A 57671-nucleotide genomic window follows, 5' to 3' on the forward strand; every position below is an offset into this window, starting at 1 on the left:
TGATCCGCTCCAGCTGTTTTGGACACTGAGTTAAGTGAGTACAATCACTAACGAGGTGAACAATGACAACTAAGAAAACTAGAATTAAACATTCCCCTGAATTTAAAGCAGAAGCCCTAAAACTAGCAGAGAGAGTGGGAGTAGCTGCGGCTGCAAGGCAGCTTTCTTTACATGAATCTCAAATCTACGGGTGGCGGAAGAACTCGAAGAAAGACACCAATACTAGTCAGCGAGAACAAGAGCTAGCCGCAGAGGTTGCCAAGCTCAAAAGGCAGTTGGCTGAGCAAGCAGAAGAGCTAGAAATTGTAAAAAAGGCCGCCACCTACTTCGCGAAAAATCTAAAGTAAATTGCTACGAATTTATGCTCGAACACCTGATGTACTTCAATATTGTACGTATGGCTAAGGTGTTCGGGGTATCCCGAAGTGGGTTTTATTACTGGGTTAAACATCGCCATAAGGCTAGCCAACGCGAGGCAGTTCGCCAAGAGCTTGATACAAAGGTCAAAGAAGCTTTTGATAACAGCAAAGGCCGAGATGGCTCAAGGCGAATCCAAAAAGAACTGTCTGAGAGCGGTGATAACCACAATGTGAAAACCATTGCGGCCAGTATGAAGCGTCAAGATTTAACGCCGAAAGCGGCACGTAAATTTAAGTGCACGACAGACAGCAAGCATCAAATGCCAGTTGCTCCAAACTTGCTGGCTCAGAACTTTAACGCAGCGGCTCCAAATGAAAAATGGGCGGGAGACATCACCTATGTTGCGACAAGCGAAGGCTGGTTGTACTTGGCAGTAATTATTGACCTTTACTCAAGACAAGTAATCGGATGGTCTATGGATACCAGAATGACGGCTACGCTGGTCTGTGATGCTCTATCAATGGCTTTGTTCCGTCGCGAATTTCCTGAGCAGGTTATCGTTCATAGTGATCGAGGTAGTCAGTACTGCTCAAAAGATTATCGAGACCTCATAACTGTTTATAATCTAAAGCAAAGTATGAGTAGGAAAGGAAACTGCTGGGACAATGCGTGTGTTGAGAGCTTCTTCCATTCGATGAAAGTTGAAGCGATCCAATATGAGCCGATTATGACGAGAGACCAGATGCGTCAAACGATCTTCGAGTACATAGAGGTTGATTATAATCGGACAAGAAGGCACAGTGCTCTTGGGTATCTAAGCCCTGTTAACTTTGAACAGCAAAATGTCGCTTAATGAAGTGTCCAGTCTGGCTGGAGCAGATCANAGACCAGATGCGTCAAACGATCTTCGAGTACATAGAGGTTGATTATAATCGGACAAGAAGGCACAGTGCTCTTGGGTATCTAAGCCCTGTTAACTTTGAACAGCAAAATGTCGCTTAATGAAGTGTCCAGTCTGGCTGGAGCAGATCACCAAGCCACCATTAGTTCGATCAAAAAGCGCTGTATCTAAGTACTCTTCTAATATTTTTATCTGTTTACTCACAGCACCTTGGGTAACAAATAACTCTTTCGCTGCTTGAGAAAAACTTAGCTTTCTTGCTGCCACTTCAAACACTCTTAATGCATTTAGTGGTGGTAGTCTATTTTTCAAAACCTCTTCCTATGAGTTTTTTTCATACTCTACGAGAATAAATCGTTTGTTACGAGCAGTAAAGATACCTAACTTATTGTCTAATCTTTACAATCAGAGTAACTGTTAACATGAATCATATATTTCAACGTCATTGCCACTCCAATCTTCCTATCGCTGTAAAAGGTCAAGGAGTATATATAACCGATAGTACTGGCAAACAATATTTAGACGGCAGCGGCGGTGCTGCGGTATCTTGTTTAGGTCATAATCATCCTCACGTAAGATCTGCATTACATCATCAAATTGACCAACTCGCCTATGCTCACACAGGCTTTTTTAATACAGACGCAACTGAAGCTTTAGCCGAAAAACTGATTCAATATGCTCCGGGATCGCTTGATAAAGTCTACTTTTTGTCCGGAGGATCTGAGGCAATCGAAGCAGCTTTAAAAGTTGCAAGACAGTATTGCGTCGAAAAAGGCGAGACTAGCCGTTCTCAATTCATAGCAAGAAAGCAAAGCTACCATGGCAATACTCTGGGTGCTTTAGCCGCCGGAGGAAACGCTCTAAGAAGAGCCCCATTTGCACCTTTACTTATGGATGTCCATCATATTTCTCCTTGCTTTTCCTATAGAAACAAGGAAAACAATGAAACGTCATTTGAATATGGGCAACGAGTTGCGAATGAACTGGAGGATAAAATCCTCGAAGTTGGGGCGGAAAATATCATTGGATTTATTGCGGAACCTGTAGTAGGAGCGACAATAGGTGCAGTTGCAGCAGAGGAAGGTTACTTCAAAAGAGTAAGAGCTATCTGTAACAAATACAATATCCTGTTAATACTAGACGAAGTCATGTGTGGTATTGGACGTACAGGGACTCTCTTTGCTCATGAACAAGAAAATATTGAAGCTGATATCGTGACTGTTGCAAAAGGACTAGGTGCAGGCTATCAACCAATTGCTGCAATGCTAACCAGTAAAGAGATTCACGATACGATTTCTAATGGCTCAGGATTTTTCCAGCATGGGCACACTTATATGGGACACGCTGTTGCAGCTGCAGGTTCATTAGCTGTTTTGGAAACCATTGAAAATGAGAAACTGCTAGGACAAGTTATAGAAAAGGGACATACCCTGCAGAATGCTCTCATGGAAAGACTTTCTTCCCATCCTTTTGTTGGAGATATCCGCGGACGCGGACTATTTCGTGGTATTGAACTTGTCCGTGATAGAGAAACTAAACAGCCATTTAGTAAACAGACTCTGCTCCACAGTAAACTTAAATCACAAGCTATGGATCTAGGGCTAATGTGTTATCCAATGCAAGGAACAGCAGATGGAGAAAACGGACATCATATTTTGCTCGCTCCTGCATTTATAATGAATAACAACCAAATTGATGAGTTGGCAGATAAGCTCAGTAACACTATCGATTTAGTGACTAAATCAATTATTGGTACGGAGAAATAAACTTCATGCAAGAAATGAAGAAAGACAAAAAGCCATCTACGCTGATAATTCTAGCTCCGAATGGAGCTAGAAAAATGAAGAAGGATCATCCGTCGTTACCAATATCAGCCAATGAAATCGTCGAAGAAGTAGATAAGTGTGTTAATGCGGGTGCAGCAATGGTTCATTTACATGCAAGAACCCATTTAGGTGAACATTCTCTATGTCTTGAAGATAATCTAACCGTCTACAACGCAGTAAAAGATCGGATTGGCGACAGAGCGATTATTCAGCTCACGACTGAAGCGGTTGGGAAATATGCCCCAAGTGACCAAATGAAGCTTATCGAAGAAATTAATCCCGAAGCAGCTTCTTTCGCACTCATGGAATTAATTCCAGATATTTCATGCGAAAATAGTGCTGGTAACTTTTTTCATTCTATTGCAAAAAAAGGAACTCTAGCTCAATATATTCTCTATTCCCCAGAACAAATGAAATATTACTTAGAACTTATCGCTCGAAATATCTTGCCAAGCTTTAACCATCACATATTAATAGTGCTTGGACGTTACCATCCAGATCAACAGTCACTACCTTCCGATTTAGACCAATTTCTCCAATTGATAACTAAATTGGACAGTACTCGTTGGGCGATTTGCGCATTTGGAAAAAATGAACTCGACTGCTTATCTTATGCCGCTAAGTTAGGAGGAGATACTAGAGTCGGGTTTGAAAATAATTTGTTTAATACCCAGGGTCAACTAGCAGCTGATAATTGTGAACAAGTGACACAATTAAAAAATACATTATTAAAAAATGGGCATTCATTAATCACAGCTAAAGAAGTAAGAACTTGGGTAACCCACACTCCTAAGTAACATCTAATTATCTTACTGGAAGTTTAAATACAATAAAGTTCAAGAGAACAACATTAAGTGAGGATATCAAGTTTCAAAGACGACTTGATTAGTGAAACTTTTCAAGTGGAACACTTACCTAGCCGTTTTCATAACGAAAATATTTCTTTACAGCTTGATGGTATTACAGATGGGCTAAGCATTGGCCTTCTTCCTGTCAGCATTTATCATAAATTTAATGAAATGCATCATGGTAAGTTGGTCCCTTGTTTACCAGATTGACATAGTGATCCTCGACCTATTATTTGTTATGCCCCCGCGCGACAAGCATCAAGTAAAAGTTCAAACTTTAGTTAATCGCATGCAAGAAACTCAACCGAAATATTGGCATCAACGACTTTCTTAAATAGCTTTTTATCCTTTAGAAGGCGTAACAAATGCACTTTCAATTGCAATCAGAGTTGCAGTAGAAGGGGAAGGTAGAGCAGGCATGATATTGCCTCTTCACGATTTTGTCGTAAACTTACATAAGTTTAGACGATGAAGAGGCAATATCAAATTATGGTTGCACCAAATATCAATATATGGTTGTAAATATCAATTTATGGTTGTTTCAACATTTTCCGAAGTGTTGCAGGCTTACTCTTTCCCGAACACGTTGTTCTCTTGCTCTTGCACTCGAATAAACGTCGTGCGCTTAGTGAGCTCTTTAAGCTGCGCTGCGCCTACGTAGGTGCAGGTTGAACGTACGCCGCCAAGGATGTCTTGGATAGAGTGTTCAACTGGGCCTTTGTAGGGCAATAGTACGGTTTTACCTTCCGCGGCGCGGTATTTTGCAACGCCGCCGGAGTGCTTGTCCATCGCGCTTTGTGAAGACATGCCGTAGAACTTCATGAAGGTTTCACCGTCTTTTTGGATCAGTTCACCACCAGCTTCTTCATGCGCAGCTAGCATTCCACCTAACATGACGAAATCCGCGCCACCACCGAAAGCTTTTGATACATCACCAGGACATGTACAGCCGCCATCACCAATAATACGACCGCCAAGGCCGTGAGCGGCATCAGCACACTCAATGATGGCAGAAAGCTGCGGGTAACCTACCCCTGTTTTTACACGTGTGGTACAAACCGAGCCAGGACCAATCCCTACTTTAACAATGTCAGCACCTGCTAGCATCAACTCTTCGACCATATCACCAGTCACAACATTACCTGCAGAAATCACTTTATCCGGGAATTGAGCACGTACTTTTTCAACGTAATCTACCAAGTGTTCTGAGTATCCGTTCGCGATATCGATACAGATAAAGATCAGTTCATCGCTTAACGCTAAGATCTGTTTTGTCTTTTCAAAGTCCGCTTGTGAGGTTCCGGTTGATACCATCACCTTGTTCAACGTGTTTTGATCGGCTCCTTTCACAAACTCAGCCCAGTCTGCGACTGTGTAGTGCTTGTGAATCGCTGTCATAACATCATGCTTTGCCAGAGCCTTCGCCATGGCGAAACTTCCGACAGAATCCATATTAGCAGCAATAATAGGTACACCTGACCATTGACGACCGCTGTGCTTGAATGTAAACTCGCGGGTTAAATTTACTTGAGAACGGCTTTTGAGAGTAGAACGTTTCGGGCGAAACAGGACATCTTTAAAACCTAACTTAAGTTCTTGTTCGATACGCATTATGCATTTCCTAGTCTGATTCACTATTGTGTCTCGCGTGGTGCGTAGTTCCGATGTTGGCAGACACCAGAACCTTTCGGACACAAAAAAACCGGAGCGTTGGCAGACGCTCCGGTTTTCAGCATTATAGGCTGTGTTTTTTTTCCGGCAAGTCTGATATTTTTAATTTTTTTGTGATACCCTTTCGAAGAAACCATACCAAGAAACTTTCATAAACACTTTTCATCGCTTCTTATAGAATTAATATCTAAATATCATAAAGTTAATAACTACACCTCTTCTCGTTATCATAAAAACCCCCGTTTAGATTTATCATCATCTTTGGTCTAAAAACAAAAAATGTGAACCAAATCACCATAAAAACTTAGAAAACGAACCTTATTTCGCTCACTCTTCATCGAAAAATAAACATAATTTTTCCAATGTGTACTTACCTGCGCTCTATACCCTTTATGAGTTTGGGGTTTATTTTTTCATCATTTCCCGATATACCGATACTATTCGGTATTGATGATTGGCGCTTTGCTCTAGCAGCCTTGATATACCAAAATTACAACACGTAACGGCTATGAACCGTTCTAAGCCATCGACAGAGGAGAATAAAATGATCGATGTCGCCTTTTTTAGTGCTAAGTCTTACGATCAGTCATCTTTCAACAAGGTGTTGGGAGACTTGCCTTTTCGTCTGACATTTCACGATTTTCGTTTAACCGCAACCACCGCACAAATGGCACGCGGCTGCAAAGTGGTCTGTGCATTTGTTAATGATGATTTAAATTCAGATGTATTAACACAACTGTATGCGGGAGGCACTCGCCTCATTGCAATGCGTTGTGCCGGCTATGACAAAGTCGATTTGCACACCGCTGAGCAACTAGGCATGCAAGTGGTTCGTGTGCCTGCTTATTCGCCTGAGGCGGTCGCTGAACATGCCGTTGGCTTGATGATGAGCCTAAACCGCCGTTACCACAAAGCGTATCAGCGTACACGCGAGGCTAACTTTAATCTTGAGGGGTTGGTCGGGTTTAACTTCTTCGGTAAAACGGCGGGCGTGATCGGCACCGGAAAAATTGGTATTGCAACCATACGCATCCTGAGAGGTTTAGGGATGAATGTAGTTTGTTACGATCCATTCCAAAATCCGATCGCTATTGAGCTCGGTGCACATTACGTTTCGCTGGAAGAGATGTTTCCGCAGTGCGACATCATTTCGTTGCACTGCCCAATGACAGATGAAAACCGTCACCTCCTCAATGAGAAGGCTTTCGCACAAATGAAAGATGGCGTAATGCTCATCAATACAAGCCGCGGGGAATTATTGGATTCTGCTGCAGCAATTGAGGCATTAAAACAAGGCAAGATTGGCTCATTGGGATTAGATGTTTATGACAACGAGAAAGATCTTTTCTTCCAAGATAAATCCAATGATGTCATTAAAGACGACATCTTCCGCCGCCTATCTTCATGCCACAACGTATTGTTTACCGGACATCAAGCGTTTTTAACCGTCGATGCGCTACGCAATATCGCGCAGACAACATTAGCCAGTATTGAAGCATTTGAGAAAAAGACACTATCGGGCAATGAGTTAGTGACATTCGACTAAACCATTTCGATAACATCAAAAGTAAATCACTGACTATGGATAACCATGTAAAGGTCGCCATAGTCAGTCGAACTCCTAATAGTGGTGATTCTTTAGTGGTGATTGTTGGCTAATAGTTGACTAGTGAACGTAGGTGAGGCAGCAAATCGCTCGCGAGTAATCCACGTTCGCCTTTTAGCTCAGCGTCTTTGTCTGCCGCTTGGCTATGAACCAAAACACCTGCTCGAGCAGCCTCACATAGCGGAACTCCCTGAGCAAGCAGAGCAGTAATAATGCCAGTTAACACATCACCCATTCCTCCAGTCGCCATACCAGGGTTGCCAGCCAAACACACATAGGTTTGTGAACCATCATAGATCAAGGTACCTGCACCTTTAAGTACAATTACCCCGCCGTACTTTTCGTGAAGAGAGTGAATGGCTTTAAAGCGGTCGGTTTCAACCAGCTCCACACTCGCCCCAAGCAAACGTGCAGCTTCGGCAGGATGTGGCGTGATAATACGCTTGTCATCATGGTTAGGATTTTCAGCTAAGAAAAAGAGCGCGTCAGCATCTAGAACTTTCGGCTTATCGATAGATTGCACTTGCTCAAAAATAGCTCGTCCATCTTTGCCTCGCCCTAAACCTGGACCCAGACCAATCACATTACACCATTCTGTGCGCTGCTTAAGGTTTTCCACTTCCCAACTGCCTGTCATTACTTCTGGTGCCACAGTGAGCATCGCAGTCATATTATCCGAATGGACCAGAGCGGCAGTTAAACCACTACCGATTCGAGTACAGGCTTGTGCACAAAGCATCATCGCTCCGCCCATTCCCCTATTTCCGCCAATTAATGCCGCTTTACCATGGTGACCTTTATGAGCACATGGTTGACGAGGTTTTAAACATTGACGAATAAATCGTGGTTCAATGGCTTTCAGTGTGGGCGTGTTTTGTTCATCAAAGTTTTCTGAGACCCCAAGGCCTGCAAAGTGTAATTTGCCAACATAGTTACGCGCTTGTCCTGTGACCAAACCTTGCTTTAACCCGATAAAACTAATGGTGTGCTGAGCTTTAATGGCCTTACCAAGCACCGAGCCTGTATTAGAGCTGAGGCCAGAAGGGATATCAATGGCAACCACAGGTTTACCACTGTTATTGATAGTATCGATTAAATCACTGATTGGCTCACGAACAGGACCACTGAGGCCTGTACCTAATAAGCCATCAATAATAAGATCGACGTCACGTGGAACATGGTCATCGATTGGGTATACATCGCCCCCTTGATCGAGCCAATGGTAATACGCAGTAAGTGCATCTCCTTTAAGTTTTTCTGGATTTCCGACCTGCCATACGGTGACTTGATGACCCATTGCTTTGGCAAGACGAGCAGCAATATAACCATCACCACCGTTATTACCACCGCCACAACAAACCAACCAGTGCTGAGAAGAAGGATACTGAGCCAATGCAATGGTAAATACCCCTTGCCCAGCTCGTTCCATCAAACTGAACATCTCGAGCCCTCTGGCTTTGGCCGCCTGTACTTCACCTTGTTTAACTTGCTGTGCTGTGTAAAACGTTGTAGGAAGAGGCATTACAATCACCATATTGTCGAGAGAATAGGCTATCAGTGTACAAAAAAAGCCAAAGAATTCCTTGGCTTATTTAGCATTTTCTCGAGCTTCTATGGAAGCTAACGCTTCCGACGTTGCATCTTGAACCGATAAGAACATCGAACTCACCACACCGGTGGGAGTACGCATCGGGTTCAAGGTGATGTTTTGATACATAAAATCCGCTTGTTGTGTAACGGGTCTTACGTTACGACACTTAAATAAGTACGGCCGTTGTTGCCAAGTAATGAAACTCCGGCAACCTAAGTCATACACCGGTTTGGTCTTTAGGCAAAACCAATCTTGAGGGATCTCTGGAAAAAGTTCGAAGATCGTCTTACCCAGCGCATCGTGAGATTGTACGCCGCTATGGTGAGTCATAAACCCATTCCAAACTTGTACCTTATATTCTTTATCAAGTACTACCAGCCCCATGTCGACATTTTGTACCATATCGACCATCCAGTGAAACTGTTCAAATTCTGCAGGAAGTGACAGCATTAAAAGTCCTCCATTAAATAAGACAGCTTATTATCGAGTAGGGGTAGCGACTCATCGACAAACATAAACAATAAGTCACAACGAATCGACGTTTGATCTATCGTATAGCTGACTTCGAACGTCATGGTTTTATGAAAAGACCCTGTGGTTGAACGAATAACTGATTCGATCGGTATATGCTGGCCAAGAAGAACCGGAGAGCCCTGAAAAAAGCGCACTTCCGCTTGTTCACCTAACCCATTGAGAAAGGACCCGACTAGGATATTCGAGACATCCATTAACAGTTCCAGTTCTTCGAGTTCTTCACTTTCCGCAGGCACTTTCATTAACTGCTTGAGATCCGAGACACTCGAATCACTCAGTAACACTAACGCTTCTCCGGCAATCCCCTCACCGCTAAAACCTTGGCAAACGCCTGATACTTGGTCATTATCTGCCAAATCTCTCAGCGCCATATGCAGTTCGCTAAGTTCCAGAATATTCACATTTGGTAAGGGTAAATGAACAAACACATCGAAATGACGCGCGAGTGCATCAGCAGCACGGCCAATTGACACGTTGGCCACTTCCATATAAATATCGCGCCTTTTTAAAATAGGCAGCTCAAGTGTCTTTTGCGGCACAATTTGCGTTTGCTGAGGTGGCGCAATCACCTCTTTCAATACGAGATTGAGTGTACTTTTATCTAACGGTTTTTGAATAAACGCTTTTGCGCCAAGCGCTAATACGCGTTCTTTCGCTTTTGGCTGAATGTCCCCAGAGACCACTACCACCGGGGTAGGGATACCACGCTTTTGCATTTCCTCAAGAGTTCCATAGCCATCGAGTTCAGGCATGGTTAAATCGAGAAACATTAACTTGAACTCTGTTTCTTTCATCTGTTCAAGCGCATCTAAGCCATGGACGGCGAAGCTTATATCTGCATTTAACGAAGCGGGTAACGAGCGCGCCATCTGTTTGCGCACTAACGCCGAGTCATCACAGATAAGTACGGGGAGTGTCATGCCACCATCCTTTTGTTCGTTATTTAAAATCCATCAATAAGTGTATACCTAAAACCGGTTTCAGGCAGTCATCTAGAAGTAACATTTTATAAATCAGGGACTTGTTGGACCACTTACGGCCACAGAGTTAACACCACAATCCGCAAAATTACCGCCAAAATCACCAAAGTAATACCAAGCCGATACCACTTAAATTCACCGATCGACAAGGGAATGCGCTTAAAAAACATCGTTATCACACCTTGCCAATCATGACTGCGCCTACCATAAGCAATCATGCTTGTTATTAAACATAGAATACCTAAAACAAGAATGCTCTTTTCTACCCAAAATAGCGTCTCTGCCATTTGTAAGCTCCGTTTATTGGTCATTTCATTAAGCGTAAAAGTGAACCGTAAATCTGTCGCTAGCTCAAAGGTCGTAAAATTCAAAAATCGGACCTACGCCGAATAATCCCAAATTCAAAACCGAGCATTTGTGATCCGAGTAACCCACGACAAAATGGCAATAATATAAATTAAACCATCGTTTCATTTTTATACTTTGCAACAATACATTTTGCTAACGAATATAAGGATTACCCATGAGAAAACTCTCTACTTTGGCGTTAGCCATCGGTTGCTTTAACTTTCTAAGCCCTTTGGCTCTCGCTAACACTCAACCTAGCACCACGACCCCTATCACAACCACCACAAAGGCAACCTACGATACTCAAGAGATAGATTCTCCTGATCGCAGTTTCCCTCTGTTTTATAAGAAACTCAAAGCCCATCACATGCCCTATACGATGGCGTTTCATACAGGCCTCAACCCCGTTGCTTGGCATAACAAAGCACTGGCCAAAGCTGAAGAGATCATTATTCCCTATCAAGCTAATTCTCCCTTTGATCCTGTCGTCATTGATCGCATTGATCGAGGCAGTTACATTGCACAAAAAGTCGTGTTCAATATTGATGATGAAAGTCGCGTAATGGCGCTAATGTTGGTTCCAAAAGGCAAGGGCCCATTCCCTGCGGCGCTATTTCTTCACGACCATGGCGCGCGCTTTGATATCGGGAAAGAAAAATTTGTCGAAACATGGAATGACCCTAAACGTCTTGCCTCCTCTAAACAGTGGGCGCATAAATATTTTACGGATCGCTTTCCTGGCGATGAACTGGCAAAACATGGCTATGTTGTCTTGTCGATTGATGCCTTGGGTTGGGGCGATCGCTCCGTTGCCGGATTTAAAACCGATTCACAGCAAGCCCTCGCATCTAACCTATACAACTTAGGCAGTTCGTTTGCAGGCATCATCGCATTAGATGACCTGCGCGCAGCAAAATTTCTCGCCAATCAGCCTTATGTCGATAAAACGCGTGTAGCATCAGTGGGATTCTCCATGGGGGCATTTCGTTCTTGGCAGCTCGCCGCTCTGTCGCCCGATATTACCGCGGGAATCGTAGATTGTTGGATGGGCACCATGAAAGGCTTAATGGTTCCTGGAAATAATCAGTTAAAAGGCCAATCGGCATTTACCATGTTATATCCATTTATGGCGCGCTATTTTGATTACCCTGACGTAGCAGGGATTGCTGCCCCCAAACCCATGCTGTTTTATAACGGGGGCAAAGACACGCTTTTCCCTGTTTCATCAGTTAAAGAAGCGTATGGCAAACTCCATCAGATATGGGATGCGAATCATGCTGGAGATAAGTTAGTGACGAAAGTTTGGCCTAGCAAAACCCATATCTTCACTAAAGACATGCAAGACTCCGCCTATGCTTGGCTAGATAAACAATTTGCCGTGAAACAATAACTAACAACGTAAAAGGCTCTGCTAAGTGCAGAGCCTTAAAGTCATAAGAGCTTGAAATGGCTTTTACGCCTCAATCAGTTTCGCTTTCACTTTCTGTTTTACAGAGAGTAAGTACCCTTGATAGCGGAACCACAAATACGTCGCGACAATAGAGAAAAACAAATATGACAAGGCGAATACCAATGGCGAAGTAATCACTTGAGCCGACACCCCCCACATTACGCCAGCAACGGTCACACCAATCTTAGCAAGAAGACCACAAATCAATAGCACCAGCGCTAACTCAGGAAATTTCGAACTACGGAACGCAAACCAATGACAGCATCCTACTGCTAGCGTTGCAATAGATAAACCAAGCAGAAAGGAATGAAAATGATCCGCTGAGGCAACACCTCCTGAAACAGAGGCCATTAAGATCAGCAATAATTTCATAGCGTATCAACTCCGATGATTAACAAATTAGGGCGTATCCCTAAGTGGTAGTTACGCTAACTATTCTGATTGGTTTTTAGCGTTTTACAATATCTTGAACTCGCTAATTTGTGACAAAACTTTACTAAAAGTAAAGAATCACCCAAACCCAAAAAAACAGCATAATACACTTACATATCATACTGAATTATATGGATTTTAAAATTTCAAAACTGAATGTTCCTTTATCTCATTTTTAATAATATAAGAGAGCATTAGCTTTGGGTCGTGGCTAAATACGAAAAAGCACACAACAAACTGATCAATGATTTCATATCATTAGCTGTATAAGTCACAGTGCGCGCGTCCACTTGCTCAACACCAGGAACCAACGCAAAGATATCAGCCATCACAGGTTTCGTTGCACTCAATTCCAACGTATATGGCGCCGCCAGGAGAGGTTGTTTCAATTGTGTTTGGCTCACTATCGCATTAAATGCCGCCGCTCGAATTTTTTCCTGAGCATCTTTAGGACTTAGCGATTGTGCGGCCGTTGTAGAAATATAACGTTTCACACAAGCATAACTCACCTCTGGGTAACGTTTGTTGACCCAACTTTCTAATTGATCATCTCCAGTCACCAACAGCAGCGGCGCTTTATGTTCCCACGCGGACGCCGTATACAAATCGGCTTCCGCCATCGGATGACCATTCACTGTCACTCGATAAAAAGCTGCGCCATTAATGGTATGGGCTAAGACACCTTTTTCACCGGCACCGCTATGATAACCGACTAAAAATAGACCATCGAAAGGCTCATGATCGATCCCTTCCACCATTGAAAATGGGCGAGGCTTACTGGACACTAACTCAGCCCTTGGATCCAATTGCGCCGCGCGCAAGTTGGTCATGCTGCCATGGCTATCCGCGACAACAACCTTGGTGGCGCCGGCGTCAAATGCGCCCGCAATAGCAGCGTTCACTTCTTGTTCCATTAACGCTCGCGCTTGCTCATATTCAATATTACCGGCTCGGCATTGTTGAGGGGCGACAACCCCGGCAATCCCTTCGATATCGGCTGAAATAAAAATCTTCATCTCACTGTCCCTATTTTTGTTGGTTTACCAAACCGTCCAATACATCACTTAATGCCATTCGCTGGTGCCCATCGAACCCTTGAACGTGAGTGGCTTGAAGTAAAGCATCGATAACCGCGCGCTCCGTTCCTTCTGCGGCAGCCCGCAGCATCGGATCTAATTGCGCATCAGGAGGAGGACAAGGCTGAGAGCAAGTTGAAAATGCGACCGCAATATCGCCCGAACCATGCCCCCAATAACTGCCTAAACGCCCCAAGCCAGCTCCGGCTCTTTTTGCGATCCGCTTGAGCTGGCGAGCCTCTAACGGCGCATCAGTCGCCATAAGAATGATAATCGACCCCTTATCCTCTTGCGGTGCATGTTGCTGCAGGTATTGCTCTATGGTTTTCCCCATTGGCACTCCCTCTAACTGCAATGCACTCAACGCGCCAAAGTTAGCAAGCACTAACACACCTAGGGTGGCATCAAGTTCAGGTACATAACAAGAACTGCTCCCGATACCGCCTTTAAGCGCAAAGCAACTCATGCCTCGCCCCGCGCCAATACTGCCCCTTTCAAAGACTATATCGGTGCTTTCAAGTGTCTCCATAACCATTTCTTCGGTTACAGCCAGCGCCTGAATATCGTTTAAATAACCATCATTGCATTCAAGCACTAACGGGTTAACCGTAGGTAATGAACGACCAATCTCTGGATTGGTTTTCAAGACATGTCGGACTGTCCCCGTAAAGGCACGCCCAACACTTAATGTATTGGTCAGTACGATTGGCGTTTCTAGTACACCTAATTCCTCTATTTGTACTAAACCAATCGGTTTAGCAAACCCATTTAACACCGCTGCACCACAAGGGAGAGCATTTTGGTAAATATTCTCTACGCACGGTGAAATGGCCGTGACACCCGTTTGTAGCTCGCCATTATCTATTGTGGAATGCCCAACGGTGACACCAACAACATCAGTAATACTGTCATTGCTACCACTTTTAAAATGGCGATAACCGAGTTGGCGCTCATCACGCCAACGTTCAAGAATTAAATCAATACGGGCTTGTAAACTATCCATGTCTCTTCTTTTAGTCTTTATTTATCTTTAGGATTTCAATTTAGGGTCTAAGGTATCGCGCAGCGCATCACCAAGCAAATTAAAGGCGAGTACGGTCAAGAAGATGGCGAGTCCCGGGAATACGCTCACATGCCATATTCCTGCCATCATCATATTACGCCCCATTGCGAGGATGTTACCCCACTCGGGCACATCTGGCTCAGGCCCCAGTCCAATAAAGCTCAAGCTAGCAGCAGTCAAAATCGACGTCCCGATACGCATCGTGAAATAAACAATCACACTGGATAAGGTGCCAGGTAAAATATGACGAAAAAGAATGAGTTTGTCTGAGGCACCAACACATTTTACCGCATCCACATAGGGCGATTGCTTGAGCGATAAAGTAGACGCTCGCACGATACGGGCAAAAACAGGCACACTGAATACTGCCACAGCAACGATGACGTTGTTTAACCCCGTACCCAAAATCGCAACTACGGCGATAGCCAATAACATGCCGGGAAATGCAAAGAGTACATCAGCACCGCGCATAATAAACATGTCGACTTTACCACCGTAATACCCAGCAATTAAACCGAGCACAATGCCCACAACCATACCCAGTGTGACCGAAAATGTCCCCACATACATAGAGATACGCGCACCATAGATAATCCGGCTCATGACATCACGACCTAAATCGTCAGTGCCCATCCAGTGTGCCCAACTTGGCGGAGACGAAATGGCCATCCAGTCAGATATCATAGGATCATAGGGTGCTAATAGTGGAGCGAATACGGCCACCATAACCAGCAACAATACAAATCCTCCAGACATAAGCGCCATGGGGTTGCGCATAAAACGTTGCCAAAAATCTCGCCAAGGAGAACGGATTGGACCTTGGCTACTCATTTCTAATGTGGTTTCCATTTCCACTTCTCCTAACGTAAACGAATGGCTGGGTTAACAACGGCATACAGTAGATCTACCAGCAGGTTAATCACGATGAATTCCAGTACAAAGAGCATAACCAGAGCTTGAATAACCGGTTGATCCTGGGTCTGAATCGATTCAATCAATAACCACCCTAACCCCGGCCAGCTAAACACTCGTTCAACCACAATCGAGCCACCTAATAAGAAGCCAAACTGCAAACCGAGCATGGTAATCACTGGAATTAGCGCATTACGCATAATGTGTTTCCAGGTGACTAAACGCGCTCTCAAGCCCTTAGAGTTCGCGGTTCGGACATAATCCTCCTGTGCGACTTCCAAAAATGCCGAACGAGTAAAGCGAGCCATCACAGCGGCGACGGATGCACCGAGGGTAAATGCAGGGAGCACGATATCACTCGGTTGGTTGAAGCCACTGACCGAGAAAATCCCAAAAGGCATGGCCACAAATTGAATCAACAATAAGCCGAGCCAAAACGGTGGAACAGAAATTCCACCAATCGCGGCACTCATTAAGGTCCAATCTTGCCATTTTCCCCGTTTTAATGCGGCGAATACGCCAACCAGTAACCCTAAGATGACTGACCACACAAACCCAGCCAAAGCTAACCAGAATGTCGGCATAAAACTTTTTGCAATCACCTCAGTCACTGGCTGGCGAGTACGAAAGGTAATACCTAAATCACCATGTATTAACCCATTTAACCAATGGAAATATTGCGTAGGGAGCGGCTTATCCAGACCAAGTTGCACTCGTGCTGCTGCAATAGCTTGCATCGTGGCATCTTGCCCTGCATATACCCGAGCCGGATCCCCAGGCAAGAGTTTGATAAAACCAAACACCAGTAAGGAGACCACCAGCAAAACCGGGATCATTTCTAATAATCGACGAACTACATACGATAACAAGGCGTTCTCCTTCTTCTCTTACTTAAACTGAGCTTTAGTGAATAGCAGAGAACCGTCTGCAAGCATTGAAACGCCGCTCAAGTTTTTCTGTTTACCGACTAAGTTGTCTGGCGTGCCTAGGAACACAACCGGCGCATCTTTCCAGATCAGAGATTGTGCTTGGGCGTAAGACGCCGCGCGCTGTTTAGGATCTGCCGTTTTTAAACCGCCCATAATGGCTTTATCCACGGCTTTGTTGCTGTAGTAAGAGACGTTGTAAGCCGTTGGCGTCCATGATTCGGTTGCAAATAATGGACGTAATGCCCAGTCCGCATCTCCTGTAGAAGGAGACCAACCGCCATAGTAAAGATCAAATTCTGCTTTCTTCGGATCTTTCACATTCCACAATTTCGAATCTCGTGTGCCCGAATCCATTGGCACGACTTTTACTTTCACCCCAACTTGGCCTAACTGCTGCTTCACAAATTGTGCAGTACGGACGCGAGGAGTGGAGTTCGATGTCCAAAGATTTAACGTTAACCCATTGGCATAACCCGCTTCTTTGAGTAATTCCTTCGCTTTTTCTGGGTTATACGAATAATCTGGCGATGTCTGTTTGGCATAGAATTGAACATTAGGTGCCATCGCCGAATGAGCAGGAACGCCCATATCAGCCGCATTAATTTTTAACCACAGATTTCTGTTTAACGCGTAGTTAAGCGCTTGACGAACTCTTGGATCAGATAAGGCTTTATGCTGTGTATTGATCGCCATATACATCAGATAAATACTCGGATCACGTTGCACTAGTAGCTTACTGTCAGATTTTACTGAATTGACGAGATCAGCCGGTAATGGGTAGATGGCATTAACCTGACCTGATTTTAATGACGCGACACGCGTTGAATCTTCTGGTGCTGGGTAGAAGGTGACACTGTCCACTTTTGGCCAACCTTTTTGCCAGTAGTTATCGTATTTCACCAATTTCACATCTTGACCGGGTGACCACTCTTCGAATTTAAATGGGCCAGTCCCTGTAGGGTGCATACGCAAGTCCGCTTCTTTTGGATATTTAGCCAATACCGCCGGGCTCCACATCACAGCAGATGGGTGAGCAAGGGTATTGATAAATGCACCAAAAGACTGATTAAGATGGATTTTAACCGTGTCATCATCGACAACCGTCACCTTATCAATCATCTTGTAGAGACTGTTACGTTTTAGGCCTTTGGTTTGATCAGATAAACGATCTAAGTTGGCTTTTACTGCTTTCGCGTTAAATGGTGTACCGTCTTGGAATGTTACCCCTTTACGTAGCGTAATGGTAAATTCAGTCGCGTCATCATTACTGCTGTATTTCGTCGCCAATTCAGGAATCAATTTCATCTGATCATCAAATTGGAACAAACGCTCAAAAATACCACTCTGTACTGAATAGCTCACGTTGTCTGATGTATCGTGAGGGTCAAGACCTGTGATATCAGCATACATAGAAATTTTTAAATCAGCGGCCAAAGCGCCAGCAGAAAAACCGAGCGCTAAAGCTAACGCTAATGTGGTACGACCTAAACGTGGTGTCATGATTATCTCCTGATTATCCTTAATCAAATCTCGCTCCAACAACATGCATAACCGCTGCTGGTTAATGGAACTTGGGGTAGTAACATTCGAAGTAGCTAACAGCGCGATAATTACGCTTCAGCTACCCAGTGCTCTTGTGATATTTGGCGATAGCGCGTTTTCTGTCCTTCAACGCCTACCAGTCTCATCGGAGATGGCGGTAGTTCACTATCATCAAATTGGCGTTCTTTACGACGTTTCGGATCGGCAATAGGCACCGAATCCAATAGACGTTGGGTATAAGGGTGTTGGGGCGAATTAAACACCGCTTGGCGACTTCCCATTTCAACGATTTGACCGAGGTACATTACCGCAACTCGATTCGCAATGCGCTCCACTACTGCCATATCGTGAGAAATAAAAATCCACGCTACGCCCATTTTTTTCTGTAAATCCATCATCAAGTTAATCACTTGCGCTTGGATGGAAACATCCAAAGCAGAGACCGCTTCATCGGCAATAATAATTTTGGGCTTCAACGCCATAGCACGTGCAATGGCTATCCGTTGTCGCTGACCGCCAGAAAACTCATGGGGATAGCGCTGCGCATGTTCAGGTTTAAGACCAACGTTAATCAGTAGCTCTTCTACTGCAGGCGTTGCTTCCTTTAAATCTTTGGCGAGGCCATGAATAAGCAGTGGCTCTGCAATCGAAAAACCAACCGTCAACCTCGGATTAAGTGAAGCGTAAGGGTCTTGAAACACCATCTGCATTTCACGGCGAATGGGCTGAAAGCCTTTATCATTGAGTAATGAGATCTCTTTGCCTTCGAAATGAATACTTTCCGATTGGCTTTCAATTAAACGCAATAGAGAGCGACCCGTTGTTGACTTACCACAGCCACTTTCACCAACAATCGCTAAGGTTTCCCCTGGCCAAATACTGAAATCAATCTGCTCGACTGCGTGTACTTCATGACGGACGCGCGCCAAAATGCCACTGCGTACTGGATAATAGACTTTGAGCCCTCTCACATCTAATAGAGGCTTACCTTGATAATTAGCGGTGCGGTGATCGAGGGCTTCTAGTGCTTTGCTCTGCCCAACCAATTCAAAAGGCTTCGGCCAATAACTGTCTGTCATATCGCCTAACTTAGGCACAGCAGCAAGCAGTGCTTGTGTGTAAGGATGTTTTGGCGCATGAAAAACGGTATTAACATCACCAGTTTCGACGACTTTGCCACGAAACATCACCACGACTTTGTCAGCCACTTCCGCCACCACGCCCATATCGTGCGTAATAAACATCACTGACATATCGCGCTGTGCTTGTAAGTCTCTTAAAATACGTAAAATGCGCGATTGAATCGTGACATCCAAAGCCGTCGTTGGTTCATCCGCAATCAAAATTTGTGGATCACACGTTAACGCTAATGCAATCATGACTCGCTGACGCATTCCCCCCGACAAGGCATCAGGGTAACTACTCATCACTCGCTCAACATCAGCAATGTGGACTTGCTTTAATAATTCACAGGCTTTGTTATACGCTTCGTTATGAGTGCATAACTGATGATCGAGAAGAGCCTCTGTCAATTGATCGCCGATTTTCAACACGGGGTTAAGCGATGTCATGGGCTCTTGAAAGATCATGGAAATATCTTTGCCACGGATAGCGCGTTTTTCATTATCGGTTAAGCTCAATAAATCGATAGGGCTGTGTTTGGGTTGATAGGCGATTCTTCCCTGTTGAATCACTGCGTTATCACTGAGCAGCCCCATGATGGTCAATGAGGTCACAGATTTTCCAGAGCCACTTTCGCCAACGACAGCAACAATTTCTCCCCGCCCAATCGAAAACGACACATCATCTAATGCTTGATTCACCCCTTCGTGACCACGAAAAGCCACACTTAGGTTCTCTACTGAGAGTAATGGCGTTGTATGTTGTTCAGTCATCCGTGACCCTCTTTTCAATTAAATCCAAATTTGTCCATGACGAAATTCCAGATAGGGAGCGCTATCTGCAGCAAGCCAAATAGGACCGTCTAAATCGATAATTTCACTTTGAGCAGCGATAGGCAGAGCCGCTTCCATTGCCAATGATGAGCCCAACATGCAGCCCACCATAAGGCGCATTTGATTCTCTTGCGCGGTAGCGACCATCTTCAACGCTTCCGTCAAACCGCCACACTTATCTAATTTAATGTTGATAAATTCGTAGCGGTTTTTTAGACCTGCAATATCACCGCTAACATGGCAACTTTCATCAGCACACACAGGAATCACATGGTCAAAATCAGCTAACATCTCATCTTTTCCAGCGGGAAGAGGTTGCTCAATCATAGTGATGTCATAGGGTGTGAGCTCGTCAAATAAAGCAGCTAAATCTAGGCCAGACCACGCTTCATTAGCGTCAATCACCAACGTGATATCAGGGGCAACCGAGCGAATAGCCGCCACTTTTTCAACGATCTGTTCACCATTAAGTTTGATTTTTAAGAGCAAAGCTCCGCGCTTATAAGCATCTAACGCTGAAGCTCGCATCGCTTCGAGGGTATCTAGACTGATGGTTTCTGCTGTAATAACCGATTGAGGTTGCTGCACATCACTGCTTTGCCACAATGATTGCTGCGCCATTACCGATTCCAAACGCCATAAGGCACAATCTAAAACATTTCGCGCAGAACCTGCTGGCAAATGGGCTTGTAACGCTTCGCGGCTCAAACCTGCTCGGATCTCTTGCGCGATTTGCTCTAATTGAGCCACGACACTTTCCGGTGTTTCATCATAACGAGGTGTCGGCGTACATTCCCCTAGCCCAATAAACCCATCTTGTTCAATACTGACACGCACCACAGTGACGCTGGTACGTGTGCCGCGAGAAATAGTAAATGGTCGAGATAATGGCAACTCCACCACATCAATATCGAGATTTCTCATATCCCCTCCTACTTCGCGCTCAATAGTGATTGCTGTTTAAGATAAGAGGCGATGGAATCTAACCCAAAACGAACCGAATCCGTTGCTGGCACTCCGAACTGCTCACTAATTTGTGCTAAATAGGCTTTTGCTTCCGCTTCTGGATACTGCGATGTGTTCACCGAAAAACCCGCTAACTGAACATCAGGGTTCGTTAAGCGCGCGTTATAAAGATTGAGATAGACGCAGTCTTCTAGTTCAACCAATGGATGATGGGGTAAATGGCGAGTATGAGGTCGGCCCATCTCATGGCACATCACGAGCCAATCCGGCTGAGAGCCATGCAGCAAACCTAAACTGACACCAGCATAAGAGGGGTGGAACAAAGACCCTTGCCCTTCAATGATATCCCAGTGATCAACATCATTATCAGGCGATACCCATTCTGCCGCACCAGAAATAAAATCAGATACCACAGCGTCAATAGGTATCCCTTCACCAGCGACTAAAATCCCAGTTTGGCCAGTAGCGCGAAATTGGGCATTAATTCCCTGCTCTTGCAGTGCTGCCTCAAGGGCTAAAGACGTATACATTTTGCCCACAGCGCAATCAGTCCCTACCGTTAATACCCGTTGACCCGTACGCTTTTTACCAGACCCAACACTTAACTCTGATTTTTGGTGACGAACATCAAACAACGCCACACCGTACTGCTCAGCCAGCTCGGTAATTTCCGGGATATCACTTAATTTCTGATGCAACCCACTTGCGATATTCATCCCGGCTTTAATTGCTTGGGTAATCGCATCCATCCAATGCTGTGGAATATATCCTCCCGCATTCGCTGTACCGAGGACGAAAGTCTTTGCTCCTTGCTGCGCGGCCTGTAATGGCGTCAAATCAGGCAACTCAAGCGAGACCTCACAACCAGGTAAACGCATTTGACCGACACAAGAATCTGGACGCCATGCATGAATACCGCGAGCAGTTTTGGCAGAAAGGGGATCGGAAACGTCTCCGAGGAAAAGAAGATAAGGTTGAGGAATTTGCATATCCATGTCTCTAGCTAATGTCATTCATTGATTGATTTCACTATTGCATGGTCATCCCTCAATAAACGAATACTTGTTTGTGGGAAGGCCATAACTTGAGGTTATACCCAAGGATTAAACACAATTGGGGTTATAGGATTTAAGGTCTGGAATTGGACATAAAAATTGTGTCATATTAGATGGTCATAGCGTACATCGGACAATAAACTGGAAAACGGAAAAATAAAAAATCAAATAAATTCATTAAGATAAAAGAATTAAACTGAAAATAACATGGAGTAATTTTCAGGCGTATCCACCTATTTTTTGTGTCACAAATTGCGAGGGAACAGCAATGAGGTTAAGGCAAATCGAAGTGTTTCAAGCCATCATTCAGGCCGGTACGATTAGCGGAGCAGCACGCCTACTTAACGTATCTCAACCTAACGTAAGTCGGGTACTGAATCATACCGAACAACAACTGGGATTTAGTTTATTTGACAGAAGCAGCAAAGGACTCATTGTCACGCAAGAAGGGAAACGCCTATTACCGGAAATTGAAAGACTGACCTACCACCTGCATTCTATTAACGAACTCACCGATACCATTCGCACAGAAAAAGCGCACACTATTCGCATCGGAGCGGCACATGCTTGCTCACAAATGGTCGTGGTGCCCACTATGGTTGAATATCGTCAGGCTCAACCTAAAGAACATGTCGATCTTGTCACGGAGCACTTTGCTACGTTGCAAGAAGCCGTACAAAATGAACAACTGGATTTTGCTTTGGTGTTCGGCCAGCATACCGACAGTTCACTCCTCGCCGAGCCCCTTTTCCAATCCGATATGGTTGCAATTGTACCTAAACATATGTCAGTCCCTGATGAAATCAACCTCAGTTGGTTATGCCAACACAACTTCCTAATGATGCAAGAAAACGATCCATTAGGAAGAGTGCTGCATCGAGCTCTTCAGACTCATCATCTACAACCGAGTAACCCTTTATTAATTAAAACCTATTCAGTGATTGCGGATATGGTCGTATCCGGAGGTGGCCTTGGTGTTGTAGATTTATTTACGGCTTCACGTTACGCCAATGATGTGCAAATTTTACCGTTAAAAGAACGATTACCTTTCGAATTGGTATTTATTACTCGCCGCAATATTCCACAATCCAAACAAATCATCGAGTTAAAACAGAGATTTCGCGCTCAATGCAGAAAGATTAGCAAGCTAAATCAACATGTCACTTTGAAGAAGGAAGCACTGTTACACTCATAACTTTTTAATCCATCATTCTGATCGTTAGTAATAAGTTAATCTAATGCGACTTGGCAATTATTGTCACTCGTCAATTGGGGGCTTTCCTGATAATTTACGCGCGTTTTGAAACCCTGGTGCGCACATAACTTGCACTGATGTTATCCACCCTGCACTGTATTGAAATCATGCCGTCCCAATACCGAATTAATAAGATTGTTGAAATAGGTGACACGCTGCATCGCTGCGGTTGTGCACCTTACAAAGTTGAAAAATATACTCAGCACTATGCGCGCAAGCATGGCGTTGATGTCATGGTTCAAGCCTCTCCGACTGAAATTAACTATCAGTTTCCTAATGATAACAACGCAGTGGTGCTAAAACGCTTAAAACCAGCATCCATTAACTTAAGCTTATTAGCGAATACCATTATTCGTATTAATCAACCTAGTACAGAGCCGGTACCAGAACCTTTGGGATACCCTTGGTGGGCAATCGCGTTAGCCAATATGGGAATTCCACCTGCTTATTTATTGCTGGTTGGCAGCACATTTGAAGCCGTCATGATCTCTATCCTATTAGGTGTGATTGTGTGGGTTTCTCAACTCGTCTGTCGCGGCCATAGAGCGATAGCCGTCGAATTTATTGCCGCGTTATTTTGCGGAATCTGTGTGGCAGCCATCGCTAGCACCGGTTTACCGATTCCTGTGTGGACGTTGTGTATTGCTGCTGTGGTACTTTTTGTTCCGGGCTTATCAATTGCAAACTCATTGGAATGTCTAGCATTTAACGACTTAGTATCAGGAACCAGCTTGCTTGGACAAAGCACTCTCATATTGATGAAGCTTTTTGTCGGGATGATCATTGGCTTAAATATTGGTGAGTCCATTTGGGGACATATGGATGCAGTAGCGTATCGCAATGACATTCCATTACCGTTACATATTTTTGGCCTATTTTTGCTGTCGGGATCTATTGGCATTTTATTCAATGCTCGGGTCAAAGACATTTTGCTCGGCGCCCCCGTTGCTGTGTTAGGTATGTGGGGACCATTCTATCTCGGCTTTGATGCAGGCTGGGTCGTTGGTACTTGGGTCACAACCGTATTAATTACTCTTTACGGTACTTGGTTAGCTAAACGCATGGACTTAACGGGCTCTATCTATATTGTACAAGGCATCATTATTTTGGTCCCGGGAAGTCGAGTATTGATTAGCGCCAGTCAAAACTTGTTCGCTCAATCGATTCTCCCGATTCCCAGTATTGGGCTATCGGCGCTCTTTATGTTTGCAGCGATTGTTGCGGGGCAAGTGACTGCGTATTCGATTTATTCACCGAAAATCGAGCACTAGGCATAGCCTTTCAACTCTCGAAAGAAAGAGCTAATCGATAATAAGAAGGCCGCCATCNTANGATGGCGGCCTTCTTTATGGTGTTGTTATCAATGCTGGCAGGAGCCCTATGCAAAAATCGCGATTACGCAGCCTTTGAATAGGGCTCTTGGCCTCTATGTTTTGCCTTGCGGCTAAAACTGCCTTTCCCTTTTTTCGCTTTTTCAACTCGAGAGCGAAATAGCTGACTAGTAACGACTGCTTTTAGCGCGTTGTCTTTAATTTCACCGCGTCCTATATCGGTGTCGTTATGCTTTTTACAGCACGGCTTATGACTCATCATTACCTCCTCAGGTGCTTATTGATTCATCGCGCGAATTGTGGCTTATTTTTAGACAATGTCAAGAATCATCAGCTTATTTTTTAATCTCTCAAATAGCATTGTAACGAACTGGGTTGAAGGGCTATTTGGACATAATTTAAGCCTAAATTATGCCACAGATCTTATTTTCAAAAGTGAGCGAAAGGTTAATTACATCGAAATGTCTTTTAGTGCAAATATTTGCTTTAAATTAGAGATTTCAATCGTCTTGCTACAATTATTCGATTGACAACCCCTAAGATTACTCTAGACTCAGAAGCAGCTAGAAATGAAGTTCTTTGTATACACATTGTTTCGTTGGATTACTTGTAACTCCCCGGCGTGTCGTACGCAATAGCAATTTACTTTTCCACGCTATCAGCGCCGAATTCGGCCGAATATTTTTGATAAATTTAGGATATACATTATGTCTACTCCAGTTACTGGTACTGTAAAATGGTTCAACGAAACTAAAGGTTTTGGTTTCATCAAACAAGAAAACGGTCCTGACGTGTTCGCTCACTTCAGCGCTATCCAAGGTGACGGTTTCCGCACTCTTGCTGAAGGCCAAAAAGTTGAGTTCGTAATCACTCAAGGCCAAAAAGGCCCTCAAGCTGAAAGCATCAAAGTACTTTAATTTCTAAAGTAAACCAAATTCTGAAAACCAGCGCATCTCGCGCTGGTTTTTTTTTATTCTGATAAAAATGTTGTTATATATTCCATTACTTTAAATACATATCAAATAAATTATTTTGCCATTTTCTCAAATATTTTTTAATTCATAACATAAATTACATAAAATTATATATTGCTCCCAAATCCTTATATTAGGTATGTCTTGCCTATTTTTTATTGGCTTAACGTTCAGATAAGATGTTTGCTCTTTTATTCACAGCGCTTATTCGTCATGATCAGCCAGTTTCTTGAACAACAATTAAAATTACCTAAAAACAGCCTTAATCATCGGCGGGCTTACGTAAATTTCACCTCAGCAATACTTGTACTGCTGTGCTCTATGTTCTTTGCTTACTACGACTACGCGATTAAGTACAATTGGGATTTGCTTATCGCCAATATTAGTGCTTTCTCTGCGACGTTAGTATGTCAATTTTTACTGCTCTATAAGCGCCAACTGCTGTCTTCATCTATTGTGCTTACTTGTGTTGTGGTAGCACTGACGCACTACTATATCTACGAAACAGGCAATAAAGAGTATGCGCTCGTCTTTGGTATTATCGCTCCACTTATTTCCATCACCTTACTGCCAAAACGACTCGCTCTCCTGTTTATGGTGATACAGTTTGTCACTTACATCTACTGGCTCCTAAGTCACCTAAACATATGGCGTTCAGCAGCATTTACCGCCTCAAGTTGTATTAATCTTATTTCTGTGTGGTTAGTTCTTACCGTTACGATTACCTACTTAGAGCTCAGTCGCGATAAAGCCTACCGCCAACTTCATAAGACTAACCAACGCCTCCAGCATATAGCAATTACAGATACTCTTACCCAAGTCTATAATCGACGCTATATCGAACAGAAAATTGATGCATCACCATCGAGTTATCATCTTGCGATGATTGATGTGGATGACTTCAAGCACGTCAACGATACCCATGGCCACATCAGTGGTGACAATGTTCTCAAAGGCATTGCAGATTTGCTGCATGATGAATTTCATCCTCATGGTATTGTTGGCCGATGGGGTGGTGAAGAATTTATTGTATTGTTACCTGTCACCTATTCCTATCAACAAGCTTTTAAGTTAACTGAACAGGCTCGTAAACGGATTGAAAGCGCAGATTTTGATATTAAAGAAACAGTATCCGTTAGCATCGGTTTATCCGCATCCTCTCATGATAATTACGAGACAATTTTACGTAGAGCCGACCAAGCTCTATATAAAGCTAAAGCGCAAGGTAAGAACCAAACGGTTACTGAAAACGCAGGTAGGGAATCACATTAAGGTTAACTCTCATGAACGGGATATCCTATCACTCTGATATCCCATTCAAGCATGAGTATGAAACAAATCCTAATATAGCCAAAGATATTGCATCTTGAGGTAACTCAGGTATAGCTCTAGCGACGTAGCAATGATGTCATGTAGTAACGCATTTTTGTTGCAAGAGGACCTTGATTAGGCGTTTGTTTAACGGGCTTCTTTTTTTCCGTTTCTTTTACGTCATCCACAACCACCTCATCAGATGGAGGAGTCAATGCTGTTTTCTCACATAGCGTGGGATAAGCCAGTGTGAACAGCTCCATAAAATCTTGGCGAATTTTTTGTTCAAACTCATTGGCTTTTTCTGTCGGACAGAAAATCATAAAGTGCACCGACTGTTCCCCAGCCCCTGCGCTACCAATATCGATATGAGGTTCGGCACTCGGTAGATCGACGCCAGCATGCTTTTCTATCATACTGTTATAACGTCTTGCGACATCGATAAAATGAGAGAAATGCTCATTAATTCGTAGGTAGAGATCCGGCAGTAAAGGATATAAGTTTACAAAATGCGGCACGATGATATTGAAGTTATGAAACACATATCGTTTCATGAAATTCAGGTTTTTTACTGGGTAGGTAAAAAACATGCTATTGGGTAAGGTTGCCGTTTTACCTGTGTAGTGATATTGCCCATGTAATAAGTCAATTTCTTGAATCACCGTGGCCATCATATTGTGATCAATCACTTCACCACTTAATTGTCCTACCTCAATCCAATCACCAACGCGAAATGAGCGAGAGCTCGCACGTTGAATAGATCCGGTTAAACACAAAATGATCTCTTTTGATGCCACAACGATGGCGACCGCAATAGCGGTAACAGAAAGAGCAAACTGATTGATTTCAGACTGCCAGAGAACAAAAAGGACTAACAAGGTACTAGCAAACATGCCATTCTTAGTTCGTGACATCCATTTCCGCTGATCTTCACTTAAGAAGGAAACGTCACCACGAATCAAACGTAATAGAAAGCTTCTTGCTAACCCCATTACTAACAAAATTAGCGCGGTAAACACCAACTTATAAGTCATTAAAAAATCAATAACCGCGTTAAATTTATCCATTAATTTATTTTCTCCCGCTTTACCACAGTGATGCTTTCATCATTAACTAATAGGGCATCATAACTGAATACCTGCAGATCCCCATCACAAAAACACGTAAAGCGCGTGTCACGTCAAAGGTTTGCTAGTTAATTATACAAGTCGCTCAACTCAAGATAGTCAATGAGGAATATAAAAGCGAAAGAGGGAGACTCCCTTACTGACTCGCTAACCCCTGAAAGCAGATCAGTAAGAGAGAAATAATAGAGGATTAAGATTGATAACGCAGTGCGGTTTTTTCGGCAATTTTCACGATAACTTTAGCCGCTTGTTCCATGCCTTCAATCGTTGCAAACTCATGAATACCATGGAAATTATATCCTCCAGTAAAGATATTCGGACATGGTAATCCCATGAATGATAAGCGCGCACCATCTGTACCACCGCGAACAGGTTTAATCAGTGGTTCCACATCACACTCTTCCATCGCTAGTTTGGCAATTTCGATAATATGTGGATACGGCTCAATTTTTTCGCGCATGTTTTGATAACTATCGGTAATCGTCACTTCAACAGAACCTTTGCGTAATGACTTATTAAGCTCTGCCACTTTCTGCTCAAGGAGAGCTTTTTTATCTGCCAAACCTTGTGTTTCAAAATCCCGAATAAAGTAGGTAAGTTCTGATTTAGCCACCCCCATTTTAGCGGCTGTTAAATGGATAAATCCCTCGTAACCTTGGGTTTGTTCCGGTCTCATTTCGGTTGGCATCTGCTCGATAAATTGCGCCGCGATGTACATCGAGTTCACTAATTTACCTTTCGCTGTGCCTGGGTGAACACTGACCCCGTTACAAATCACTTGAGCAGTCGAACCATTAAAGTTCTCATATTCCAATTCACCAACCGGCCCACCATCGACGGTATAGGCCCATTGAGCACCAAATTTTTCAACATCAAAATGATTAGCACCACGGCCAATTTCTTCGTCGGGAGTAAACCCAATACAAATATCACCATGCGGTATTTCCGGATGAGCTTGAAGAAATTGAATTGCACTCATAATTTCGGCAATACCTGCTTTATCGTCAGAACCTAGCAGCGTAGTACCATCAGTAGTGATGAGATTACAGCCATGTAATGTATGCAGTTCAGGGTATTGAATAGGTGATAGCACTTCATCACCTTTGCCAAGTGCAATATCGCCCCCCTGATAGTTTTCTACGATCTGCGGCTTAACATTTTTCCCCGATGCATCCGGCGCAGTATCCATATGAGAAATAAACCCTATCGCTGGCACATCATAGGGTACATTGGATTTCAGCTTCGCCATCACATAACAACGGTCATCAATACTCGTATCACTTAATCCAAATTCACACAATTCTTCATAGAGCGCTTTAGCGAAAACCTTTTGCCCTGTAGAACTAGGACAATGATGGTTCTTCGGCTTGGATTGGGTATCAAACGTGACGTAGCGTAAAAAACGCTCAACTAAATTTTCCATTACATGCACTCATGTTCAGTCTAACTGCAGCTTGGGGGAACACTCCTCAGCTGAAACAATGCCGTCTAGCAGCTCAATATTGTCCATACTACCCATTCCCACCGAATATAGTTTGCTATAAATCAGTTTTTATTGAATTAAAAACCAAGGCTCAATGGATTGCTGTTTCTAAGGTGCATCGGATTAACAATCAGTTGATATGAAACAAAAAATTGAGATCCGTTTTCCTCACAGCAATACAAAATCAGACACTGTTGCATTGAGAGTTAAATCTAACTCACAGACTGTAACGAAAAGATTCGTTTTCATAAAAATGTGCTTTGCATGTCGTCATCTAACCAACTAGGGTTAGATCATCGTTGATTTCCTGCGCTGCAACCAGATAAAAGAATAAGTAGTCAATTGTTCTGGAGTTGGATAAAACCACCAAATAACAATTACTAGCAACGTCAAGCCTCATGGCGCCTACTCTGAGTAGGTCCATGAGGCACCTTTCAAGCAGTTACTCACAATATTCCACTCGTTATGCCACCTTTAATTTTCCACACTTTTGCATAACATACTTTCCTGTCAAAGGAACCACTGTCTAGGTTTTCCGCAGCATACGCTGCGGATTTTTTTACCTGTCGCACAGAAGCATTCGACTTGCCCTTCCTGGAGTATTTATCGTCACTTGCCCCCTATCTGAAACAAAACGCTCTCCAGTTAATATGTCGATCAAATCGACAGGGAAGTTCAGGTTGATAGTAAAAGAGTGTGATGATTTATTGATGCTGACTGCGCCTTGATCACCACGGGTAAATATCAAGACATTATCTGTCGCGAGAATCGGATTCATACTTAAACCATGCATCCGATTATGAAACTCGATACGCGCAGCCATGGCTTTATCTTGCCAGACGTTTTTCCATCTTGGTTTACCTTCACGGTTCTTAATGCCACTTGTATCTAAATCACTGTAAATGAGTGGCACGCCGCCATCTTGCCCCAATAGATATGAGTATGCGAGACTTTCAGCAACTTCGTCCATAACTTGTCCACGAAAGGCATCATTATTGGGGACATCGTGTGTTATCGCAAAAGTCACCGCGCGCTCTTTTGACAACGCTTCACCAAAGCTATACGGATCAACTAAGGTCGTTAAACTCCCTTGGCAGGCGAATGCATTGTATACCGTTTGAAACAGAGGAAAGTCATAAGCACCAAGTCGAGTTTGCTCTAAGTAAGGCTGTAGAAAGAGCTGATATTCTTGGCGAGTTGCGCCTCCATCTGTAATGATTTCGCCAAATATGTGCATATCGTGAACAATGTCATCACTCCAGACTCGCCTAATATGCTCTAGCGATAAATGCTTAGCCGCATCAATGCGAAACCCCTTGATACCAATACGTTTCAACGCTTGCAGAAACTGGCGTTGCTGGTTAATCACATGATCGTTATCGCGCAATGTAGGAAGCCCCTTATCCTTAGGCCCTCCTGTAATACGACCATTTTGCACTTCCCATTTATCTTTCCAATCTTTAATACCGAATGCTTCGACAAAGTCCTGCTCAGTAAAAAGTGGTTCGGAAAGATCGCCAAACAGCTTCTGCCGCTCAAAATAAGCTTCATTTTGCTTATAATCGGCTAAATCACTTGCGCTAGGATACTGTAAATCAAGGCGTAAAGACGATTCGTTCGCCATGTGATTAAACACAATATCCGCATAAACGTGGATATCGTAATGATCTAATATTGCGACCATTTGAGTTAAAGATTCGGTATTGCCGAGTTGATTATCAATCACTCGATAATCTTGTGGTTGATAACGTTGCCACCAAGGGGTGCCCATTTCCTGTTTGAAGGATTTCATCGGTGGAGAAATAAGCACTGACCGATACCCAGCGCGATAAATGGCTTCAGCTCTCTCAGAGATAAGAGCATAAGGCCAATCGAAGGTATGCAAGATCACATCGGTTGGCTGGCATGTCATAACAGCAACTCCTTGTTGTACGAAAGCTAATTAAAATCACAGTTGAAGGCGTAGCTTTCGGCCTTTCCTATTCATTTATTTCACTTTGATTGAACGCGTCAGCATGGCTCATCAGATTAACGGTTAACAGACTAAACCATGTGTAATAACGCCCAGTGAATACATCACCTGCCAGTGAGAGTTATCTCATTGCTGTTTTGGGGCGGGTCACATCTCGACCAATGAGTAATGGAGTCAAGACACAATCATCGCTACCCTAAAGTGAGTGACTAAAGTATACATCAGCTTTACCAATCAAATTATTAGTAACTAAATATCATAAGTTAACGTGGAGGGGAAATGACAGATAAACAACAGGAATCAAATGCGCTCGCTTAGAATAGACATTGTGGCCGACTTTGTGTGTCCTTGGTCATTCATCGCTTACGTACGATTAAAGCATGTAATAAGTCAGTTAGATTCAGACATAACCGTTGAACTGTTTTGGCATCCTTATGAATTGAACCCAACCATGAATTTGAAGGGTGAAAATTTACGCGAACATTTAATGCGCAAATATAAAATGTCTGCCACACAAGTAGAACAAACGCTCAATAAAGTGATTGAAACAGGTAAAATGTCGGGGCTGGAGCTTTCATTTCCAGAAAGCATGTCTATCTATAACACTCGACATGCGCATCAGCTGTTACAGTGGTCTTTATTACAGCACAAACAAACGGACATGGCTTTGGCTTTGTTCGAGGCTTATTTCAAACATCACCGAGCACTGGATGACCATCAAGTATTGATCGCATTAGCGAAAGAATTAGGCCTTGAACAAGACATATGCTCTCAAGTCATTAATAAGCCGTCTTGGTCTAATACGGTTGCCCAAATAGAACAGCAGTGGTTACAAGCAGGGATCTCCTCTGTACCGACTCTTATTGTCGACCAGCACCATTTGATATCTGGAGCACAAAGTGAAGAGTCTCTTTATCAGCAACTGCGCCAGATTACGACCCTTCCCCCGAAAAAACATACTCACTAGATAATGTCTAAAGCGGGTGAGCCATACTCCTTATAAGCTTTAGAAAACCCTACTGTTTGGAAAATAACTTGAACACCATCTTGGGCATAGATGACCTGTGGCTTTGATTGAAACTGGTTAATAATATATTTAAGCCCTTGGTTTGTGGCGGGAAAATCGATTCTTACTCCTAAACCAATACACTGAGCAAAAAAGCTCATACTTTCACCATTCACCAAATATTCTGGCGCTTTATAAATCTCTTGATCAAATCCTAAACATTCTTCAGAGGGAAACACAATCCCAACACTTTTATCTCCAGATGCATTGGCAAATATGACCGCCTGAATCGCACCGCCAAAATTGGAATCAATACGATTGTCTTCCCAGCGTTCAGATTGAGCTATGGCTGTGCTTGCAAATAATGCCGCTAAAGTGACACTGTATTTCCATCGGCTCATAGTCACTCCTTAGTCAAGGTTAATCGATTATCTTACTCTCTACAGAATAAGACAGGATCGCTTTATCCACCCAACTATGTTTTCAATCTCTTCACTCATATGAAAGTGGTTAAGTTAAATTCACCATTTTTATATAGACCCAAGCAAGATCTCACTATTGAAGTACAAATTTCATTAGAGTNGTAAAACAGCGTTTTACTAATTTTTACTCTACCTAAAAAATAATTGGGAAATAATAATGAAAAGGTCTCTCACATGGCTGTTATCAGCAGGGTTAGTCGCTACGTTTAGTGCTAACCTACAAGCCAAACAAGTTGAAGTTCATGATCCAGTAATGGCAAAAGAAGGGAATACCTATTACGCCTTTAGTACTGGACCGGGGATCACCTACTATTCCTCACAAGATATGAAGCATTGGCAACTGGTGGGCCGGGTATTCAAAGATAAACCCAGTTGGGCTCCACGTGTTGCTCCAGGATTTAATGGCCACCTTTGGGCTCCTGATATCATTCATCATAATGGCAAATTTTATCTTTACTATTCAGCTTCAGCCTTTGGCAAAAATACGTCAGGGATTGGGGTTACCGTGACGAAAACTCTCGATCCTAAATCTAAAGACGCCCAGTGGGTTGACCAAGGCGTCGTTCTACAATCAATCCCGAATCGAGATGAATGGAACGCCATTGATCCAGCCGTTGCATTTGATGATCAAGGGACACCTTGGATGGCATTTGGCTCATTCTGGCATGGGTTAAAATTGGTAAAATTGGATCCAAGTTTGACTCGTATTGCCGAACCTCAAGAATGGTATAACCTAGCCCGACGCCCTTCCACTACTCTGACTGATGGGAAACAAGCTGGAGATGGTGCAATAGAAGCTCCTTTCATCTTCAAAAAAAATGGCTACTACTATTTGTTCGTTTCATTTGATTTATGTTGTCGAGGCATGGATAGTACCTATAACATTCGTGTTGGCCGCAGTAAAAATATCCAAGGCCCATACGTCGATAAAGAAGGTAAATCGATGATGCAAGGTGGAGGAACACTCGTATTGAAAGGAAATAAAGATTGGGTCGCTTTAGGTCACAATGCGGCTTACACCTTTAATGGCAAGGATTACATGGTATTCCACGCTTATGAAACCGCAGATAATGCGCTACAAAAATTGCGTATTTTACAAATCCATTGGAAAAATAATTGGCCAACTGTCAATCCTGCTGACCTGAATAAAAACACCACTGTATTAGAAAAGTAACTAAAAAAGTAAGGCTGCCTCATGGCAGCCTTACTGTTTATCTTGCTTTACGGATTAATGAACAGTGCGGTCTGATTTCGCGTAAAACTGACCGAAGTATTCTTCTAACACTTCAGGTGTCAGTTTACCTTCTGCTTCCAATTTTTTAAGCTCAGCCACAACCGCTTTTTGATCTTCAATAGATGGCAGCTTTACTTCTGGCTCGTCAGCATTCACGTCTTGCGACATCATTTCTAGTTCTTTTTCAAAATCACTCATGAGAGATACCTAATTGATTTATTCTGTCAGGAAGTTTACCCAACTCCCTGACGAGATACTAGAGCTTGAAGGTACCAACCATACGGTCTAATCGGCTAGACAGGTCATTCAGATCATGACTCGCCTCCGCTAATTCTTCCGCCGTTGTTGTGGTCATCTTATTAATCGAATTGATCTCTTCGATGTTCATATTAATGGTATGTACAACGGTAGACTGTTCTTCTGTTGCGGTCGCCACTTGAATGTTTCGGTCTGATATATCATGAATACGCTCTGAAATACTGACCAACACCTGCACCGCTTCATCAGAGGCTTGCACCCCATCAAGTGTCACGATGCGACCCGCTTCCATCGCTTCTACGGCATCTTTAGCATTAGATTGTAGTTTATTAATCATCACCTGAATTTCGTCGGTTGATGATGCGGTACGACCAGCTAGGTTACGCACTTCATCTGCGACAACCGCAAACCCCCGACCTTGCTCACCAGCACGAGCTGCTTCAATCGCGGCATTAAGTGCGAGTAAGTTCGTTTGCTCAGAGACTTCGCGAATAACATCCAAAATCTTACCGATGTCTTGAGTTGTCGCAGCTAATTGCTGCACCACTGTGCCGGTACTTTCCATATCATTTGCTAAGCGATCAATGACGTTCTTCGCCTTGTTGACCACATCACGGCCGGAGTCGGTGTTATCCGATGCTTCTGTGGCCGTCTGTGCTGCCGTTGACGCATTAGACGCAATTTCACTAATGGTTGCGCCCATTTCATTGATAGCGGCAACCACTTGCAATGTTTGATCACGCTGTTCTTGACTGTTGTCGTGGGTTGACGACGCTTTCTCAGCAACACGCTGTGCCGCTTGTTGTAAAGCACCACTGGTTTCCGCCACTTCACGCATGGAACGATGAATTTTCTCGATAAAGCCATTAAAGCCTTTCGACAGCTGAGCAATCTCATCGTCACTGTTGATTTCAATACGTTGCGATAAATCCCCATCGCCTTGGCCTAAATCAGTAAAACGCTGAGCAAGTTGGCGGATTGGGTTTACGATACTGTTGGCTAACCAAATTCCACCAAGAATAAAGATTACAGCCACAATCACAGTAAAGATCAAAATGCGATGGGTAACGTTATTCACGCTAGCAAACACTTCACTTACCGGCACAGTCCCCACAACAAACCAATCCATCGACTTCACGTACAAACTCCCAACGAACACCTCTTTGCCGTTAGTTTGAGTTTCTATCAAGTTGAAACCTTGTTTATTCAACAACTCACTTGCTTGAGTACCATAGAAATCACGTAATGTTTTATGTGACTTAGTTTGGTCTCGATGAATTTGTACTTCACCTTGCGCATTGGTTAAATACACATAACCCGACTTTTCAATATGGAAACTATTGAGAAAACTCACCATGTCATCCATTGATTTCGATACGCCAGACAATGTATCGCCCCCCACCGATTGATAGTTAGCAAACATTTTTACTTGTCCATTCGCTTCTTGGAACATGCTTACCATGGTTGGGTTATTGGACTGAACAAAACTGTAAAACCACCCATCTTGCTGATGGTTTAACTTACGCAGAAAACCATTCTGGTTCCAGTAGTTCGCATTGTGTCGATTCGCAATCGATGCATCATTCAAATCATATTGAGCGCGCACATTATTTAGCTCTTTAACTAACATCGTTTCAGAAGCTGAATCGAGTTTATCATTGCGAATCGCTTGCTTAGCGTATTCACTGTTGGCAAGTTGATGAGCAGCGTTCAATAGCTGGGAAACCTGACTATCAACTCGATGGCTGATTTGGCCAAGGAGAGAAGGTAGTTCGACATCGACCAAGCGATGACGTAACACATCATGTGTTTGACGTTGTGCAATCAATCCAACCACCATAGTGGAAGCCAGTACTGCGAGAGCAATACCGATGATCACTTTTTGTTTAATACTTATCTTATGCAACAAGAACATGTACTCGTGCCTCTAAAATTTGGCGAATATTTTTATCTGTTTGGTCGACTTACGGTACATAAATAACGTTGTAGCCAATCATCCCTGAACCATCATTTACGTTCATTCTGTAAGAGTGACAAATCTGTAACCTAGGGGTCTCAAATAAGCAGTTACTAATTTAGCCATTTAATTCCCTAGCGAGCGCGAGATTGTATACGACTTGAAGACAAATGTTTATCCAGTTAAGCAAGAAAGTTTCACTACAAACGATTACATATCTATTTATTTGTTGAATCGTTTGCTTTACCTCCCTATAGCGCATAAAAACCACAGACTTCCAAAGGCCTTGATACTTTATTTCTCAACAAAATTAATCGCCAAATTGATATGAATAACGACACTAATTGAACAGTAAAACCCTGACCAATAACTTAGGGTTATTTGTTACTACAAAAGTGCAACAAAACATTGTCTAATGGGGAGAATTCACTTTGGTAACGAACACTAAGTCCCCTGATAATCGAGTTTTTTCAGCTAAATGTGTATAAATGTAAATTTTTGAGGAACTTTTTCATCAATAAGCTCACTAACTGCTGAATAACTAAAGAGACTTGGATGTTATGCAGTCAGAAATCTTTCAAACGTTACAGCACTATTTAAATCAGCAAGTGATCGGTCAAGAAGGCTTAGTTGAACAATTACTCGTCGCCCTACTCGCTGATGGGCACATTTTGGTTGAAGGCCCTCCAGGTCTTGCTAAAACACGTGCAGTTAAAGCATTGGCCGAATGTATTGAAGGGGATTTTCATCGAATCCAATTTACTCCGGATTTGCTACCGGCTGATTTAACCGGTACGGATATCTTTCGTCCTGAAACAGGCGAATTTCAATTCCAGCCAGGCCCTATTTTCAATTCATTAGTGTTAGCCGATGAGATCAACCGTGCGCCAGCAAAGGTTCAAGCCGCTATGCTAGAAGCAATGGCTGAGAAACAGATTACAGCGGGCAGAAAAACCTATCCGTTACCTAAACTGTTTTTGGTGATGGCGACGCAAAACCCAATTGAACAAGAAGGGACTTACCCTTTACCAGAAGCTCAGCTTGACCGTTTCTTATTGCACCTAGATGTGGATTACCCTGACGCGGAACATGAGCTTGCTATTTTGCGTTTAAACCGCGGTGAAGCCAAAGGCGACCACGCCCAAAATACGCCACGAGTCTCACAGCAAAGCATTTTTGCTGCCCGACAAGAAGTACTCAATATTCATATGGCGGAATCGATTGAAAACTATTTAATTCGCCTGGTCATGGCAACGCGTAAACCCGCGCAATACGATACAAAACTGGCGGAATGGATCGAAATGGGAGTCAGCCCACGAGCCACTATTGCACTTGATCGCTGTGCTCGTGCCCATGCTTGGCTTAAAGGTCGAGACTTCGTCAGCCCAGAAGACATTCAAGCTATGATCTTCCCAGTATTACGTCATCGTTTATTACTTTCTTACCAAGCTCAGGCAGAAAATGTGCATCCGAATCAAGTGATCGCTCACTTACTTTCGCTTGTAGGTAGTGCTTAAGGAGTCACTATGACTTACTCATTACCCGCACATGCAGATGGCGTTCATATTACGGTTGAAGAGTTGCTGCCCTACCGGCAGCATACGAGTAAGTGGTTACCACCAGCAAAGAGTTTGTGGTCTCAATTGCTTGGTCAACATCAAAGCCGTCAACTCGGCCGTGGGATGGATTTTGCTGAAGTTCGTCAGTATCAGCCTGGCGATGATATTCGAGCGATTGACTGGCGCGTGACGGCCCGTACAGGTAAACCTCACACTAAGCTGTTCACCGAAGAGCGTGAGAAACCTGTGATTCTGTATATCGATTTAAGTTCGAGTATGCAGTTTGGTTCCACAGCCATGTTTAAAGCCGTACAAGCCGCACACATGGCAAGCCTATTAAGTTGGCTTGCCATTGCCGAAAAAGACCGCATTGGTGCGGTGATTGATACCGGTTCACAAGTCGTAGAAATCAAACCGACCAGTCGGCAAAAAGGACCACTGCAAATTATCGCACAAGTTGCTCAGTTACAGGAACAGGCCCTAACAAAAGCTGGCGAGGCGGCATATGATTCCATGCAACAAGGTATGCTGGCGCTTAATCGGTTGTGTCCAAAAGGTAGCGATATTGTATTAATCAGTGATTTTGTTCGTTACCAAGACGAACTAAAACCCCTTTTTAACCAATTACACCGGAGAAATCGTATTCGTCTTATCCATATTTATGATCCGCTAGAACAAGGACAAACTCTTTTTCGCGGCACAGAATTGGTCAGTGATCAAAAACAAGCGCGCTGGCTCAACTTTTCATTAAATAGTACTCGTAATGGGATCAAAAAAGCCTTTGAATCTCATCAGGAAAAACTAGAATTACTGTGTCAATCAATGAAGATGGAGTACCACTCACTCTCTAGTGAGGGTCCTTTGCTACAACAACTAGCTGGATAAGGAAATATGCAGGAAAAATCATCAACACCACTACAACTTAGTGATTTACACCTTCCGGATGTACCTTCGTGGTTACCCCTAGCTTGGGGATGGTGGGCATCGATCGGCGCGATCGTTGTGGTAATTATTATTGTGCTTTTAGTTGTTCGTTGGAAACGTAAACGCCTAGCGCCGAAGAAAACGGCACTGCGCCTATTGACCCCATCACTTGGGTTACAAACCCCGTCTTCAGCGATAGAACTACTACGCCAAGCAGCCTTTTGCTATTACCCACGTGAACAAATCGCACACCTTACCGGTAAAGACTGGTACGCCTTTTTAGATGATCAAGTGGGACGTCCGCTATTCGTCCCTCACGAAACACAGTGGCAGCAGGCACTCTATCAAAAGCAATCAACTGTCGATTCTAACGTTCTTATCGAAGATTGCTATCAATGGATAAACGATGCTTTGCCGCCTAAAAAACGGAGATCTGTCAACGTTGGCAAACATTGAGTTAGTATGGTGGTGGGCATTATGCCTACTGCCTCTCCCATTTATCGTTTATAAATTTGCACCTTCGGTAAAACAGAAAACAGCGATTTCGCTGCCCTACCTCCCACAACAAGCCCAACTCTCGGCGCCTAATCATATGTTCGCCAAAGGGTTAGCTGTTGCTATTTGGGTCTGTTTAGTTATCGCGGCAGCGCGTCCTGTATGGTACGGAGAGCCGGTGAATGTATCACCTAAACATCGCGATATGATGCTAGTGGTCGATTTATCCTATTCGATGAGTCAAAAAGATATGCAGCAAGGGGATAATTATATCGACCGCCTGACTGCGGTAAAACACGTATTAAAAGATTTCGTGGCTAAGCGTAAAGGGGATCGCCTCGGTCTGATTTACTTTGCCGATCATGCTTACCTGCAAACACCGCTGACCTTTGATCTACATACGGTAGAAGAACAGGTCAATCATGCAGTCCTGAAATTAATTGGTACTCAAACCGCGATGGGTGAAGGCATCGGTCTTGCGACCAAAAACTTCATTGATGGTGATGCACCACAACGCGTCATGATTCTACTCAGTGACGGTAGCAACAACTCTGGAGTTATGGACCCTATTGAAGCTGCGAATATTGCCAAAAAATACCACACCACCATTTACACCATCGGTGTTGGCGCCGGTAAATTAACCGTACAAAGCTTCTTCGGTTCACAAACGGTTGATACCGCAAAAGACTTGGATGAAAAAACGTTGAAAAAAGTGGCTTCAATCACTGGAGGCAAATATTTCCGAGCTCGTGATGCCAAAGATTTACAGAATATTTATGACACTATCAATCAATTAGAGCCTGTAGAAAAAGCGACGCAAACTTGGCGCCCACAAACCGAATGGTTTGGCTTACCGCTCGCTATTGCTCTTGTTTTGTCTGTCGTTTTATTCGTGGTTAGGAGAAATCATGTCTAATTTTGTTTTTCTTACCCCTTACTGGCTGCTGGCGATCATTCCATTAGCCGCATTCTTACTGTGGTTACGTCTACGTAATCAACAGCAAACCTTGATTGCACCTCACTTAGCGAAAGCAATGGGGCTCGGTTCGCAGGCTAAGCAAAGCACAATACTTTCTGTTTTATCATTGGCATGGCTGTTAGCCTGTATTGCTTTAGCAGGTCCTAGTTTTCAAAAACAAGCGCGACCAACATACAGCAATGGTAGTGCTCGCGTGTTAGTCATGGATATGTCGATGTCGCAATACGCGACGGATGTTAGCCCAAACCGCTTAACTCAAGAACGTTACAAAGCGCTCGATCTACTCAGTGGTTGGCATGACGGTTACACAGGATTAGTTGCATTTGCTGCTGGCGCTTATACTGTCAGTCCTATGACCTCAGATGCATCAACCATCAAAAACTTAGTGCCAAATCTATCGCCAGAGATCATGCCTGCCCCCGGCTCTAATGTGGTTGCAGGAGTGAAAAAAGCCATCACCATGATGGAAAATGCAGGTATGGCCAAAGGCGACATTGTGCTGTTAACGGACGATATCGATAGTGACCAAAGCAGCCAAATTAAAAGCGTATTATCCGGTACCCATTGGCATTTATCCGTCTTAGCGATGGGGACAGAATCAGGAGCACCAATCCAGTTAACCGATGGTTCTCTAATGAAAAACGGTCAAGGCGACACTATCGTGGCTAAAATCGATTTCGATACCATGCGAGCCCTGACTCAATCCGTGAACGGCGTATTTGTTCCCTATCGCGGAGATGGTAAAGATGTCGATACCATTCTAGCAAACACTCAAGCAGTGAAAGCCGTAAAAGGAAAAAACGGCACTCGTACCGTGACAGAACGGATCAACAACGGTTATTGGTTAGTTTTTATTATTATGATTCCAGCCTTACTCTTATTTCGTCGCGGCGTCATTTTTATCTTTGCTTTGGTCACACTACCTTTGCTGATGATGCCCCAACAAGCTGAAGCTGCACCATTTCTTAATAAAAACCAGCAAGCCTATCAAGCTTTCAAAAATAAAGAGTATAAGCAAGCTGCCAATCTGTTTACTGACCCGAAATGGCAAGGTATTGCCAAATATAAAGCAGGGGATTATTCAGGTGCGATTGATAGTCTATCTCAGGTTAAGCACCCCGATGAAGACACTCAATATAATTTAGCGAATGCTTACGCACAAGCACAACAGTTAGACAAAGCCGAACAGTTGTATAAACAGATATTGGCGCACAACCCAACCAATAAAGATGCGAAACACAATTTGCAAGTAGTTGAACAAGCTAAGAAAAAGCAAAAACAACAACAGAAGAATCAACAAGGTAAAAACCAATCAAACCAACAAAGCAAGCAGGATAAACCCTCTTCTAATGATCAGAAAAACTCTGATAATAAAAACCAGAGCCAAGGTGATAAAAGCCACCAAGATCAAAAGAAACAAGACAATCAGCAGGGTCAAAAAAATCAGGATAAATCTGCCCAACAGGATTCTTCAAAGACGAACAACAAACAGTCGCAGCAAGATAACCACAATCAATCTCAACCTGCGGAAAAAAAGAAATCGCAAGACAAAGATAAGGCGTCGCAGCAGCAAGCATCAGCGAACAAGTCGCAAGATAACAACGACTCAGCTAAATCTGCGGATCAGAAACAAGATCAACAAGCTAAGCAAGCTCAAGCAGCAAGAGCGAAGCAACAAGATAACAAACAGAAACAGAGTCAACAGGCTGTTGCGGCCAAGCCCAGTTCTGCAAAAAAAGTTGACCCTGAATTACGTAAGTTAGAACAAGTAGAAAGTGTTCGCGATCCAAGTCAACTGTTACGAGCTCAGCTCTATTTGCAAGCACAGGATCAAGACCAACCAGATACGCAAACTAAGAAATGGTAACCATGAAAACCCGTATTCAACGCTTATCCGTTTTTCTGTCTTTTTTGATGCTCAGCTTAATGAGCTTAAATGCCTATGCCGACAGTTTTTACGCCACTGTGAGTAAAAACCATGTTGTGCAAAATGAAGTGTTCCAACTGAAAATTACGACTGATGAGAAGGCCTCATCTGATGATATTGATTTTTCAGTGTTACAAAAAAACTTCATGATGGGGCGTCCAAATTTTGGCCACTCAGTGACTATCATTAACGGTGACCGCAGCGCTAAATCTGAATGGACGATATCTTTAGCAGCGAAACGCACTGGTATTGTGACGATTCCAAGCTTCAAGCTAAATGGAAAAATGACGCAATCGATCGCAATTCAAGTCACCAAAGATAGTGATGCACCAACAACGAATGATTTAGTTGAAGTACAAAGTCACCTTAACCGAACCACCCTTTACCCGGGAGAAAGTGCATTACTTAAAGCTCGTCTTATCGTTAAAGCAGATACCCGCCGCTTACAAAATACCGATATTGAACCACCAAAGGTCAACGGGATGGAACTCAAACCTGCGAGTAAGCCAAACCAATATCAATCGGTACAAAACGGCATGCAAGTCACCGTTGTGGATCAAGATTTTCGGATCACGGCGCAAAAACCTGGAGACTTCACTCTTACCGAGCCCAAATTTACTGGCTCAATGATTTATGGCAACGATTATGATGGCAGCACGCGTATTGTTTCTCTAGAGACACACCCGAAAACCTATCAAATGCACGTGGAGAATAAGCCCGCCAACTACCACGGTGTGTGGCTTCCAACTAGCAAGCTCAACCTTTCTCAGCAGTGGAAAGACGGCCATGGTAATCCTATTCAAACTCACACGTTCAAAACTAAAGTCGGTGACTCAATTAGCCGTGAGATCACGTTAAAAGTAGCGGGTGTATCGCAAAACCAATTACCTGATATCCAAATCAATAATCCGGATACAGTTCGTGCCTACAGTGAAAAACCACACTTTGAGACCACAGATAATGGTGATGTGGTCATGACACTTAAACAAGTGATCATTCCACGTCAAAAGGGCAATATAGAACTACCGAAAGTGTCCCTCAACTGGTGGGATGTCAGTGCTAAAAAAGAACGCACCACAACGATTGATGGTATGTCTCTTCAAGCTGCAGCGAGTGATGATCAACCACTGCCTAACGTAGCACCACAACCACAAACGCCTGCCAAAGTGATTACCAAAACGGATCCTGGCTACTGGCCTTATCTAACTGCAACATTCGCCCTGCTTTGGATGGTCACACTGGCACTCGCCATTTATTGGAAACGTCATGGCCAACCAAACGAAGCGAATGCGCAATCACCATCAGCGACCAAAGGTTCTCCATCACGCTCAGCTCAGGCCTTAACCATAGAGCAAGCTATACAACGACGTGATGGCATTGCTATTAATAAAGCGCTTAATGCGTGGCGTCATAGTATGGTGTTAACGGCGGAAGATGAAGTGCTATTAGAGCAGGAGAAAACGCAACTGGACGCGGCACTGTATGCTCGCCATGATGGCACCACGACTATAGATGGTTCAAGCTTGCTTAACTTCATTAAACACATCGAACGCAAACAAAAGAAACAGCGAGGGCGCAAACAGAAAGGAAGTGAACTGCCACCGCTGTAGCGTTAACTTGTTAGGTTATTTAACTAACGATGACCAAAGCCGCCTGTTATCTGGCGGCTTTGCTTTTTATTACATCCAACTCTTCATGTTGCATCACTCTTATTCTACTAGGCAATAGTGTCTAGACTCGGCAAAATCACCCTATTAATCCTCTTGTTTGATGCTGTTTACCATGAGACTCGTGCTTGCTGTCGTATTGTCGCTGTTTTGCTGTCACGCATTGGCCGATGTTGATTTAGTCAAAGTCGACAAGTCTAAACGCCGGCTCTATCTGTATGATTCTGGTACGGTAGTACGAGAATATCGCATTGCATTAGGCAAGAATCCCCATGGTCCAAAGCGCCAACAAGGCGATCAACGGACACCAGAAGGTCACTACTACCTTGATGAGGTAATTACCGATTCACAATATTACAAGGCCTTTCATATCAGTTATCCAAATCAAGACGATCAGCAACAAGCTTTACAACGCGGCGTTGATCCTGGCGGTGATATTATGATTCATGGAATTAAAAACGATGAGCATCGTCCTCCTGCTTTTGTTCAAAGCTTTGACTGGACGAATGGCTGTATTGCACTAACCAATCAAGAGATGGACGAATTGATTGAATTGGTAAAAGAAGGGACAAGAATCGAAATCGAGTGGTGAATTCACCACATTTTTAACCAGTTAACCACCACTGCGGTTAGCTAAGAGGAAAGTGCGCTAGGGCTGATTAGCCCGAGCGCACTGGAGTCACAACTTAATATTTTAAACACTTAAGCAAATGTCTTACCCGTCGCTTCTTCAAACTCATTGACCATAATTTCCCAAGCGCTATGGATATTATCCGCCAAGTTAAACAGACCACTACGACCAATTACATAAATGTCAGGTTTAACATCATGAATCATTTTCCAATGTTCTTTATTGGTTGAACCATCCATTTCAATCAGATAGCTATACCCATGCTCCTCACGAAGTTGGTTTAGCTCGGTGATTTTATCTAGCATTTTGGCGAGAAAACGTTGGCCAGCAAATCCAGGATCAACAGTCATGATGGTCACCTTATCTAGAATATCTATGTAAGGCATAATTTCTCTAACCGGCGTCTCTGGGTTTAATACCACGCCAGCCTTTAAACCTGCTGCGTGAATTTGGTCAATCAAACGAAATGCAATGCCATTAATGTTCTCAGCAGGCATACAGATCACTTCACACTTAATATCAATTAGCTGTTGGACCCAAAATGAAGGGTCGGTCACCATCAAATGTGCTGACATTTCCTTATTAGTCAGTTTACGCGTTTGCTCAATAAACCAAGGTGATAAGCTTAAATTCGGAACAAAGTGGCCATCCATTATATCGATATGAAATGAATCTACATGATCATTTAAAAAAGTAATTTGCTCTTTAAACTGATCTAAATCCATTGTCATCAATGATGGGGAAATATTAATATGTTCACTCATATATAAATTCCGTGCTTTAATGAAAAGATATGTTTATTAAATAAATTAATATGCTATCTAACCTTCCAGACGGACGTAATAATCCCTATCTAGATATTATTAGATATATTTAATTAGTTTATTTATATAAATTTTTTATAGTGATATTTCTTAGATATTAGCTGATCTTAATATCATCTAAACTGATGTCTTCCTCTTCGTCATCGGTATTAATAACGACATCGCGAGGAACATCCTTTTTAATAATTGCGTAGACCACACCAGTCACAAATATATTCACGACTAATGCCATAACTCCAGCCATTGGGTGAGACATGGTAGGAATCATCAATACGCCGCCGAAAGGCACTGTTGCATCCGCACCATAAACCATTGTCACCGCACCGCCACAAGCGCCACCTATGGCAGCCGCAGCAATACCGCGGATAATATCGTTCATCACAATAGGAATTGAGCCTTCAACGATATTCACAATCCCCATGGGGACAGCCGATTTTAATGTTTCAATTTCTTCATGGTTATAAATATTTTTACGCATTAAGCCACTGATAAAATAGGCCAAACCAAAGCCGATAGGGGTGGCTGTGTTCACCAACTGGAGCGCAGTAATGGGTTCATTAATTCCTTGCGCTTGTAAGGTTAAAACGAACGCAAAACACGTTTTATTGATAGGCCCACCAAAGTCAACAATACATAAAGCACCAATGACAGCCCCCAACACTAAGTTTGATGACGTCCCCATCTCTCTTAAGAAAGAGGTCAACGCATCGGTAAACACACCAATGGGTGAGCCAATGATATAGACCATAATTAACCCACTAATAATAGAGGCAAAAAATGGCACTATTAACGTAGGCATTAAACCACGAGCCCAACTTGGCACCTTAACATGCTTGATAATCGCTTGAGCAAGATATCCGGCAATGTAACCACCGATAATCCCGCCAATAAAACCAGCATTGATAGAGTTAGCGGCCAGACCAACGACGAAACCAGGGGCAATACCGGGTTTCCCTGCGATTGATCCTGCTATACCACAAGCGATGACAACTGGTAATAACCCTAAAGCTTTGCCTCCCATAGTGGCGAGTGCTTGCCAAATATTGAAGTTATCTTGTGCAAGCGAGCTCTGGGCTGTACCGCCCATCGCCATGCCAATAGCGATAATAAAACCCGCGCCGCACACAATTGGAATCAAAAACGAGATAGCGGTTAGCAGATGACCTTTAGGGTTTGCTGCCACCCATATGTCTTTCATACTCATAAATAAAACCCTCTATATCCATTGCATAATGATTGGTTAACAATTATTCCTTAACTAATTCGTGCAATTTTTCGATAAGTTTATTAGGTGATTTAATTGCGGTCTGAGTTGTCACTTTCACCACTTTTTTACCAGTAAATCTCTCTTCTCCAGTCACTTTTACGTCTGCAGCTAAGATGACAATATCAGCTTGAGAAATCTCTTCGTCAGTCAATTTATTTTCAATACCAATCGTGCCTTGAGTTTCAATTTTTACATTGTCACCGGCCTTTTTAGCGGCCGTTTCAATTTTCTTTTGGGCAATATATGTATGTGCAATGCCTACAGTACAAGCAGAGATACCAACAATATTCATAATTTTTTCTCGCAATATGTTTCACATTATTTTTATAAATTAAGGTCTACAAAATAATGAATGGTTTGGATTAAGCATCAACTTCAGCCGTTTCATTAAAAAGCTGAATAATATTTTTAGGATCATTTTCTACTAGCAAATTTTCAATAATATCTTCATCAGCCAAAGCGCTAGAAACTTGGGTTAATAAACGGATATGGGTGGTATTTTGATCTTCTAAACGCACAGCAAATAAAATAATACAGCGGATGTCACTGCCATCTAAACTTTCCCAAGGAACCTCATGTAGAGTTCGACCAATCGCAATGGTAGTATTTTTTACTGCTGCTGATTTACCATGAGGAATAGCAATATGATTTTCAAATCCGGTTGAACCTTGTTCTTCGCGTAACCAAACATCACGAATAAACTGTTCACGATCAATAACTGAACCATCCTCTACTAATAAATCGGTAAGCTCTTCAATAACTTCAGCTTTGGTTCTTGCCGCCATATCTAATTTGATGTGTTTCTCAGTGAGAATTTTTGTGATGTCCATAAATAACCTTCTCTTTTGTAAAATTAAGACTGAATAATAGTGTGCGCACTACTGGCTTGGTGCAGCTTTTCCGTTATCAAGGTGTCAGTGACCCGCTGGAGGTCCGCATCGTTAAGAAACGCGGTAACATAAACCACTGGTGTATCTATTTCTGGTAAATGAACAGTTGAGATCACCAGATCAGGAGACATTTCCTGATTAACTCTTGGTAAATTTTTAGAGGGTACAGCCGCTACGATTTCCCAATCGGGAAAGGCGCGTAAAATGCGACTTTTTAACAAATGTGATGTGCCCACACCGGTCGAACAAACTAGTAATACTCGCTTGTGAGTAATTTGCCGTTCAATTGCAGCCTGAAAGTGGACGGCTAAATATCCCAGTTCATCATCAGAAACAAGCCTCTGCGTGGTTCTGGAAAAGACATCTTCGGCTGCGACACGAGTTAACTGATACACATCAACCAATTCGTTCTTGATGTCCTCTAACAATGGATTGCGAATAATAATTTGATAATGCAAGCGATTGATTAAAGGTCGAATATGAACGACTAAACCATCAAACAGCTGCTTATCAGTACCTAAATCAACATTAATGAGCTGTGAGAATCTCGTCACTAATTGCAAGGTAACGTCGCGCGCCTCATCACTAAACAACGCCGCATTAAGTAAGCTATGGTTATGATTTTCAACCACCATAACACCTGATGAAATGATGTATTGGTAGATAAACCAAACTTCATCTTCCGGTAATGGCAACGCAATATGTTGTTCAATTTTTTCTACCATTTTTCCCGCTGCAGCAAAGGCAGGATCGGTCGGTTTTTCTCGCGACACATCACCAGAATGTACTAATAAATTTCCTTTAACCCTGCGATGCATCATGATCAAAATATGGGTAAAGATATTGATGTAATAGGGCTCACCCAATGGATAAGCTAATGATTCTTCCATTTCTTTTAGAAGCACTTCGACAAACGCAACATCTTGATCACCGAAATATTGGATCAACGCCTTGTAGCTTCCGGGATCTAAGCGGGAATGATTGACAGTACCGGGATCTTGATGGTTCATTAATCCGTTAATTAATGCGACCATAGCTTGGCGCACATTATTCTCATTCCCTTTAATATGGGTTCCACTCTGACTACGAATTAATTGCAACCCTAGTGGAGTAATCCAATCTTCAATAATTCTTAAATCATTAACGATAGAGGCATTACTAATCGAATAACGTTCTGACAACTTGTTAATGGATGTTTCCTTCGGGGTTTCACTTAATAACCAAGAGGCAATTTTTATCCGGCGCGCATGTCCCGTGACACCATCAGCGTCATCATTTTCACCATTGAGCTGCTGTTCGAGTAGTAGCAGGTCGGCAGTATTGTCCGCGATTAACATGACCCCCGCTCCTGCTTTTTTGTCCACCTGAATGTGAGAATCAACTAAATAATCATTGATGACATTAAGATCGCGCTGAACCGTTTTTTTAGACACACCAAACTGCTCTGCCAGATTGAGTAAGGTGACATACTCTCTCTGTTGCAGCAGTTGACGTAATAATCTGTGTTGTCGTGAGGTAATCATTTTCATTGTAGGTACAGACCAGATTAATAATTATAATTAGCCACTTATTGGCTGTTTGGTTCCACGTTTTATGATTATGAATATAGGGAGTATCAAATGGGGTCACAATACTAAATATTGTCCAGAGTTCAGGACAATTAACAAACACTGATAAAACAGAAAAGATAATTAAAGTTATGATTTATAAATAAAAATCAAGAGGATGGCACCATAATTTTTCGATTACTTTCTATGCGTAACTTCACAAAACAGCATCCGTTAAATATCTGGTGAAATATAAAAATGTTAACACGATCAAACAATCGGCTATGGCAATTGCGATGCCAAAGCCGAGTTTTTTCTTAAAGTAACGGCCGAATCAACATATCCAATTTTGGGTGAACGACGCGGCGCGTCATCGTTAGGGCGTAGAAGTTCTCATAAACATTGGGTAACAACATATAACGCTTCAACGTACCATGATCCAACTCGTCTTTAACCACGACTTCCGGCATAACGGCCAACGCGCCAGTATCACGGGTTAAAAGACGTAACATCGCCATATCGTCTGATTCTGCCACTATCTCAGGTTGCAACTGGTATTGTGCAGCAAATGCATCAAATGCAGCTCTTAGGGGATTTTCTCCGTAAGGAAGTACCCATCTCTGATTACGATAGGCTTCACCAAGTTGATCACCTAGCCCTAATCCTGGCGGACCAATAATCGCTACCGCTTGGCGCGCCAACACACGGCTTTGCCAATTTTGTTTATTCGAACCTCGCACTGCGATATTCGTGAGGGCTACATCAACTTGCAGTTCTCCCAATGCATTTAATAGGCCTGTTTGACTCATCGATTGCAACACATAGCGGCAATCGTTCTGATTAATCAATGGTTGAATAAACTGCTCAATGAAGTTACGTGAGATAGTAGATAAGATGCCGATACGAATAGTTGCACCAGGTAAGGTCTTACCACTTGTTAACAACGTCTCTAATTCTTCACCATTACGAAAAATTTCTTCGGCATAGCTTAAGGCGTGATAGCCGCTCTCAGTCAAGGTTAAAGAGCGTCCTTGTCGGACGAACAACTGAACGTCCATAGCTTGCTCTAACTGCTTGATTTGAGTAGAAAGTGCTGACTGAGAAATATGTAATTTCTGCGCCGTTTGGGTTAGATTACCTTGCTTTGCCACCTGCCAAAAGTAGTACAGATGATGGTAGTTAAGTCGACTCATAAATCCTACTGTTCTATAAAACAGAATGTTTTCTAATTAATTATGTATTTTACTTAACTGTAACAGAATTTCACAATAGGCATCACGTTTTTAAGTGTGAGGTTTGTCATGTCTACTCTGTTTTTAGTAACACCGCTCAAGATGATGTTACTAGGATTAATTGCGATTTTGGGATTCACCATTGTTCGTTACAGTTGGGTCGCCTTTAGTGGTGAAGCCGACCGTTCTCGATTCTTACGCGCTCTTTTAGCGACTATCGCATCGGTTGTGGTTGTGATTAGCAGTAACCATCTGTTGTTGTTTTGGGCCGCTTGGGTTTCGGTTAGTTTAACACTACACCGTTTAATTCTGTTTTACCCAGAACGTCCACGCGCTCAGCTAGCAGCACACAAAAAATTCTTGTTAGCACGTCTAAGTGAGCTTTTACTAGCAGCTGCGTTTGTCGCGCTATACGGACAGTTTAAAACACCTTACATCAATGAAATCGTCCAACAAGCTTCTTTTGCTCATGGCAGTACTAACATCAGTGTCGCCGCTGTTCTGCTGGCGATTGTTGCTTTGATTAAATGTGCCCAGTTGCCAATGCACGGTTGGTTAATACAGGTTGTGGAAGCACCAACGCCTGTATCTGCCCTTTTGCACGCAGGAATTGTAAACCTCGGTGGCATCTTGTTGCTGTTCTTTGCACCAATTTTGGCATCAAGCAGTTTCGCGTGTTGGTTAGTCGTAGTCCTCGCTGGAGTTAGCACTGTTATCGCGGGCTTAGTGAGTACAACACGTATTAGTGTGAAAGTGAAACTGGCATGGTCAACAAGTTCTCAAATGGGATTAATGCTTGTAGAAGTTGCGCTAGGACTTTACGAAATGGCACTGCTTCACCTATTCGCCCACTCGTTTTACAAAGCCTACTCATTCTTAAACAGTGGCAATACAGTGAACCATTACCTCGCTGCAAAATTAGCCGGTTCAGTCAAACCAAAGCTAAAACACTGGCTGATGGCTTTGAGTATTTCACTCGCAATGCTCGCCGTCGCTCAATGGCAATTTGCGATAATGACCAGCTTTGCAGCAACAACATTAGTGTGGTTTGCACTGACAGCTTTAATCGTTCCAAGCTTGACGCGTTTAGACAAAGGAACGCTGCCACGCATGGCCATTTCTATCGGGTTTGCAGCCTTACTCTTAACGCTTTACACCACAGCAAAACATCATTTAGCAGTACTAATGGGATTGGATGCACCATTAAACCTTATTGCAGATAGTTTCGTCGCTCTCTTATTTATTGGCTTATTCGTACTCTCAATCGCGCTTCAATATTGGCCGCATATACACTGGGTTAAAAGATTGTTTATCTGGTTGAATGCAGGCGCTTATCTTGATGAATGGTCGACACGTCTAACCCTAAAACTGTGGCCCAGTGAGTCACTGCTAAAACTTCAACATACTGATTGGCAAGTAGAAACCGAGGCAAAATAATGATTTTAGAAAAAATTACCTTACCATTCGCCAACATCGCTCAACAAGCTTCAGAATCCATTGCGCCAGCTTGGCCACTTGATCAATCCATCGCGGTTAACCCATGGTGGCCTCAGCGCCACTCAGGTATAGAGCAAACTTTTGCTGAACAAGCAGTCATAACGGGTATCACGGGGTTAATGGATAAAAAGTACTTCCAAGCTAAGTGGAAAGAACAAATCCAACCGGAACATGTAGAACAAGCGATAAAAGACATCCGCTCCCCGTTGACGTACCAAGAAGTGCAAGAATACATCGAGCGTCAAGATAAGCCATTGCCTCGCTGGGAAACACTGGCAATGCTAATGGATGATAATATTCCTTCAGAGCAAGGCCATAGCTGGGGCCAAGAGATTCAACAACAGGTTAGCCAATTTATCGCGCTGTATCACCAATACCCAGAGCGTTTTGATGCAGAAGGTAAAAACGGTGAGCACCTCTACCAAAGTTGGCTTGAAGTTGTCACTCGCGATAAAGGCATTCGCACTCTTATCGGTGTTGACCTACTGCCTTACTTTGGCCAACTGCCAACCTCTATCGAGGGTGCGCTAGAGTTGTTTCAAACCGAGTGGCAAGAATTATTACAGAACGAACATGGTTCTCTCGCGTTTATGAAAGCGTCATTGCACCAACTTTCTGGTTGGGCAGGCTGGCAATCTTGGCTTGATTGGCAAGCTGGGCTGAATAAACAAGAAATCGACATTCCACATACACTCGGTCTTAGTGTCATTCTACTTGCTTGGGACTACGTGCTGTGGCAATGGTTGAAGACAGAACAACAGGATACCTTTGTTCAAGTTCGTCAAACCATGCAATCACAAGCGGCCAATGTGACCCAATATTATGAATTGGCCAAACAGCAACTAGAACCTATGTGGGTTTGGCAACGTGCATTTGAGTTAAGCGTTCATGCACCATGGATCGAGCAAGTGAAGCACGCGCAAGAAGTTCAAGCACAAACTCGTCCGCAGATTCAGGCGATATTCTGTATCGATGTGCGCTCAGAGCCAATGCGTCGAGCACTTGAAGCTCAAGGCTCAGAAGTAGAAACGCTTGGTTTTACTGGTTTCTTTGGTATTCCTATGAGTTATCAAAACCAAGATGGGTCAATCAAACGTCCACAATTACCGGGGCTACTCGCGCCAAATTTGGTTGCGCAGCAAACCAAAATGCAGCCTGACCGTTGGTTACGCTTAACCAAGCTAGGATGGCAAAATAGTTTAGAAAAACCTTCATCTAACTTAGGTATGGTCGAAGCTGGCGGTCTGTTAAAACTGGTCAGTTTATTCAAACGTGTTGTGATGCAGCAAGGCACCGAAAACCCAGTCAATAGAGATGCACGCACTAATGATGAGTGGGATTTAAAACGCAATGAAGTGTCACTCACTACCGCTGAAAAAGCGGAATTAGGCGCAGGTGTACTCAAAGCCATGGGGATCAGCCAGCGTTTAGCTAATGTGGTGTTACTGGCCGGTCATGGTAGTCAAACATGCAACAACCATACGTCATCAAGTTTGGATTGCGGAGCATGTGGCGGCCAAAGCGGTGAAGTCAATGCGAAAGTATTAGCGGCTATATTGAATGATCCAGAAGTTCGCGCCTTAACTCCAGAGTTTGGCGTGACCATTCCCGAAGATACGCAGTTTTACGCAGCGATTCACAACACAACAACCGATGAACTACAGGTATTCAAACAACCAAAAGAGTGCGATTGGGCAGAGAAAATCTCAGCGGCTTGCGATTTAGCACGTATCAAACGGGTTAAGCAATTTGATACAGGCAATGATGAGCCATCGGCACAAGATGTCAGCCGCTTCTTTAAACAGAGAGCCACTAACTGGGCACAGATGCGACCAGAATGGGGCTTGTGCAATAACGCAGGTGTGTTTATTGCTCCGCGAGCCCTAACTCGAAGCATGGATTTAGATGGACGCTCGTTTTTACACGAATATCATGCCGACCAAGACCCAGAGTTTAAGCAACTAGAAAATATCATGACAGCACCGCTGTTGGTTATGAACTGGATTAACTTGCAATACTTTGCTTCAGTCACCGCACCGACTAAGTACGGTAGTGGTAATAAGCTTCTGCATAATGTCGTTGGTGGACACATCGGGGTATTCGAAGGAAATGGTGGCGACTTACGTATCGGTTTATCCCAACAATCGGTACATGACGGTAAACAGTATCGTCATCAACCTATTCGTTTAAGCGCCTTCATTCAAGCACCTAAAACAGCAATTGAAGACATCATCAACAAACACGATAACGTGTCATCACTGGTTGATAACGGTTGGCTATTTTTGTACCACATCGATGATAACCATCAAGTGTCTAAATATCAGGACCAACAATGGTTACCACAATAAACAGAGAGGTTTCGTTGAATACGCTTCAATTGAGCGCGAATAGCGCTCAAGATCAACAACATGCGGCGAGCTTATTAAAGCTTGGGAAACTGGTCGCTCTACCGACTGAAACGGTATATGGGTTGGCAGCTGATGCCACCCAACCAGAAGCGGTGAAGCAAATATTTGCTGCTAAAGGACGTCCAGCTAATCACCCACTCATTGTTCATATTGGTTCAATGGATCAATTAAAAGATTGGGCTGCAGATGTGCCAGAAAGAGCCATTACGCTTGCAAAAGCTTATTGGCCGGGCCCGCTCACATTTTTAATGCGTAAGGCAGAACATGTTTCTTCAGTCGTCACTGGAGGGTTAGACACCATCGCCCTTAGAATGCCTGCTCACCCAGTGATTCTGTCATTACTCAAAGAGCATCGATTAGCGGTGGCAGCCCCTTCTGCCAATCCATACAAACAGTTGAGTCCAACCAATGCGGAACAAGTTTTATCGGGACTCGATGGTCGAATTGATGCGGTCGTTGATGGTGGGGATTGTCTCTTCGGATTGGAATCCACCATCATCGATTTAACCTCAGAGACTGTGAGAGTGCTGCGCGCTGGTCCGATTACGGCTCATGACATCAGTACGACGTTAGGGGAAGCGGTGAATTACCCGCAACACCATGATGTCTCTGTCCCCGGAAACGTGGGCAGTCACTATCAACCGAAAACCCTCTTGCGCCTAGTGGACGATATAAAACAGGCATTAAGCCAAAGGGATAAATCATTAACGTATGCGGTAATACATACCACAGACTTAATTCACAATGAATTCACCGGAAACGACATTGCATCAATTGAAATGCCAAACGATGCCACTCGTTACGGTAATAAGCTTTATCGCTCTCTTGCAGAGGCCGACAAGTTGCAACTCGATGAAATCTGGCTCGAGCGTCCACCGAAGGGGGAGGCGTGGAACGCAGTTAACGACCGATTAAGTCGCGCAGCCTTGCCGATGTAATGCAGAGCGATATCCATTCCTTATTTCGTGCTGGTGACACCTTTATCCACTATCACGAAATGAGAGCTCAAAATAAGAGTGATGGAGAGTAATACTCCCCATCACTCCGATGACTACGCAACCTTTGTTGTTCATTGCAACACCCCTACTCACTGTAGGGGTCTTTTTTTACCTGCCCACTTTAATCGGTATTTCTTAGATAAAAGCGTTGGCAAATATTATCTAGGTCATCATACGTGCCAATCACAGTTCCAGAATCCAAAGCGCAATCCGTTAAATCTAATAGTCTACCGGTTGATTTATTTACAATCCGGTACCCCCCTTCGTCTCTCGGACGTAAATACCAATGACTAGCGTCGCTGCTACAAGTTCCAAATGTCGCATTGTTATCACTAGCATTTAAACAGTGTGTTGGTTCGCTATCAGGAACTATGGTTACCGTTCCATCTTGTTCAGGTTGCATCCACCAAATCTGAGTGGAATCCCCACTCCAACCTTGCTGTTCAATTCCCGTATCTGTTGCGGTCACAACCAAACCACTTTGTGCGCTTACCACGGCAACGCTACTCAATGGAGATAATCCCCACTCATCACAATCGTCACCATCACACGCCATATACGATGATTCGTCATCACTGTTTACAAATTTTAGAAGGCCATCAGATAACTGCTCGACTTGCCATTTTTGACAAGCTTCATTTTCCCAAGGTAAAAATGATTGGGATTTACTGCAACTAGAACCAGACAAAAAGCCACCAGCATAATCAGTAAAACGTACCGTTCCATCAGATAAAGAATCTAAAATCGCAGGAATTGTATTTGATAAACTCAACTGAGTTTCTCCATCGACCGTGGTGGTAACATAATGATTTAAACGCATCATAGGTGCTTGTGGTTTAACCCGCATTGGGCCATTTTCACCGGAAGGAACGGCCACAGCTTCACCACTGGCAATCGGTTCTCCAAAATTTGGAGTACCATCAGAATTCCATGTGTAGGACTGAGCGCGTAAGGCTCGACCAGTGCCGCATCCGTCATCCGCATTAGCGTTACCGTGATACACCAACCAATCTTCACTGCCATCAGGAGAAGTAAAAAATCCGTTGTGTCCAGGACCATATACACCATTACCTTTAGTAAAGACCGGTTCATCGTATTTGGTCCAGGCATCAGAATCTAAAGGATCGTCTCCTGTCAGTTCTAGCATGCCCAACTTATAATCGGGAGTTGCACAATAGCTCGCAGAATAGACCACGAAAACACGCCCATCATGAATTAAACCTTCAGGGCCTTCATTGACATTCATGCCAACTTTTTCCCAATCTTCTGTTGGGTGAGTCAACACACTCGCTTGACCAGTGGTCGTCCATGGGTTTGACATTTTGATAATGAAATCTTTCTGCTCATCACCCACCCACTGTGAATACATTAAATACAGTTGGTTATTGATGGTGATGTAACTGCCATCGATATTGTAGCTGTCTTCCATCGGAGAACCTTTATATTGATAAGGTCCCATTGGATCGTCCCCGGCACTTTCTAATACAGAGAGATGTTGATAGTCGTAAGTATCTTCATGTCCTGATGTATACAACATGTACCAACGCCAACCATTTGGGCCTTTTAAGCGATGAAACTCAAACGCCCAAAAATTACAGCAACGATCAGAATTAGTTTCCGACCAAACATTCACCGGCGTAGCATCGGCGAGTCCAGCTAAAGTTGCGGACTTACGCATTTCTAACTGAGAACTCCAAGTGGTTGTCGCTGAATAATAATTGCCATCGTAATACATCACCCATGGGTCTGCGCCGTTTTCATAAACAGGGTTTGTAAACGTGGTATCAGCGGCCCATCCCATTCCACTTATCAATAACGCAGCGAATGAGAGTAAGATGGTACGCCACCATTTAGATTGGAATAATAGGTTGTCGAACATCTAATTTCCTCCGTGAGGTGTTATTCCCTTGTGAGGGATCGATCATAAGAAGTCCGCATGCCAATTCGGCAGAAATAATAAAATATAAATGAAATAATGTTTCATTTTATTATATGGTGATTAAAGGTGGTAAATAGGGGAANTCGAACATCTAATTTCCTCCGTGAGGTGTTATTCCCTTGTGAGGGATCGATCATAAGAAGGCCGCATGCCAATTCGGCAGAAATAATAAAATATAAATGAAATAATGTTTCATTTTATTATATGGTGATTAAAGGTGGTAAATAGGGGAATGGGTCGCAGTTCATTGATTAAACGAATGTTTGATTGTAAAAACGGGGGCTGTGCCAAACATTTACGCCAGCACAACAACATGAGCTTTACCGCTATCACTTTTAACGAAAAAAGCGAAGACATTGCTGCCTTCGCCACTTCTGAACTAACCGATGATGTTTTTCAGCAGAGCGCTTAGCCCTTGCGGTTTTTCCATACTGTTTGGATATTACAGAACT

At 43.3% G+C, this 57671-nt stretch carries 51 protein-coding genes and 2 pseudogenes (1 of these 53 running past the window's edge); 23 read left to right on the top strand and 30 right to left on the bottom strand.

The window, feature by feature from the left end:
* Positions 1-62 precede the first annotated feature (62 nt).
* A protein-coding gene (locus tag F9817_RS12295) for an IS3 family transposase (protein WP_110957783.1) occupies positions 63-1213 on the top strand; the annotation gives its coding sequence in 2 pieces (ribosomal slippage) (positions 63-306 and positions 306-1213; 1152 coding nt in all).
* A 32-nt stretch (positions 1214-1245) separates the two neighbouring features.
* A pseudogene (locus F9817_RS12300) lies at positions 1246-1362 on the top strand (IS3 family transposase); the annotation flags it as partial.
* Here the strand turns inward: F9817_RS12300 and F9817_RS12305 are convergent.
* The gene (locus F9817_RS12305; protein ID WP_161155932.1) at positions 1334-1573 is read right to left on the bottom strand and encodes a LysR family transcriptional regulator; all 240 of its coding nucleotides are present in this window, start codon (positions 1571-1573) and stop codon (positions 1334-1336) included. The pseudogene F9817_RS12300 and the gene F9817_RS12305 sit on opposite strands and share 29 nt — an antisense overlap.
* A 110-nt stretch (positions 1574-1683) precedes the next feature.
* Between F9817_RS12305 and F9817_RS12310 the strand changes: the two genes are divergently transcribed.
* Together F9817_RS12310 and F9817_RS12315 are read left to right on the top strand one after the other, a co-directional pair.
* A complete protein-coding gene (locus F9817_RS12310) occupies positions 1684-3027 on the top strand; it encodes an aspartate aminotransferase family protein (RefSeq protein WP_161155934.1) in 1344 nt (447 codons plus the stop codon).
* A 5-nt stretch (positions 3028-3032) separates the two neighbouring features.
* The gene (locus F9817_RS12315) at positions 3033-3884 is read left to right on the top strand and encodes a beta-keto acid cleavage family enzyme (protein ID WP_161155936.1); all 852 of its coding nucleotides are present in this window, start codon (positions 3033-3035) and stop codon (positions 3882-3884) included.
* Between the two features lie 618 nt (positions 3885-4502).
* On the opposite strand, the gene F9817_RS12320 is transcribed toward F9817_RS12315, so the two are convergent.
* Positions 4503-5546, bottom strand: a complete 1044-nt coding sequence (locus F9817_RS12320) for a GMP reductase (protein WP_161155938.1) — start codon at positions 5544-5546, stop codon at positions 4503-4505.
* Positions 5547-6150: 604 nt separating this feature from the next.
* On the opposite strand from F9817_RS12320, the gene F9817_RS12325 reads away from it, so the two are divergent.
* Positions 6151-7152: a 2-hydroxyacid dehydrogenase gene (locus tag F9817_RS12325; RefSeq protein WP_161155940.1), complete on the top strand. Its 1002-nt coding sequence runs from the start codon at positions 6151-6153 to the stop codon at positions 7150-7152.
* A 109-nt stretch (positions 7153-7261) separates the two neighbouring features.
* On the opposite strand, the gene F9817_RS12330 is transcribed toward F9817_RS12325, so the two are convergent.
* From F9817_RS12330 to F9817_RS12345, 4 genes are all read right to left on the bottom strand, one after another.
* Entirely contained in the window at positions 7262-8734 is a 1473-nt protein-coding gene (locus F9817_RS12330; RefSeq protein WP_161155942.1) for an NAD(P)H-hydrate dehydratase, read from the bottom strand.
* A 66-nt stretch (positions 8735-8800) separates the two neighbouring features.
* Positions 8801-9253 (bottom strand): PAS domain-containing sensor histidine kinase, encoded by a 453-nt coding sequence (locus F9817_RS12335; protein ID WP_161155944.1) that lies wholly within the window; start codon positions 9251-9253, stop codon positions 8801-8803.
* Entirely contained in the window at positions 9253-10257 is a 1005-nt protein-coding gene (locus F9817_RS12340) for a response regulator (RefSeq protein ID WP_161155946.1), read from the bottom strand. The genes F9817_RS12335 and F9817_RS12340 overlap by 1 nt, the downstream gene beginning before the upstream one ends.
* 113 nt (positions 10258-10370) lie before the next feature.
* Complete coding sequence (locus F9817_RS12345) at positions 10371-10604, bottom strand: hypothetical protein (protein ID WP_161155949.1); 234 nt, start codon at positions 10602-10604, stop codon at positions 10371-10373.
* A gap of 236 nt (positions 10605-10840) precedes the next feature.
* On the opposite strand from F9817_RS12345, the gene F9817_RS12350 reads away from it, so the two are divergent.
* Positions 10841-12055 (top strand): dienelactone hydrolase family protein, encoded by a 1215-nt coding sequence (locus F9817_RS12350; protein WP_161155951.1) that lies wholly within the window; start codon positions 10841-10843, stop codon positions 12053-12055.
* A 63-nt stretch (positions 12056-12118) separates the two neighbouring features.
* Here the strand turns inward: F9817_RS12350 and F9817_RS12355 are convergent, their stop codons facing one another.
* From F9817_RS12355 to dgcN, 9 genes are all read right to left on the bottom strand, one after another.
* Entirely contained in the window at positions 12119-12487 is a 369-nt protein-coding gene (locus F9817_RS12355; protein ID WP_161155953.1) for an NADH:ubiquinone oxidoreductase, read from the bottom strand.
* Between the two features lie 254 nt (positions 12488-12741).
* The gene (locus tag F9817_RS12360) at positions 12742-13563 is read right to left on the bottom strand and encodes a M55 family metallopeptidase (protein WP_161155955.1); all 822 of its coding nucleotides are present in this window, start codon (positions 13561-13563) and stop codon (positions 12742-12744) included.
* 10 nt (positions 13564-13573) lie between these two features.
* Positions 13574-14626 (bottom strand): DmpA family aminopeptidase, encoded by a 1053-nt coding sequence (locus tag F9817_RS12365; RefSeq protein ID WP_161155957.1) that lies wholly within the window; start codon positions 14624-14626, stop codon positions 13574-13576.
* A gap of 27 nt (positions 14627-14653) precedes the next feature.
* The gene (locus tag F9817_RS12370) at positions 14654-15535 is read right to left on the bottom strand and encodes an ABC transporter permease subunit (RefSeq protein ID WP_161155959.1); all 882 of its coding nucleotides are present in this window, start codon (positions 15533-15535) and stop codon (positions 14654-14656) included.
* An 11-nt stretch (positions 15536-15546) separates the two neighbouring features.
* Positions 15547-16467, bottom strand: coding sequence for an ABC transporter permease (locus F9817_RS12375; RefSeq protein ID WP_161155961.1), 921 nt, complete (start codon positions 16465-16467; stop codon positions 15547-15549).
* Between the two features lie 18 nt (positions 16468-16485).
* Positions 16486-18027, bottom strand: a complete 1542-nt coding sequence (locus tag F9817_RS12380) for a glutathione ABC transporter substrate-binding protein (protein WP_161155963.1) — start codon at positions 18025-18027, stop codon at positions 16486-16488.
* A gap of 110 nt (positions 18028-18137) precedes the next feature.
* Complete coding sequence (locus F9817_RS12385) at positions 18138-19964, bottom strand: ABC transporter ATP-binding protein (protein WP_161155965.1); 1827 nt, start codon at positions 19962-19964, stop codon at positions 18138-18140.
* Between the two features lie 18 nt (positions 19965-19982).
* Complete coding sequence (dgcA, locus tag F9817_RS12390; RefSeq protein ID WP_161155968.1) at positions 19983-20948, bottom strand: N-acetyl-D-Glu racemase DgcA; 966 nt, start codon at positions 20946-20948, stop codon at positions 19983-19985.
* Between the two features lie 8 nt (positions 20949-20956).
* Positions 20957-21979 (bottom strand): N-acetyltransferase DgcN, encoded by a 1023-nt coding sequence (dgcN, locus tag F9817_RS12395; RefSeq protein ID WP_161155969.1) that lies wholly within the window; start codon positions 21977-21979, stop codon positions 20957-20959.
* Positions 21980-22313: 334 nt separating this feature from the next.
* Between dgcN and F9817_RS12400 the strand changes: the two genes are divergently transcribed.
* Complete coding sequence (locus F9817_RS12400) at positions 22314-23240, top strand: LysR family transcriptional regulator (RefSeq protein WP_161155971.1); 927 nt, start codon at positions 22314-22316, stop codon at positions 23238-23240.
* A gap of 167 nt (positions 23241-23407) precedes the next feature.
* Positions 23408-24571, top strand: a complete 1164-nt coding sequence (locus tag F9817_RS12405) for a threonine/serine exporter family protein (protein WP_161155973.1) — start codon at positions 23408-23410, stop codon at positions 24569-24571.
* Positions 24572-24704: 133 nt separating this feature from the next.
* On the opposite strand, the pseudogene F9817_RS12410 reads toward F9817_RS12405, so the two are convergent.
* Positions 24705-24893: pseudogene (locus tag F9817_RS12410) on the bottom strand (alternative ribosome-rescue factor A); the annotation flags it as partial.
* Positions 24894-25338: 445 nt separating this feature from the next.
* On the opposite strand from F9817_RS12410, the gene F9817_RS12415 reads away from it, so the two are divergent.
* Positions 25339-25548 carry a cold-shock protein gene (locus F9817_RS12415; protein WP_000106983.1) on the top strand — a complete coding sequence of 70 codons (210 nt, stop codon included), beginning with the start codon at positions 25339-25341 and terminating at the stop codon, positions 25546-25548.
* A 270-nt stretch (positions 25549-25818) separates the two neighbouring features.
* Positions 25819-26877, top strand: coding sequence for a GGDEF domain-containing protein (locus tag F9817_RS12420; RefSeq protein WP_161155977.1), 1059 nt, complete (start codon positions 25819-25821; stop codon positions 26875-26877).
* 116 nt (positions 26878-26993) lie between these two features.
* On the opposite strand, the gene F9817_RS12425 is transcribed toward F9817_RS12420, so the two are convergent.
* The 3 genes from F9817_RS12425 to F9817_RS12435 all read right to left on the bottom strand — a co-directional run bounded on the left by F9817_RS12425 (position 26994) and on the right by F9817_RS12435 (position 31438).
* Positions 26994-27983 (bottom strand): mechanosensitive ion channel family protein, encoded by a 990-nt coding sequence (locus F9817_RS12425; RefSeq protein ID WP_161155979.1) that lies wholly within the window; start codon positions 27981-27983, stop codon positions 26994-26996.
* A gap of 250 nt (positions 27984-28233) precedes the next feature.
* Positions 28234-29466 (bottom strand): peptidase T, encoded by a 1233-nt coding sequence (gene pepT / locus F9817_RS12430; protein ID WP_161155981.1) that lies wholly within the window; start codon positions 29464-29466, stop codon positions 28234-28236.
* 619 nt (positions 29467-30085) lie between these two features.
* Positions 30086-31438, bottom strand: coding sequence for an alpha-amylase family glycosyl hydrolase (locus F9817_RS12435; RefSeq protein ID WP_161155983.1), 1353 nt, complete (start codon positions 31436-31438; stop codon positions 30086-30088).
* A gap of 364 nt (positions 31439-31802) precedes the next feature.
* Here F9817_RS12435 and F9817_RS12440 point away from each other — a divergent pair, with 364 nt between their 5' ends.
* Positions 31803-32465 carry a DsbA family oxidoreductase gene (locus tag F9817_RS12440; protein ID WP_161155984.1) on the top strand — a complete coding sequence of 221 codons (663 nt, stop codon included), beginning with the start codon at positions 31803-31805 and terminating at the stop codon, positions 32463-32465.
* On the opposite strand, the gene F9817_RS12445 is transcribed toward F9817_RS12440, so the two are convergent.
* Positions 32462-32905 carry a hypothetical protein gene (locus F9817_RS12445; RefSeq protein ID WP_161155986.1) on the bottom strand — a complete coding sequence of 148 codons (444 nt, stop codon included), beginning with the start codon at positions 32903-32905 and terminating at the stop codon, positions 32462-32464. The two genes, F9817_RS12440 and F9817_RS12445, sit on opposite strands and share 4 nt — an antisense overlap.
* A gap of 238 nt (positions 32906-33143) precedes the next feature.
* Between F9817_RS12445 and F9817_RS12450 the strand changes: the two genes are divergently transcribed.
* On the top strand, positions 33144-34160 hold the full coding sequence (locus F9817_RS12450; protein WP_161155988.1) for an arabinan endo-1,5-alpha-L-arabinosidase: 1017 nt from the start codon (positions 33144-33146) through the stop codon (positions 34158-34160).
* Positions 34161-34214: 54 nt separating this feature from the next.
* Here the strand turns inward: F9817_RS12450 and F9817_RS12455 are convergent, their stop codons facing one another.
* Both F9817_RS12455 and F9817_RS12460 read right to left on the bottom strand, forming a co-directional pair.
* Complete coding sequence (locus F9817_RS12455) at positions 34215-34418, bottom strand: restriction endonuclease subunit S (RefSeq protein ID WP_161155990.1); 204 nt, start codon at positions 34416-34418, stop codon at positions 34215-34217.
* A gap of 58 nt (positions 34419-34476) precedes the next feature.
* Positions 34477-36393, bottom strand: coding sequence for a methyl-accepting chemotaxis protein (locus tag F9817_RS12460; RefSeq protein ID WP_161155992.1), 1917 nt, complete (start codon positions 36391-36393; stop codon positions 34477-34479).
* Positions 36394-36995: 602 nt separating this feature from the next.
* On the opposite strand from F9817_RS12460, the gene F9817_RS12465 reads away from it, so the two are divergent.
* The 7 genes from F9817_RS12465 to F9817_RS12495 all read left to right on the top strand — a co-directional run bounded on the left by F9817_RS12465 (position 36996) and on the right by F9817_RS12495 (position 44578).
* Entirely contained in the window at positions 36996-37952 is a 957-nt protein-coding gene (locus F9817_RS12465) for an AAA family ATPase (RefSeq protein ID WP_161155994.1), read from the top strand.
* Between the two features lie 9 nt (positions 37953-37961).
* Entirely contained in the window at positions 37962-38879 is a 918-nt protein-coding gene (locus F9817_RS12470) for a DUF58 domain-containing protein (RefSeq protein ID WP_161155996.1), read from the top strand.
* 6 nt (positions 38880-38885) lie between these two features.
* Entirely contained in the window at positions 38886-39374 is a 489-nt protein-coding gene (locus F9817_RS12475; RefSeq protein WP_161155998.1) for a DUF4381 domain-containing protein, read from the top strand.
* The gene (locus F9817_RS12480; RefSeq protein ID WP_161156000.1) at positions 39361-40329 is read left to right on the top strand and encodes a VWA domain-containing protein; all 969 of its coding nucleotides are present in this window, start codon (positions 39361-39363) and stop codon (positions 40327-40329) included. The genes F9817_RS12475 and F9817_RS12480 overlap by 14 nt, the downstream gene beginning before the upstream one ends.
* Positions 40322-42259, top strand: a complete 1938-nt coding sequence (locus F9817_RS12485) for a VWA domain-containing protein (RefSeq protein ID WP_161156002.1) — start codon at positions 40322-40324, stop codon at positions 42257-42259. Before F9817_RS12480 ends, F9817_RS12485 begins: the two co-directional genes overlap by 8 nt.
* A 2-nt stretch (positions 42260-42261) precedes the next feature.
* Positions 42262-43929, top strand: coding sequence for a BatD family protein (locus tag F9817_RS12490; protein ID WP_237476241.1), 1668 nt, complete (start codon positions 42262-42264; stop codon positions 43927-43929).
* Between the two features lie 172 nt (positions 43930-44101).
* On the top strand, positions 44102-44578 hold the full coding sequence (locus F9817_RS12495; protein ID WP_161156009.1) for a L,D-transpeptidase family protein: 477 nt from the start codon (positions 44102-44104) through the stop codon (positions 44576-44578).
* 110 nt (positions 44579-44688) lie between these two features.
* Here the strand turns inward: F9817_RS12495 and alsE are convergent, their stop codons facing one another.
* The 6 genes from alsE to F9817_RS12525 all read right to left on the bottom strand — a co-directional run bounded on the left by alsE (position 44689) and on the right by F9817_RS12525 (position 50338).
* Positions 44689-45381 carry a D-allulose 6-phosphate 3-epimerase gene (alsE, locus tag F9817_RS12500; RefSeq protein ID WP_161156011.1) on the bottom strand — a complete coding sequence of 231 codons (693 nt, stop codon included), beginning with the start codon at positions 45379-45381 and terminating at the stop codon, positions 44689-44691.
* 157 nt (positions 45382-45538) lie between these two features.
* Complete coding sequence (locus F9817_RS12505; protein ID WP_161156013.1) at positions 45539-46645, bottom strand: PTS fructose transporter subunit IIC; 1107 nt, start codon at positions 46643-46645, stop codon at positions 45539-45541.
* A gap of 43 nt (positions 46646-46688) precedes the next feature.
* Entirely contained in the window at positions 46689-47000 is a 312-nt protein-coding gene (locus F9817_RS12510) for a PTS fructose transporter subunit IIB (protein ID WP_161156015.1), read from the bottom strand.
* A 70-nt stretch (positions 47001-47070) separates the two neighbouring features.
* A complete protein-coding gene (locus tag F9817_RS12515) occupies positions 47071-47538 on the bottom strand; it encodes a PTS sugar transporter subunit IIA (RefSeq protein ID WP_161156017.1) in 468 nt (155 codons plus the stop codon).
* 23 nt (positions 47539-47561) lie between these two features.
* The gene (locus tag F9817_RS12520; protein ID WP_161156019.1) at positions 47562-49127 is read right to left on the bottom strand and encodes a BglG family transcription antiterminator; all 1566 of its coding nucleotides are present in this window, start codon (positions 49125-49127) and stop codon (positions 47562-47564) included.
* Positions 49128-49462: 335 nt separating this feature from the next.
* Entirely contained in the window at positions 49463-50338 is an 876-nt protein-coding gene (locus tag F9817_RS12525) for a LysR family transcriptional regulator (RefSeq protein ID WP_161156021.1), read from the bottom strand.
* 108 nt (positions 50339-50446) lie between these two features.
* Between F9817_RS12525 and F9817_RS12530 the strand changes: the two genes are divergently transcribed.
* The 3 genes from F9817_RS12530 to F9817_RS12540 are packed head-to-tail and all read left to right on the top strand — an operon-like array spanning position 50447 to position 55220.
* Positions 50447-51814, top strand: a complete 1368-nt coding sequence (locus tag F9817_RS12530) for an NADH-quinone oxidoreductase subunit L (protein WP_161156023.1) — start codon at positions 50447-50449, stop codon at positions 51812-51814.
* Positions 51814-54222, top strand: coding sequence for a DUF2309 domain-containing protein (locus tag F9817_RS12535; protein WP_161156025.1), 2409 nt, complete (start codon positions 51814-51816; stop codon positions 54220-54222). Before F9817_RS12530 ends, F9817_RS12535 begins: the two co-directional genes overlap by 1 nt.
* Positions 54207-55220, top strand: coding sequence for an L-threonylcarbamoyladenylate synthase (locus F9817_RS12540; RefSeq protein WP_161156027.1), 1014 nt, complete (start codon positions 54207-54209; stop codon positions 55218-55220). Before F9817_RS12535 ends, F9817_RS12540 begins: the two co-directional genes overlap by 16 nt.
* A 181-nt stretch (positions 55221-55401) precedes the next feature.
* On the opposite strand, the gene F9817_RS12545 is transcribed toward F9817_RS12540, so the two are convergent.
* Positions 55402-57159, bottom strand: a complete 1758-nt coding sequence (locus tag F9817_RS12545; protein WP_161156029.1) for a family 43 glycosylhydrolase — start codon at positions 57157-57159, stop codon at positions 55402-55404.
* 292 nt (positions 57160-57451) lie between these two features.
* Here F9817_RS12545 and F9817_RS12550 point away from each other — a divergent pair, with 292 nt between their 5' ends.
* Complete coding sequence (locus F9817_RS12550; protein ID WP_161156031.1) at positions 57452-57631, top strand: hypothetical protein; 180 nt, start codon at positions 57452-57454, stop codon at positions 57629-57631.
* On the opposite strand, the gene F9817_RS12555 is transcribed toward F9817_RS12550, so the two are convergent.
* Positions 57628-57671, bottom strand: partial view of an aldehyde dehydrogenase family protein gene (locus F9817_RS12555; protein ID WP_161156033.1) — the 3' portion only. 1345 nt of this gene lie beyond the right edge of the window; only the last 44 of its 1389 coding nucleotides appear in the window; its start codon lies off the right edge, out of view; it ends in the stop codon at positions 57628-57630. The genes F9817_RS12550 and F9817_RS12555 overlap by 4 nt on opposite strands.

The sequence above is a fragment of the Vibrio eleionomae genome, assembly GCF_009874545.1.
Taxonomy (GTDB): domain Bacteria; phylum Pseudomonadota; class Gammaproteobacteria; order Enterobacterales; family Vibrionaceae; genus Vibrio; species Vibrio nitrifigilis.

Coding starts and splice junctions, on each gene's coding strand:
- F9817_RS12540 (WP_161156027.1), top strand. CDS start 54,207: ATGGTTACCACAATAAACAGAGAGGTTTCGTTGAATACGCTTCAATTG.
- F9817_RS12435 (WP_161155983.1), bottom strand. CDS start 31,438: ATGACATGCCAGCCAACCGATGTGATCTTGCATACCTTCGATTGGCCT.
- F9817_RS12525 (WP_161156021.1), bottom strand. CDS start 50,338: ATGAGTCGACTTAACTACCATCATCTGTACTACTTTTGGCAGGTGGCA.
- F9817_RS12515 (WP_161156017.1), bottom strand. CDS start 47,538: ATGGACATCACAAAAATTCTCACTGAGAAACACATCAAATTAGATATG.
- F9817_RS12340 (WP_161155946.1), bottom strand. CDS start 10,257: ATGACACTCCCCGTACTTATCTGTGATGACTCGGCGTTAGTGCGCAAA.
- pepT (WP_161155981.1), bottom strand. CDS start 29,466: ATGGAAAATTTAGTTGAGCGTTTTTTACGCTACGTCACGTTTGATACC.
- F9817_RS12400 (WP_161155971.1), top strand. CDS start 22,314: ATGAGGTTAAGGCAAATCGAAGTGTTTCAAGCCATCATTCAGGCCGGT.
- F9817_RS12460 (WP_161155992.1), bottom strand. CDS start 36,393: ATGTTCTTGTTGCATAAGATAAGTATTAAACAAAAAGTGATCATCGGT.
- F9817_RS12550 (WP_161156031.1), top strand. CDS start 57,452: ATGGGTCGCAGTTCATTGATTAAACGAATGTTTGATTGTAAAAACGGG.
- F9817_RS12360 (WP_161155955.1), bottom strand. CDS start 13,563: ATGAAGATTTTTATTTCAGCCGATATCGAAGGGATTGCCGGGGTTGTC.
- F9817_RS12450 (WP_161155988.1), top strand. CDS start 33,144: ATGAAAAGGTCTCTCACATGGCTGTTATCAGCAGGGTTAGTCGCTACG.
- F9817_RS12485 (WP_161156002.1), top strand. CDS start 40,322: ATGTCTAATTTTGTTTTTCTTACCCCTTACTGGCTGCTGGCGATCATT.
- dgcA (WP_161155968.1), bottom strand. CDS start 20,948: ATGAGAAATCTCGATATTGATGTGGTGGAGTTGCCATTATCTCGACCA.
- F9817_RS12495 (WP_161156009.1), top strand. CDS start 44,102: ATGAGACTCGTGCTTGCTGTCGTATTGTCGCTGTTTTGCTGTCACGCA.
- F9817_RS12520 (WP_161156019.1), bottom strand. CDS start 49,127: ATGAAAATGATTACCTCACGACAACACAGATTATTACGTCAACTGCTG.
- F9817_RS12440 (WP_161155984.1), top strand. CDS start 31,803: ATGCGCTCGCTTAGAATAGACATTGTGGCCGACTTTGTGTGTCCTTGG.
- alsE (WP_161156011.1), bottom strand. CDS start 45,381: ATGAGTGAACATATTAATATTTCCCCATCATTGATGACAATGGATTTA.
- F9817_RS12315 (WP_161155936.1), top strand. CDS start 3,033: ATGCAAGAAATGAAGAAAGACAAAAAGCCATCTACGCTGATAATTCTA.
- F9817_RS12310 (WP_161155934.1), top strand. CDS start 1,684: ATGAATCATATATTTCAACGTCATTGCCACTCCAATCTTCCTATCGCT.
- F9817_RS12320 (WP_161155938.1), bottom strand. CDS start 5,546: ATGCGTATCGAACAAGAACTTAAGTTAGGTTTTAAAGATGTCCTGTTT.
- F9817_RS12445 (WP_161155986.1), bottom strand. CDS start 32,905: ATGAGCCGATGGAAATACAGTGTCACTTTAGCGGCATTATTTGCAAGC.
- F9817_RS12545 (WP_161156029.1), bottom strand. CDS start 57,159: ATGTTCGACAACCTATTATTCCAATCTAAATGGTGGCGTACCATCTTA.
- F9817_RS12510 (WP_161156015.1), bottom strand. CDS start 47,000: ATGAATATTGTTGGTATCTCTGCTTGTACTGTAGGCATTGCACATACA.
- F9817_RS12380 (WP_161155963.1), bottom strand. CDS start 18,027: ATGACACCACGTTTAGGTCGTACCACATTAGCGTTAGCTTTAGCGCTC.
- F9817_RS12490 (WP_237476241.1), top strand. CDS start 42,262: ATGAAAACCCGTATTCAACGCTTATCCGTTTTTCTGTCTTTTTTGATG.
- F9817_RS12405 (WP_161155973.1), top strand. CDS start 23,408: ATGCCGTCCCAATACCGAATTAATAAGATTGTTGAAATAGGTGACACG.
- F9817_RS12365 (WP_161155957.1), bottom strand. CDS start 14,626: ATGGATAGTTTACAAGCCCGTATTGATTTAATTCTTGAACGTTGGCGT.
- F9817_RS12350 (WP_161155951.1), top strand. CDS start 10,841: ATGAGAAAACTCTCTACTTTGGCGTTAGCCATCGGTTGCTTTAACTTT.
- F9817_RS12465 (WP_161155994.1), top strand. CDS start 36,996: ATGCAGTCAGAAATCTTTCAAACGTTACAGCACTATTTAAATCAGCAA.
- F9817_RS12420 (WP_161155977.1), top strand. CDS start 25,819: ATGATCAGCCAGTTTCTTGAACAACAATTAAAATTACCTAAAAACAGC.
- F9817_RS12475 (WP_161155998.1), top strand. CDS start 38,886: ATGCAGGAAAAATCATCAACACCACTACAACTTAGTGATTTACACCTT.
- F9817_RS12455 (WP_161155990.1), bottom strand. CDS start 34,418: ATGAGTGATTTTGAAAAAGAACTAGAAATGATGTCGCAAGACGTGAAT.
- F9817_RS12355 (WP_161155953.1), bottom strand. CDS start 12,487: ATGAAATTATTGCTGATCTTAATGGCCTCTGTTTCAGGAGGTGTTGCC.
- F9817_RS12385 (WP_161155965.1), bottom strand. CDS start 19,964: ATGACTGAACAACATACAACGCCATTACTCTCAGTAGAGAACCTAAGT.
- F9817_RS12530 (WP_161156023.1), top strand. CDS start 50,447: ATGTCTACTCTGTTTTTAGTAACACCGCTCAAGATGATGTTACTAGGA.
- F9817_RS12505 (WP_161156013.1), bottom strand. CDS start 46,645: ATGAGTATGAAAGACATATGGGTGGCAGCAAACCCTAAAGGTCATCTG.
- F9817_RS12415 (WP_000106983.1), top strand. CDS start 25,339: ATGTCTACTCCAGTTACTGGTACTGTAAAATGGTTCAACGAAACTAAA.
- F9817_RS12425 (WP_161155979.1), bottom strand. CDS start 27,983: ATGGATAAATTTAACGCGGTTATTGATTTTTTAATGACTTATAAGTTG.
- F9817_RS12345 (WP_161155949.1), bottom strand. CDS start 10,604: ATGGCAGAGACGCTATTTTGGGTAGAAAAGAGCATTCTTGTTTTAGGT.
- dgcN (WP_161155969.1), bottom strand. CDS start 21,979: ATGCAAATTCCTCAACCTTATCTTCTTTTCCTCGGAGACGTTTCCGAT.
- F9817_RS12335 (WP_161155944.1), bottom strand. CDS start 9,253: ATGCTGTCACTTCCTGCAGAATTTGAACAGTTTCACTGGATGGTCGAT.
- F9817_RS12325 (WP_161155940.1), top strand. CDS start 6,151: ATGATCGATGTCGCCTTTTTTAGTGCTAAGTCTTACGATCAGTCATCT.
- F9817_RS12535 (WP_161156025.1), top strand. CDS start 51,814: ATGATTTTAGAAAAAATTACCTTACCATTCGCCAACATCGCTCAACAA.
- F9817_RS12470 (WP_161155996.1), top strand. CDS start 37,962: ATGACTTACTCATTACCCGCACATGCAGATGGCGTTCATATTACGGTT.
- F9817_RS12330 (WP_161155942.1), bottom strand. CDS start 8,734: ATGCCTCTTCCTACAACGTTTTACACAGCACAGCAAGTTAAACAAGGT.
- F9817_RS12370 (WP_161155959.1), bottom strand. CDS start 15,535: ATGGAAACCACATTAGAAATGAGTAGCCAAGGTCCAATCCGTTCTCCT.